The sequence below is a fragment of the Escherichia sp. KTE96 genome, assembly GCF_000408525.1.
Lineage (GTDB): Bacteria > Pseudomonadota > Gammaproteobacteria > Enterobacterales > Enterobacteriaceae > Escherichia > Escherichia marmotae.
In genome coordinates this window covers 1549820-1607490 of sequence record NZ_KE137149.1, presented here as the reverse complement: position 1 = coordinate 1607490, position 57671 = coordinate 1549820, and the positions used below count along the sequence as shown (strand labels likewise).

General features: G+C 51.4%; 53 protein-coding genes and 1 pseudogene (2 of these 54 running past the window's edge). 21 read left to right on the top strand and 33 right to left on the bottom strand.

Annotated elements, in window-relative coordinates; translation table 11 throughout:
- From A1WG_RS06915 to cof, 4 genes are all read right to left on the bottom strand, one after another.
- Window positions 1-154, bottom strand: partial view of a SmdB family multidrug efflux ABC transporter permease/ATP-binding protein gene (locus tag A1WG_RS06915; RefSeq protein WP_001256183.1) — the start only. 1628 nt of this gene lie to the left of the window's left edge; the window shows 154 of its 1782 coding nt (coding positions 1-154); it begins with the start codon at window positions 152-154; the stop codon falls past the left edge of the window.
- Window positions 147-1919 carry a SmdA family multidrug ABC transporter permease/ATP-binding protein gene (locus A1WG_RS06920; protein ID WP_001515893.1) on the bottom strand — a complete coding sequence of 591 codons (1773 nt, stop codon included), beginning with the start codon at window positions 1917-1919 and terminating at the stop codon, window positions 147-149. Before A1WG_RS06920 ends, A1WG_RS06915 begins: the two co-directional genes overlap by 8 nt.
- A gap of 29 nt (window positions 1920-1948) precedes the next feature.
- Window positions 1949-2407, bottom strand: coding sequence for a DNA-binding transcriptional regulator DecR (gene decR / locus A1WG_RS06925; protein ID WP_000884589.1), 459 nt, complete (start codon window positions 2405-2407; stop codon window positions 1949-1951).
- Window positions 2408-2559: 152 nt separating this feature from the next.
- On the bottom strand, window positions 2560-3378 hold the full coding sequence (gene cof / locus A1WG_RS06930; RefSeq protein WP_001515892.1) for an HMP-PP phosphatase: 819 nt from the start codon (window positions 3376-3378) through the stop codon (window positions 2560-2562).
- A gap of 99 nt (window positions 3379-3477) precedes the next feature.
- Between cof and A1WG_RS06935 the strand changes: the two genes are divergently transcribed.
- Both A1WG_RS06935 and queC read left to right on the top strand, forming a co-directional pair.
- Entirely contained in the window at window positions 3478-5178 is a 1701-nt protein-coding gene (locus A1WG_RS06935) for an SgrR family transcriptional regulator (protein ID WP_001238185.1), read from the top strand.
- 64 nt (window positions 5179-5242) lie between these two features.
- Window positions 5243-5938 (top strand): 7-cyano-7-deazaguanine synthase QueC, encoded by a 696-nt coding sequence (queC, locus tag A1WG_RS06940; RefSeq protein WP_001515891.1) that lies wholly within the window; start codon window positions 5243-5245, stop codon window positions 5936-5938.
- A gap of 94 nt (window positions 5939-6032) precedes the next feature.
- Here the strand turns inward: queC and fadM are convergent, their stop codons facing one another.
- The 9 genes from fadM to bolA form a co-directional block, all read right to left on the bottom strand.
- Window positions 6033-6431, bottom strand: coding sequence for a long-chain acyl-CoA thioesterase FadM (gene fadM / locus A1WG_RS06945; RefSeq protein WP_001194535.1), 399 nt, complete (start codon window positions 6429-6431; stop codon window positions 6033-6035).
- 105 nt (window positions 6432-6536) lie between these two features.
- Entirely contained in the window at window positions 6537-6908 is a 372-nt protein-coding gene (locus A1WG_RS06950; protein ID WP_000680305.1) for a helix-hairpin-helix domain-containing protein, read from the bottom strand.
- Window positions 6909-7058: 150 nt separating this feature from the next.
- Window positions 7059-8930: a peptidylprolyl isomerase gene (ppiD, locus tag A1WG_RS06955; protein WP_000969351.1), complete on the bottom strand. Its 1872-nt coding sequence runs from the start codon at window positions 8928-8930 to the stop codon at window positions 7059-7061.
- 191 nt (window positions 8931-9121) lie between these two features.
- Window positions 9122-9412: a nucleoid-associated protein HU-beta gene (hupB, locus tag A1WG_RS06960; RefSeq protein ID WP_254892905.1), complete on the bottom strand. Its 291-nt coding sequence runs from the start codon at window positions 9410-9412 to the stop codon at window positions 9122-9124.
- Window positions 9413-9602: 190 nt separating this feature from the next.
- Window positions 9603-11957, bottom strand: a complete 2355-nt coding sequence (lon, locus tag A1WG_RS06965; RefSeq protein WP_001295325.1) for an endopeptidase La — start codon at window positions 11955-11957, stop codon at window positions 9603-9605.
- Between the two features lie 187 nt (window positions 11958-12144).
- Window positions 12145-13419: an ATP-dependent protease ATP-binding subunit ClpX gene (gene clpX, locus A1WG_RS06970; RefSeq protein WP_000130317.1), complete on the bottom strand. Its 1275-nt coding sequence runs from the start codon at window positions 13417-13419 to the stop codon at window positions 12145-12147.
- 125 nt (window positions 13420-13544) lie between these two features.
- Entirely contained in the window at window positions 13545-14168 is a 624-nt protein-coding gene (clpP, locus tag A1WG_RS06975) for an ATP-dependent Clp endopeptidase proteolytic subunit ClpP (protein WP_000122253.1), read from the bottom strand.
- Window positions 14169-14413: 245 nt separating this feature from the next.
- Entirely contained in the window at window positions 14414-15712 is a 1299-nt protein-coding gene (gene tig, locus A1WG_RS06980; RefSeq protein WP_001198397.1) for a trigger factor, read from the bottom strand.
- Between the two features lie 343 nt (window positions 15713-16055).
- Window positions 16056-16373, bottom strand: coding sequence for a transcriptional regulator BolA (bolA, locus tag A1WG_RS06985; protein WP_000973458.1), 318 nt, complete (start codon window positions 16371-16373; stop codon window positions 16056-16058).
- A 304-nt stretch (window positions 16374-16677) separates the two neighbouring features.
- Here bolA and A1WG_RS06990 point away from each other — a divergent pair, with 304 nt between their 5' ends.
- The 8 genes from A1WG_RS06990 (at window position 16678) to A1WG_RS07025 (ending at window position 25543) form a co-directional block, all read left to right on the top strand.
- Complete coding sequence (locus A1WG_RS06990; protein WP_000473501.1) at window positions 16678-17256, top strand: lipoprotein; 579 nt, start codon at window positions 16678-16680, stop codon at window positions 17254-17256.
- A gap of 43 nt (window positions 17257-17299) precedes the next feature.
- Complete coding sequence (ampG, locus tag A1WG_RS06995) at window positions 17300-18775, top strand: muropeptide MFS transporter AmpG (protein ID WP_001515889.1); 1476 nt, start codon at window positions 17300-17302, stop codon at window positions 18773-18775.
- 458 nt (window positions 18776-19233) lie between these two features.
- Window positions 19234-20181, top strand: coding sequence for a cytochrome o ubiquinol oxidase subunit II (gene cyoA, locus A1WG_RS07000; protein WP_001515888.1), 948 nt, complete (start codon window positions 19234-19236; stop codon window positions 20179-20181).
- Window positions 20182-20202: 21 nt separating this feature from the next.
- A complete protein-coding gene (gene cyoB, locus A1WG_RS07005) occupies window positions 20203-22194 on the top strand; it encodes a cytochrome o ubiquinol oxidase subunit I (RefSeq protein ID WP_000467192.1) in 1992 nt (663 codons plus the stop codon).
- Window positions 22184-22798 (top strand): cytochrome o ubiquinol oxidase subunit III, encoded by a 615-nt coding sequence (locus tag A1WG_RS07010; protein ID WP_000179822.1) that lies wholly within the window; start codon window positions 22184-22186, stop codon window positions 22796-22798. The genes cyoB and A1WG_RS07010 overlap by 11 nt, the downstream gene beginning before the upstream one ends.
- Window positions 22798-23127 carry a cytochrome o ubiquinol oxidase subunit IV gene (locus tag A1WG_RS07015; RefSeq protein ID WP_000019804.1) on the top strand — a complete coding sequence of 110 codons (330 nt, stop codon included), beginning with the start codon at window positions 22798-22800 and terminating at the stop codon, window positions 23125-23127. Before A1WG_RS07010 ends, A1WG_RS07015 begins: the two co-directional genes overlap by 1 nt.
- A gap of 11 nt (window positions 23128-23138) precedes the next feature.
- A complete protein-coding gene (gene cyoE / locus A1WG_RS07020; protein ID WP_000971348.1) occupies window positions 23139-24029 on the top strand; it encodes a heme o synthase in 891 nt (296 codons plus the stop codon).
- A gap of 149 nt (window positions 24030-24178) precedes the next feature.
- Entirely contained in the window at window positions 24179-25543 is a 1365-nt protein-coding gene (locus A1WG_RS07025) for an MFS transporter (RefSeq protein WP_001000941.1), read from the top strand.
- Window positions 25544-25681: 138 nt separating this feature from the next.
- On the opposite strand, the gene yajQ is transcribed toward A1WG_RS07025, so the two are convergent.
- On the bottom strand, window positions 25682-26173 hold the full coding sequence (yajQ, locus tag A1WG_RS07030) for a nucleotide binding protein YajQ (RefSeq protein WP_001138904.1): 492 nt from the start codon (window positions 26171-26173) through the stop codon (window positions 25682-25684).
- A 167-nt stretch (window positions 26174-26340) separates the two neighbouring features.
- Between yajQ and panE the strand changes: the two genes are divergently transcribed.
- Together panE and yajL are read left to right on the top strand one after the other, a co-directional pair.
- Window positions 26341-27252 carry a 2-dehydropantoate 2-reductase gene (gene panE, locus A1WG_RS07035; RefSeq protein ID WP_000705856.1) on the top strand — a complete coding sequence of 304 codons (912 nt, stop codon included), beginning with the start codon at window positions 26341-26343 and terminating at the stop codon, window positions 27250-27252.
- Complete coding sequence (yajL, locus tag A1WG_RS07040; protein ID WP_001515887.1) at window positions 27215-27805, top strand: protein deglycase YajL; 591 nt, start codon at window positions 27215-27217, stop codon at window positions 27803-27805. The genes panE and yajL overlap by 38 nt, the downstream gene beginning before the upstream one ends.
- A gap of 52 nt (window positions 27806-27857) precedes the next feature.
- Here the strand turns inward: yajL and thiI are convergent, their stop codons facing one another.
- Window positions 27858-29306, bottom strand: a complete 1449-nt coding sequence (gene thiI, locus A1WG_RS07045) for a tRNA uracil 4-sulfurtransferase ThiI (RefSeq protein WP_000668664.1) — start codon at window positions 29304-29306, stop codon at window positions 27858-27860.
- 205 nt (window positions 29307-29511) lie between these two features.
- Between thiI and xseB the strand changes: the two genes are divergently transcribed.
- From xseB to yajO, 4 genes are all read left to right on the top strand, one after another.
- The gene (xseB, locus tag A1WG_RS07050) at window positions 29512-29754 is read left to right on the top strand and encodes an exodeoxyribonuclease VII small subunit (protein ID WP_001124936.1); all 243 of its coding nucleotides are present in this window, start codon (window positions 29512-29514) and stop codon (window positions 29752-29754) included.
- On the top strand, window positions 29754-30653 hold the full coding sequence (gene ispA, locus A1WG_RS07055) for a (2E,6E)-farnesyl diphosphate synthase (RefSeq protein WP_000347244.1): 900 nt from the start codon (window positions 29754-29756) through the stop codon (window positions 30651-30653). Before xseB ends, ispA begins: the two co-directional genes overlap by 1 nt.
- A 24-nt stretch (window positions 30654-30677) precedes the next feature.
- The gene (dxs, locus tag A1WG_RS07060; protein ID WP_000006775.1) at window positions 30678-32540 is read left to right on the top strand and encodes a 1-deoxy-D-xylulose-5-phosphate synthase; all 1863 of its coding nucleotides are present in this window, start codon (window positions 30678-30680) and stop codon (window positions 32538-32540) included.
- Window positions 32541-32796: 256 nt separating this feature from the next.
- A complete protein-coding gene (gene yajO, locus A1WG_RS07065) occupies window positions 32797-33771 on the top strand; it encodes a 1-deoxyxylulose-5-phosphate synthase YajO (RefSeq protein WP_001199769.1) in 975 nt (324 codons plus the stop codon).
- A gap of 87 nt (window positions 33772-33858) precedes the next feature.
- Here yajO and pgpA read toward each other — a convergent pair whose 3' ends face one another.
- The 6 genes from pgpA to nrdR all read right to left on the bottom strand — a co-directional run bounded on the left by pgpA (window position 33859) and on the right by nrdR (window position 37961).
- Window positions 33859-34374 carry a phosphatidylglycerophosphatase A gene (gene pgpA, locus A1WG_RS07070; RefSeq protein ID WP_001515886.1) on the bottom strand — a complete coding sequence of 172 codons (516 nt, stop codon included), beginning with the start codon at window positions 34372-34374 and terminating at the stop codon, window positions 33859-33861.
- Window positions 34352-35329 carry a thiamine-phosphate kinase gene (gene thiL / locus A1WG_RS07075; RefSeq protein ID WP_001515885.1) on the bottom strand — a complete coding sequence of 326 codons (978 nt, stop codon included), beginning with the start codon at window positions 35327-35329 and terminating at the stop codon, window positions 34352-34354. The genes pgpA and thiL overlap by 23 nt, the downstream gene beginning before the upstream one ends.
- A gap of 77 nt (window positions 35330-35406) precedes the next feature.
- Window positions 35407-35826 carry a transcription antitermination factor NusB gene (nusB, locus tag A1WG_RS07080; protein WP_000801121.1) on the bottom strand — a complete coding sequence of 140 codons (420 nt, stop codon included), beginning with the start codon at window positions 35824-35826 and terminating at the stop codon, window positions 35407-35409.
- Window positions 35827-35845: 19 nt separating this feature from the next.
- Entirely contained in the window at window positions 35846-36316 is a 471-nt protein-coding gene (gene ribE, locus A1WG_RS07085; RefSeq protein WP_001021161.1) for a 6,7-dimethyl-8-ribityllumazine synthase, read from the bottom strand.
- Between the two features lie 88 nt (window positions 36317-36404).
- Entirely contained in the window at window positions 36405-37508 is a 1104-nt protein-coding gene (ribD, locus tag A1WG_RS07090) for a bifunctional diaminohydroxyphosphoribosylaminopyrimidine deaminase/5-amino-6-(5-phosphoribosylamino)uracil reductase RibD (RefSeq protein ID WP_001150410.1), read from the bottom strand.
- 3 nt (window positions 37509-37511) lie between these two features.
- Complete coding sequence (gene nrdR, locus A1WG_RS07095; RefSeq protein ID WP_000543535.1) at window positions 37512-37961, bottom strand: transcriptional regulator NrdR; 450 nt, start codon at window positions 37959-37961, stop codon at window positions 37512-37514.
- Between the two features lie 149 nt (window positions 37962-38110).
- Here nrdR and A1WG_RS07100 point away from each other — a divergent pair, with 149 nt between their 5' ends.
- Both A1WG_RS07100 and tsx read left to right on the top strand, forming a co-directional pair.
- Window positions 38111-38650 (top strand): SadB/YajI family lipoprotein, encoded by a 540-nt coding sequence (locus A1WG_RS07100; protein ID WP_001515884.1) that lies wholly within the window; start codon window positions 38111-38113, stop codon window positions 38648-38650.
- A 297-nt stretch (window positions 38651-38947) separates the two neighbouring features.
- Complete coding sequence (gene tsx / locus A1WG_RS07105; RefSeq protein WP_001515883.1) at window positions 38948-39832, top strand: nucleoside-specific channel-forming protein Tsx; 885 nt, start codon at window positions 38948-38950, stop codon at window positions 39830-39832.
- Between the two features lie 38 nt (window positions 39833-39870).
- On the opposite strand, the gene yajD is transcribed toward tsx, so the two are convergent.
- From yajD to queA, 7 genes and pseudogenes are all read right to left on the bottom strand, one after another.
- A complete protein-coding gene (yajD, locus tag A1WG_RS07110) occupies window positions 39871-40218 on the bottom strand; it encodes an HNH nuclease YajD (RefSeq protein ID WP_001515882.1) in 348 nt (115 codons plus the stop codon).
- 87 nt (window positions 40219-40305) lie between these two features.
- A pseudogene (locus A1WG_RS0122130) lies at window positions 40306-40458 on the bottom strand (type II toxin-antitoxin system RelE/ParE family toxin); the annotation flags it as partial.
- 192 nt (window positions 40459-40650) lie between these two features.
- On the bottom strand, window positions 40651-41622 hold the full coding sequence (gene secF / locus A1WG_RS07115; RefSeq protein WP_000046634.1) for a protein translocase subunit SecF: 972 nt from the start codon (window positions 41620-41622) through the stop codon (window positions 40651-40653).
- A 10-nt stretch (window positions 41623-41632) separates the two neighbouring features.
- The gene (secD, locus tag A1WG_RS07120) at window positions 41633-43480 is read right to left on the bottom strand and encodes a protein translocase subunit SecD (protein WP_032141503.1); all 1848 of its coding nucleotides are present in this window, start codon (window positions 43478-43480) and stop codon (window positions 41633-41635) included.
- Window positions 43481-43507: 27 nt separating this feature from the next.
- Window positions 43508-43840, bottom strand: coding sequence for a preprotein translocase subunit YajC (gene yajC / locus A1WG_RS07125; protein ID WP_000007629.1), 333 nt, complete (start codon window positions 43838-43840; stop codon window positions 43508-43510).
- 22 nt (window positions 43841-43862) lie between these two features.
- Window positions 43863-44990: a tRNA guanosine(34) transglycosylase Tgt gene (gene tgt / locus A1WG_RS07130; RefSeq protein WP_000667317.1), complete on the bottom strand. Its 1128-nt coding sequence runs from the start codon at window positions 44988-44990 to the stop codon at window positions 43863-43865.
- A 54-nt stretch (window positions 44991-45044) separates the two neighbouring features.
- The gene (queA, locus tag A1WG_RS07135; protein ID WP_001266487.1) at window positions 45045-46115 is read right to left on the bottom strand and encodes a tRNA preQ1(34) S-adenosylmethionine ribosyltransferase-isomerase QueA; all 1071 of its coding nucleotides are present in this window, start codon (window positions 46113-46115) and stop codon (window positions 45045-45047) included.
- A 295-nt stretch (window positions 46116-46410) separates the two neighbouring features.
- On the opposite strand from queA, the gene acpH reads away from it, so the two are divergent.
- A complete protein-coding gene (acpH, locus tag A1WG_RS07140) occupies window positions 46411-46992 on the top strand; it encodes an ACP phosphodiesterase (RefSeq protein WP_001009874.1) in 582 nt (193 codons plus the stop codon).
- Between the two features lie 4 nt (window positions 46993-46996).
- Here acpH and malZ read toward each other — a convergent pair whose 3' ends face one another.
- From malZ to phoB, 5 genes are all read right to left on the bottom strand, one after another.
- Window positions 46997-48814: a maltodextrin glucosidase gene (gene malZ, locus A1WG_RS07145; RefSeq protein ID WP_001515879.1), complete on the bottom strand. Its 1818-nt coding sequence runs from the start codon at window positions 48812-48814 to the stop codon at window positions 46997-46999.
- Between the two features lie 154 nt (window positions 48815-48968).
- A complete protein-coding gene (gene proY / locus A1WG_RS07150; RefSeq protein WP_001515878.1) occupies window positions 48969-50342 on the bottom strand; it encodes a proline-specific permease ProY in 1374 nt (457 codons plus the stop codon).
- Between the two features lie 75 nt (window positions 50343-50417).
- Window positions 50418-51737: a branched-chain amino acid transporter carrier protein BrnQ gene (gene brnQ / locus A1WG_RS07155; protein ID WP_001515877.1), complete on the bottom strand. Its 1320-nt coding sequence runs from the start codon at window positions 51735-51737 to the stop codon at window positions 50418-50420.
- 406 nt (window positions 51738-52143) lie between these two features.
- The gene (phoR, locus tag A1WG_RS07160) at window positions 52144-53439 is read right to left on the bottom strand and encodes a phosphate regulon sensor histidine kinase PhoR (RefSeq protein WP_001515876.1); all 1296 of its coding nucleotides are present in this window, start codon (window positions 53437-53439) and stop codon (window positions 52144-52146) included.
- Window positions 53440-53496: 57 nt separating this feature from the next.
- The gene (phoB, locus tag A1WG_RS07165) at window positions 53497-54186 is read right to left on the bottom strand and encodes a phosphate response regulator transcription factor PhoB (protein ID WP_000113928.1); all 690 of its coding nucleotides are present in this window, start codon (window positions 54184-54186) and stop codon (window positions 53497-53499) included.
- Between the two features lie 189 nt (window positions 54187-54375).
- Here phoB and sbcD point away from each other — a divergent pair, with 189 nt between their 5' ends.
- Together sbcD and sbcC are read left to right on the top strand one after the other, a co-directional pair.
- Window positions 54376-55578, top strand: coding sequence for an exonuclease subunit SbcD (gene sbcD / locus A1WG_RS07170; RefSeq protein ID WP_001221330.1), 1203 nt, complete (start codon window positions 54376-54378; stop codon window positions 55576-55578).
- Window positions 55575-57671, top strand: partial view of an exonuclease subunit SbcC gene (gene sbcC, locus A1WG_RS07175; RefSeq protein WP_001515875.1) — the 5' portion only. The gene runs 1047 nt beyond the window's last position; the window shows 2097 of its 3144 coding nt (coding positions 1-2097); it begins with the start codon at window positions 55575-55577; its stop codon lies off the right edge, out of view. Before sbcD ends, sbcC begins: the two co-directional genes overlap by 4 nt.

The window sequence follows — 57671 nt, the reverse complement described above, 5'->3', positions numbered from 1 at the left end:
TGTCGATAAAATAGCTGATGAGCAGCGGCCCACTCACTTCTGCCGCTGCTGCAACCCACATCATCAGAACCGCAATACCCAGCGGCTTACGCCACGGCGAACCGTATGCTAACAGGCGCTTCAGAGTCGGCCACAGTTGGCTAAAACTACGCATCAACGGCCTCCTCGTGAATTTCAGGGGCATCGTCAAGCGCCGCCTCCAGTTGTTGATAGCGATACATATCGCGATACCAGCCGCTTTGTTGCGCCAGCACATCATGATCGCCGCGTTGAGCGATATGCCCGTGCTGCATCACAATTATTTCACTGGCTTCTGTCAGTGCAGAAAGACGATGGGCGCTGATGATGACCGTTCGCCCCTGTCCCCACTGGCGCAGGTTATGCAGGATCTGGTGCTCTGTGCGTCCGTCCACCGCAGAAAGCGCATCATCCAGAATGAGGATTTCCGCATTCACCAGTAACGCCCGGGCAATGGAGATACGCTGTTTTTGGCCACCGGAAAGCATCACGCCACGTTCGCCCACTTCTGTGTCGTAACCTTGCGGCAGACGAAGAATATCGTCATGCACACTGGCCAAACGCGCTACGTGCTCAATCTCTTGCTGGGTAGCATTCGGGCAACCCAGCGCAATGTTATTCGCCACGGTGTCGGAAAAAAGGAACGGCGTCTGACTGACGACTGCCAGGCGGCTACGCCAACTGTCGAGTTGTAGCTGCGTCAGAGGAATATCATGAAAGCGAATATCCCCCTCGCTGACGTCGAAATGACGCTGAATGAGTGACAGCACGGTACTTTTGCCGGAACCGGTCGGCCCGCAAATGCCCAGCATCTGACCGGGCTTCAATACGAAACTGACGTTTTCCAGCGCAGGATGGTGAGTTTGCGGATAGGTAAACTGGCGAATATTCACATCCAGTTTACCGCGTCCTTCCGGCACACTTTCGCTACCATCTTTGACGACCGGCGCTTCCGCCAGCATCGTTCGAATACGGCTGTACGCCGCGCTGCCGCGTTCCACAATGTTAAACATCCATGCCAGCGCCAGCATCGGCCAGATCATCAGGCCAAGATACATCATAAAACTGGTGAGCTGTCCCAGTGTTAAACTGCCCTGCACAACCATCCAGCTTCCCCCACCAATCGCCAGTAAATTCGCCATCCCAATAGCGATATAGATGGTCGGATCGAAACGGGCATCAATACGTGCCACACGCATGTTTTTCTTGCCAGTGTCCTCGGCATCTGCGGCAAATAGCGCCGACTGGCGATCTTCCAGACCAAAGGCTTTAATCATACGGATACTGGTGAGGCTCTCCTGGGTGCGGTCGTTGAGGCTGGAAAACGCCGCCTGCGCCAGCTTAAAACGCTCATGTAAAGCGTCGCCATTACGTTTGATCATGATCGCCATCACCGGCATCGGCAGCAGCGCTATTAAGGTCAACTGCCAGCTAATTTGCGTTGACATCATAATCAGCACCGCGCAGCCCATCACCAGCGAATCCACCAGCGTCAGCACCCCTTCCCCGGCGGCAAATACCACGCGATCAACGTCATTCGTCGCGCGGGCCATTAAGTCCCCCGTCCGGTGACGCAGGTAAAATTCTGGATGCTGGCGGCTTAACTGGCGGTAATAATCTTCACGCAGTTCAACAGCCAGTTGATAAGACGCACCGAACAACAGTACACGCCAGACATAACGCAGTAGATAAACCACGACTGCAATCAGCACCATAGTGGCGATCCACATCAGGATCTGTCCGGTCGTAAAGTGTTGTTCCGTCACGCCATCGACCACAATCCCGACTACTTTCGGCGGAACCAGTTGCAGCATCGCGATAATGACAAGCAAGGCCACAGCCCCGAGATAGCGACGCCATTCCCGACGGAAATACCAGCTTAGTTGAGCAAATAATCGCACGCGTTGTGTCCTGACCTGATTTTGGATATTTATTCGATGGGTAAAGAAGTGGTGTATTTAATCTGTTCCATCGCGAAACTGGAAGTAACGTCCGACAGCCCTGGCACGCTGTTTACCAGACGCTTATAAAACTCGTCGTAGCGTTTCATGTCGGCAACCTGGACACGCATCAGATAATCGTATTCACCGGCCATGCGCCAGAACCCCAGCACTTCTGGCATTTCCGTTACCACCGTGACAAAGCGGCAATACCATTCGCTGCTGTGATGTTGCGTTTTAATCAGTACAAAAGCGGTCAGCCCGAGGCCAATTTTTTCCGGGTCCAGTAAGGCAACTTTGCCGATAAGGATACCGTCATCCTCCAGCCGTTTCAGACGCTTCCAGCAAGGCGTGGTTGTCAGATTAACGGCTTCTGCCAGAGCCTGCAAAGAGAGGGTACAATCCTGCTGTAGTAAGGCCAGCAGCTTACGATCAATTTTATCTAACATAGCCCACCCACAGAGAATTATTTTCTCTTTTCATTCTATTTTAAAGGTCAAATACCGACAATTTATTCTGTGCGGTTTAAACGCCACTGCACAAAATGACAAATTCAAAGCAAAAAAAACCGGGCTATTGCCCGGTGCTGGAAGGGATCTCGTTATTCGGGGGAATAAGGTAGATGTGGATTGTCCAGCCAGTGCGTCAAATAGTGAGAGACAGCCTGATTTCGGCAGTGTCCAATCACCGGTAAATGAGGGAGTTCCGCGCGAAGTTGCGGCATCGCATTGCCCATAATAAAGCCGCTGCCGACGCTGCCTAACATTTCACGATCGTTCATCGCATCGCCAAAGGCCATGCAGTCGCGCAGCGAAAAACCTAAATATTGGGTCAGCACCACCAACGCTGCGCCTTTATTGCACCCCACCGGCAGTACTTCCAGGCAATTAATCGCGGAAAAACACAAATGTGCCCGCTCGCCTAATGCTTCCTGTAGTTGGATCTGCAAGCGCGTAAGATCGTCATGATCGCCACAGAAACAGACCTTGGTGACGCGGTCGAGAGGCATTTTTTTGACATTGATAATCTGATAACGAAACTTGCTATAGACAAATGCCTGCAACAACGCCGGAATTTCGCGTTCGGTAAACCAGCCATCATCATTGAAGATATGCATGCTGGCCTGGGTATCCCACTTCTGATAGAGCACCCGTTCCGCCACATCTGCAGGTAAATCATCACGATGTAACAATTCACCTTCCAGAGAATGCACGCGCGTACCGTTGCCGGTAATCAAATACGCATCCAGCGATAGCGCCCCGAGAATGTGCTGCATCTCCAACGCATGGCGACCCGTAGCAAAAGTAAGGGTGATATCGCGTTCACGCAGGCGCGCCAGAGTAGAGAGGGTTTTCTCACCTAAGTGGTGGTCAGGCATCAATAAAGTGCCGTCCATATCAAATGCTGCCAGACGAGCCATTTCTTTCTCCACTCTGTGACAGGGTTAATGGTGATTGAGTATCACCTGATATATACGGAAGTAATAGTGAATAGTTAAATAATATTGTTCCGGGTTTATATGCGACTGCTTAACCGTCTTAACCAGTATCAACGTCTGTGGCAACCTTCCGCGGGAGAGACGCAGTCCGTGACCGTCAGCGAACTGGCCGAACGCTGTTTTTGCAGCGAACGGCATGTGCGCACACTGTTACGTCAGGCACAGGAGGCTGGATGGTTGGAGTGGCAGGCGCAATCAGGACGCGGAAAGCGCGGGCAACTACGCTTTCTGGTGACGCCGCAATTCCTGCGCAATACGATGATGGAACAGGCGCTGGAAACCGGGAAACAGCAGGATGTGCTGGAGCTGGCGCAACTGGCTCCTGGCGAGCTGCGTACCCTGTTACAACCGTTTATGGGCGGGCAATGGCATAACGATACACCGACGTTGCGTATCCCCTATTATCGCCCACTCGAACCGCTACAACCGGGCTTTTTGCCCGGCCGTGCCGAGCAGCATCTCGCCGGGCAAGTTTTTTCCGGCCTGACCCGCTTCGACAATAATACGCAACGCCCAATTGGCGATTTAGCGCACCACTGGGAAACGTCTACTGACGGGCTACGCTGGGATTTTTATCTTCGTTCAACACTGCACTGGCATAACGGCGATGCTGTAAAAGCAACGCAACTGCATCAGCGGTTGTTGATGCTGCTCCAGCTACCTGCATTGGGTAAATTATTTATTAGCGTGAAGCGTATTGAAGTCCCCCATCCGCAGTGCCTGACCTTCTTTTTACATCGCCCCGATTACTGGCTTGCCCACCGGCTGGCAAGCTATTGCAGTCATCTCGCGCATCCACAATTCCCGCAGGTGGGAACCGGTCCTTTTCGCTTAACACAATTCACAGCGGAACTGGTGCGTCTGGAAAGTCACGATTATTACCATTTACGTCATCCACTGCTAAAAGCGGTTGAATACTGGATAACTCCACCGCTTTTTGAAAAAGATTTGGGAACCAGTTGTCAGCATCCAGTGCAAATCACTATCGGTAAACCCGAGGATCTGCCTCTGGTCAGCCAGGTCAGTAGCGGCATCAGTTTAGGTTTTTGCTATTTAACGTTGCGCAAAAGCTCCCGACTAACCCTCTGGCAGGCGCGAAAAGTGATCACCATTATTCATCAATCTGGTTTACTGCAAACGTTAGAAGTCGGAGAAAACCTGATCACCGCCAGTAATGCATTGCTGCCTGGCTGGACTATTCCGCAATGGGAAGTGCCAGATGAGGTCAAACTACCGGAAACATTGACGCTGGCTTATCACCTGCCAGTGGAACTTCATGCTATGGCAGAACAGCTACGGACGACGCTGGCAGCAGAAGGTTGCGAATTAAAGATTATTTTTCATCATGCGAAAAACTGGGATGACACAACCCCACTGGCTCAGGCAGATTTGATGATGGGCGATAGACTAATTGGCGAAGCACCGGAATATACCCTTGAGCAATGGCTGCGTTGCGATCCGCTCTGGCCACATGTTTTCACTGCCAGCACATATGCACATCTGCACTCAACACTGGATGCCGTGCAATTGATGCCTGATGAGGAAAACCGACATAATGCCCTGAAAGCGGTCTTCACACAATTAATGGATAACGCCACGCTGACACCACTGTTTAACTATCACTATCGCATTAGCGCGCCGCCCGGTGTTAACGGTGTCCGTCTGACGCCGCGCGGCTGGTTTGAATTTACCGAAGCCTGGCTTCCCGCACCGTCGCAATGAAGCACTGGTCGGGGTTAACCACAGGCGTTACCATAAGGTTTTTACCGATTTAGCAGGATGATTTATGAAACGTGCTGTCGTTGTGTTCAGTGGAGGCCAGGATTCCACCACCTGTCTGGTACAAGCATTGCAGCAATATGATGAAGTCCATTGCGTGACATTTGATTACGGCCAGCGCCATCGCGCAGAGATCGACGTGGCCCGCGAACTGGCGCTAAAACTAGGGGCACGCGCGCATAAGGTGCTGGATGTGACGCTGCTCAACGAGCTGGCGGTTAGCAGCCTGACGCGTGACAGCATTCCAGTGCCAGATTATGAACCTGAAGCCGATGGTATCCCGAATACGTTTGTCCCAGGGCGTAATATTTTGTTCCTGACGCTGGCGGCAATATATGCGTATCAGGTAAAAGCAGAAGCAGTAATTACCGGCGTCTGCGAAACGGATTTCTCCGGTTACCCGGATTGCCGCGATGAGTTTGTGAAAGCACTGAACCATGCCGTCAGTCTGGGCATGGCGAAAGATATTCGCTTTGAAACACCGTTGATGTGGATTGATAAAGCGGAAACCTGGGCGCTGGCGGATTATTACGGCAAGCTGGATTTAGTCCGTAACGAAACGTTGACCTGCTATAACGGCATTAAAGGCGACGGTTGCGGTCATTGTGCTGCGTGTAATCTGCGTGCCAACGGGTTGAATCATTATCTGGCCGATAAATCGGCGGTGATGACGGCGATGAAACAGAAGACCGGATTGAAGTAATTATTCGGGGTGTCGCCTGATCCGATCTACGATTGTATCACGCCTGGAGGCCGGATAAGACGCACCCCGCGTCGCATCCGGCACAACAAAACGTTTACTGAACCATCTGCTCCAGCTTTTCGCGCAGTTCCCCTTCCAGGGCTAATGCTTTCTGCGTTTTGAGATCAATACAAACAAAGGTGATGAGCGCATCCGCCACCACCTGTCCTTCCGGCTCAAGGGTGATTACTTGACTTAAAATGCCGCTTTTACCGTTTAATTGCTGCAACTGACTGGTAATGGTCAGCAGGTCGCTCAACACCGCCGGGCGGCGATAGTTAATATTGATATTGACTACCACAAAAGCGATGTTATGGGCGGTCATCCATTGAAAGCTGTCGCTATTTTCCAGCCCATCCCAGCGGGCTTCTTCGAGAAACTCAAGGTAGCGAGCGTTGTTAACGTGCTGGTAAACATCGAGATGGTATCCACGAACTTTGATTTGTGTTTGCATAGCGCAATAGCCTTACGTTGTTGTTATAAGAACAGTTATAAGCACAGAGGTCATAACTGGTATGACCTCTTCAGTCTGGCAAAAAATTGCCACTATGCAAATTAATTACAGACTTAATACCGCAAGGTTACGTTCCACCAGCGAATTGCCCATCCCCGGCACCTGTTTTAAATCTTCCACCGTTTTAAACGGACCGTACTCTTCCCGATAACTGACAATCGCCTGCGCTTTCTTCAGGCCAACACCATTCATAACGCGGGCTAACTCTTCCGCACTGGCATTGTTAATACTGACTCTGGTGCCTTCTTCGTCACTGGCTTTCGCCGGTATTGCCGCTTTGCTTTGTGCTGCGGGTGCCTCCGCTTTGGTTTCTACCGCTGCCGGTTTCGCCGTAGGGGCAGCCGCCAGCGCGCTATGAGACATTCCGGCACAAGCCAGAGACAGAGTAATGAGAAGTGCTTTGATTCCGTGTTTCATACTGTTTTCTCCTTGTTTGTTAACAGTGGAATCACCTTAACGGCAGTGAAAACAGTAAACAAATGGCAATATTCAGAAATGGAAAAGGCCGCGAAAGCGACCTTTTCTTGTTACAGCTACAAAGCATTTTTTTGCGAAGCGGCTTCAGGATTATTGCTGTTCCAGCGCGTCGCCAATTTTGATTTTCGCCTCTTTACGCAGGTTACTCATCAGCGCTTCAAAGACGATTTGTGCGTTGTTCTGGGTGATACCCTGCACCATCGCTTTTTTCTGATCTTCCGGCATTGAGCCTTGTTTCACTTCGTCCAGCGCCAGAAGAACCACATTACCTTGCATATCGGTCGCCATACCGTAGCTCGGTTTGTCTTTCGCTGGCAGAGGCAGTGCAAACGCGGCCTGGCTAATTGGGTCACGACCGGAACGACTTAAGGTTTTCGGCTCGCCAAATTTCAAACCGGCAGCTTGCATAGCTTCCGCACCCTTGCCCGCTTTCAGATCAACCAGCAGTTTTTCAGCATCGATTTTCGCCTGCTGTTCAGCTTTGTTGTGCTGAACCAGCGCTTTAACCTGTTCCTGAACATCTGCCAATGGTTTAACCGCTTCTGGTTTATGCTCGCTGATGCGCAGCACGAATGCGCGATCGCCGTCTACGGTGATGATGTCAGAGTTGATGCCCGGCGCACCGTTTTCACCAACCAGACCGCCGTTGAAGATAGCGTCCGCAACCGGCTTAAAGTTTAACTCTTCCGGCAGTTTATCTTTACTAAACCAGCCAGTCTGGGTGGCTTTAACACCCGCAGCCTGCTCTGCACCGGCCAGAGATTCGGTGTCGTTGCTTGCCGCATCGCTCACTTTCTGCTGCAGCGCGTAGTACGCATCCAGGGCTTTTTCGTGTTTCACTTTCGCCGTGATGTCGTCACGGACTTCGTCTAACGACTTCACTTTCGCAGGCTGAATATCGTCCAGACGCACGATCAAGAAACCCACCGAAGATTTGATGACGCCGGACAGTTGGCCTTTTTCTTTCAGACCAGCATTTTTCAGTTCATCCGGGATAGTGGCATCTTCTAACCAACCCATATCGCCGCCGTTACGGGCAGAGATAATATCGGCAGATTTTTCTTTTGCTAACGCAGCAAAATCACCACCTTTGTTCAGCTCATCAAGTACCGCTTTCGCTTCATCTTCAGTTTTGGTCTGGATGATGCTGTAACGGGTACGCTGCGGCTGGGTGAATTGATCCTGATGCTGATCGTAGTAACTCTGGATATCCGCATCACTAACCGGTTGCTGCATCGTTGCGGCATCCAGTTTGATGTAGCTCACGCGGAATTGTTCCGGAGTCATGAAGCTGTTTTTGTTTTGCTCGTAGTAGCTGGCGATTTCCTGTTCGGTCACTGCCTGCTTAGCCGCCAGAGCGTTAACGTCGATAGTCGCTTCACGCACTACACGTTGTTGAGCAACCAGCGCTGCCAGCTCGTCGGTTTCACCTTTTAGCATAAAGTCAGTGCCCGCAACGCCGTTAATCAGTTGTTGGGTCATAAGCTGGTTACGCAGCGCCTGTGCGTACTGATCGGCACTCATCCCCATCTGGTTGAGGATACCGTTATAGCGGCTGTTATCAAACTTGCCGTCAACCTGAAAGGCTGGGGTTGCGAAAATAGCCTGTTTAACCTGCTCATCGCTGACACCCAGTTTTAGTTCGCGGGCGTACTGATCCAGCAGCGCCTCGTCGATCAGACGATTCAGCACCTGTTGACGCAGGGTTTTCATGTAGCCTTCGTTCGCAGCCAGCTCAGAGTATTGATCGCCAAGCTGTTGCTGCATCCGATTACGCTCGCTGTTGAAAGCGTTCTCAAACTGCCCGCGGCTGATTTCCAGGTCATTCACTTTTGCGGCGTAGTTATTGCCTCCGCCAATCAGGTAACCACTCACGCCGGTCAATATGAACGACACGATAATGATACCGAAAATAATCTTGAGCACGAGACTGTTTGCAGCCGTGCGTAAGCTGTCCATCATGGTGTAACAACACTCCGCTGTAGGTGACTGTATACCTCACGCAACATATCGCTGCGTGCAAAGGCCTATTGTGACAAGAAACGGGGGCAATTGTCAGCCCACAACTTGCAGAAAGTCACGGAATACAAATAAAAAAGGCACATCAGTAGATGCGCCCTTGAACTTCGTCACATCCCCAATGGGGACAATACTTAGTTTACCGCGTCTTTCAGCGCTTTACCTGCACGGAAGCTCGGTACTTTAGCTGCAGCGATGGTGATCTCTTTACCGGTCTGCGGGTTGCGACCAGTACGGGCAGCACGCTCTTTAACGGCAAAAGTACCAAAACCAACCAGTGCTACATCATCCCCTTCTTTCAGGGATTCAGTTACGGAAGCAATAATAGCATCTAACGCACGGCCAGCCGCAGCTTTAGAGATATCAGCCCCTGCAGCAATCTTGTCAATCAATTGAGATTTATTCACTCTTCTCTTCCTCTTTATAATTTATCCCGCACTTGAATCCTTCAAGGTGCGAACGCGCAGCAGTTATATCAGGCCAGCCATCCCCTTACAACACCCCTTAATAAGGGCAAGCCTAATCCGCCCTCTAACTTAACGAGACAAAAAAAGGCTGGCAAGCCCGAATTGACCCACCAGCCCTTTTTTTATTAGTGCAATTTGCGCGAAGTCACTATTTTGCAGTTACAACCTGCATTCCAGACGGTTCATTTTGCAGCGCCAGAGTCAGAACTTCCTCAATGCGCTTCACAGGATGAATGTCCAGATCGGCAATCACGTTGTCCGGAATCTCTTCCAGATCGCGTTTGTTCTCAAACGGAATTAACACTGTTTTAATCCCGCCGCGGTGCGCTGCCAGCAGTTTTTCTTTCAAACCGCCGATTGGCAACACCTGACCACGCAGAGTAATCTCACCAGTCATCGCCACATCGGCGCGAACCGGGTTACCGGTCAGGCAAGAAACCAGTGCGGTGCACATGGCAATACCGGCGCTCGGACCATCTTTCGGCGTCGCACCTTCCGGTACGTGCACGTGGATGTCGCGTTTTTCGTAAAAATCTGGATTGATCCCCAGTTTTTCCGCACGCGCGCGAACCACAGTTAACGCCGCCTGAATGGACTCTTGCATCACTTCGCCCAGCGAACCGGTGTAAGTGAGTTTACCTTTGCCTGGAACACACGCTGTCTCGATGGTCAGCAAGTCGCCGCCGACTTCCGTCCACGCCAGACCAGTTACCTGACCAACGCGGTTTTCGTTATCCGCGCGACCATAGTCGAAACGCTGAACACCGAGGTAGTCATGCAGGTTATCGCCGTTAATTTCGATATGTTTTAATGACTTATCGAGCAACAACTGCTTAACCGCTTTACGGCATAGTTTGGAGATTTCACGCTCCAGACCACGCACGCCCGCCTCACGGGTGTAGTAACGAATAATGCCAATAATGGCGCTATCGTCGACGGTCAGCTCACCTTTTTTCAGTGCATTACGTTCAATCTGCTTCGGCAGCAGGTGACGTTTGGCGATGTTCAGTTTTTCATCTTCGGTATAACCAGAGAGACGAATAACTTCCATACGATCCAGCAGTGGCGCCGGAATATTCATGGAGTTCGACGTCGCAACAAACATCACGTCGCTAAGGTCGTAATCCACTTCCAGATAGTGGTCGCTGAACGCCACGTTCTGCTCTGGATCCAGCACTTCAAGCAGTGCGGAAGCTGGATCGCCACGCATGTCAGAAGACATTTTGTCGATCTCATCGAGCAGGAACAGCGGGTTTTTCACGCCCACTTTCGCCATTTTCTGGATCAATTTACCCGGCATAGAACCGATGTAAGTACGGCGGTGACCACGGATTTCCGCTTCGTCACGCACACCGCCCAGCGCCATACGGACATATTTACGTCCGGTAGCTTTAGCGATGGACTGCCCCAGAGAAGTTTTACCTACCCCCGGCGGTCCAACCAGGCAGAGGATCGGCCCCTTGATTTTATTTACGCGGCTTTGAACCGCGAGATACTCAAGGATGCGATCTTTCACACGTTCCAGACCATAATGGTCGGTATCGAGGATTTCTTGCGCCTGACGCAGGTCTTTTTTGACCTTGCTACGTGCATTCCACGGCACCTGCACCATCCAGTCGATATAACCTCGCACCACGGTCGCTTCTGCCGACATTGGAGACATCATTTTCAGCTTCTGCAATTCTGCTTCCGCTTTCTCTTTTGCCTCTTTTGGCATTTTCGCCGCGTCGATTTTGCGCTTCAACGCTTCATTTTCGTCTGGCGCGTCGTCCATTTCACCGAGTTCTTTCTGAATAGCTTTCATTTGCTCGTTCAGATAGTACTCACGCTGGGATTTCTCCATCTGCTTTTTGACGCGGTTGCGAATACGTTTCTCAACCTGCAGCAGATCGATTTCCGACTCCATCATAGCCATCAGATATTCCAGACGTTCGTTAACGTCGGACATCTCAAGAACGGACTGTTTGTCAGCCAGTTTTAGCGGCATATGTGCGGCAATGGTGTCCGCCAGACGCGCCGGATCGTCGATGCTGTTCAGCGACGTCAACACTTCTGGTGGGATTTTCTTATTCAGCTTGATGTAGCCTTCGAACTGGCTGATTGCGGTACGCACCAGCACTTCCTGTTCGCGCTCATCAATGGTCGGGGACTCCAGATACTCCGCCTTCGCAGAAAAGTGTTCGCCATTGTCAGAGAGCGCAGAAATACGCGCGCGCTGTAACCCCTCGACCAGCACTTTGACGGTGCCGTCAGGCAGTTTCAGCATCTGCAATATAGAGGCCACGGTCCCGACGGTGAAAAGATCGTTTACACCCGGCTCATCCGTTGAAGCTTCTTTCTGCGCGACCAGCATAATTTTTTTATCATGGTCCATCGCCGCTTCCAGACAACGGATAGATTTTTCCCGTCCGACAAATAAGGGGATGACCATGTGCGGATAAACCACCACATCGCGCAGCGGCAATACGGGGATTTCAATGCGTTCAGAACGCTCAGGATTCATAGAGCTCTCTCTTAGTTTAATGTCCGCCAGGTAATCAGATGACATGACTGTGCTTCACGCCATCTATTAACATGTACGTCAGTATATGGGGATGTTTCTCCCACATTCAACGTCGGGAATAGAGGAAAAATGAAAGGGGAGATAAAATCCCCCCTTTTTGGTTAACTAATTGTATGGGAATGGTTAATTATTCACCAGACGCCTGTTGCGCTTCCGGCTTGCCATAAATCAGCAGTGGCTTGCTTTGCCCTTCAATAACCGACTCGTCAATAACCACTTTTTCCACATCTTCCATAGAAGGCAGATCATACATGGTATCAAGCAGCGCAGCTTCTACGATGGAACGCAGACCACGGGCACCGGTTTTACGCGCCATCGCTTTCTTGGCGATAGCATCCAGCGCTTCGTCACGGAATTCCAGATCCACGCCCTCAAGGTTAAACAACGCCTGATACTGCTTGGTCAGGGCGTTTTTCGGCTCTTTGAGGATCTGAATCAAAGCTTCTTCGCTCAGTTCATTCAGCGTTGCCACAACTGGCAGACGACCGATGAACTCAGGGATCAGACCAAATTTGATCAAATCTTCCGGTTCAACCTGCGCCAGCAACTCACCTTCGCTTGCTTTGTCAGATTTCGCTTTTACCGTCGCACCAAAACCAATGCCGGAGCCAGTTTCGACACGATGGGAAATCACTTTATCCAGACCGGCAAATGCACCGCCACAGATAAACAGGATCTTGGAGGTATCAACCTGCAAGAATTCCTGCTGCGGATGCTTACGTCCGCCCTGCGGTGGAACGGCGGCAACCGTACCTTCGATCAGTTTCAACAGTGCCTGCTGTACGCCTTCACCGGAAACGTCACGGGTAATGGACGGGTTGTCAGACTTACGCGAAATCTTGTCGATTTCATCGATGTAGACAATCCCGCGCTGCGCTTTCTGTACGTCGTAGTCGCACTTCTGCAACAGCTTCTGAATGATGTTTTCAACATCTTCACCCACATAACCCGCTTCGGTCAGGGTGGTGGCATCAGCCATAGTGAACGGAACGTCCAGCAGACGCGCCAACGTTTCCGCCAACAACGTTTTACCAGAGCCAGTCGGACCAATCAGCAGAATGTTACTTTTGCCCAACTCGACGCCATTGCTGGTATCGCCGTTGCGCAGACGTTTGTAGTGGTTGTACACCGCGACCGCCAGCACTTTTTTCGCCTGTTCCTGACCGATGACGTAATCGTCCAGGTGGTTGCGAATTTCATGCGGCGTCGGTAGCGAACTGCGTTCACGATGCGGTGCTACTTCTTTAATCTCTTCGCGAATGATGTCGTTACATAAATCAACACATTCGTCGCAGATATACACGGATGGACCGGCAATCAGCTTACGCACTTCATGCTGGCTTTTGCCGCAAAAAGAGCAATACAGCAACTTGCCTGAGCCATCTTTGCGTTTATCTGTCATGGGTCAAAACCTCTTCTTTGTTCTTTGTGCCGCACACGACGACGCAAATGCCATTCTCAGGCGCAAGCCGCTTACAGCGTTGTGCCAACCTGAATAAGTATAGCGGCACAGTTGCGCCTCTGGCATCAATTACGATGGGTCAGAATCGAATCGACCAGACCGTATTCCACCGCTTCAGGCGCGGAAAGGAAGCGATCGCGCTCAGTGTCACGTTCAATCTGTTCTAATGATTGACCCGTATGAAGCGCCATAAGTTCATTCATCCGCCCTTTAACTTTCAGAATTTCACGGGCATGAATTTCGATATCAGTCGCCTGGCCCTGATAGCCGCCCAACGGCTGGTGAATCATCACGCGCGAATTCGGCAGGCAGAAACGTTTACCTTTTGCCCCTGCGGTCAGCAGGAATGCCCCCATTGAGGCCGCCTGGCCCATACAAATGGTGCTGACATCAGGCTTGATAAACTGCATGGTGTCATAGATAGACATCCCGGCAGTGATCACCCCACCTGGGGAGTTAATGTACAGATAGATATCTTTTTCCGGGTTTTCTGCTTCCAGGAACAGCATCTGCGCCACAATCAGGTTAGCCATATGGTCTTCAACCTGGCCAGTCAGAAAAATAACGCGTTCCTTAAGTAGACGAGAATAGATATCAAAAGAGCGCTCACCGCGTGAGGTCTGTTCAATGACCATCGGCACCAGCGCCATATGGGGTGCAAAGTTATCTCGTTCGCCGCTGTATGACATTTCCGTCTCCTGGATAAAATTGAAAAAACCTGCTGTACCGATTGTAACCTTATGGACGGATTATCAGCTAGTCCCTGTGTTATGGGTACGGCATCATCCTATTTCAAGCATAACAATCTTTTGTTGTTACGCTAACACCGAAAGAGGGTTTTCGCACGGTTCCATGCAAAATTCATGACAAAAAAAAGCCCACCACCTGGCGGTGACGGGCCTTTGTGCGAATTTAGCGCGTTAGGCTGCGCAAATTACGCCTGCTGGTTCATCAGCTCGTTGAAAGTGGTTTCTTTTTCAGTCACTTTCGCTTTCGCCAGAACGGCTTCAACAGCCTGTTCTTCCAGAGCCACGTTACGCATGTTGTCCATCAGCTCTTTGTTTTTGCTGTAGAACTCGATAACTTCTTTCGGATCTTCGTACGCAGAAGCCATCTCTTCGATCAGGCCTTTAACACGCTCTTCGTCAGCTTTCAGCTCGTTAGCGCGAATAACTTCGCCCAGCAGCAGGCCAACAACTACGCGGCGTTTAGCCTGTTCTTCGAACAGTTCACGCGGCAGTTCCAGAGCTTGTTTTTCGTTGCCACCGAAACGCTGTGCAGCCTGGCGACGCAGAACGTCGATTTCGCTGTCGATCAGCGCAGCCGGAACGTCGATGTCGTTAGCTTTTACCAGACCTTCGATCGCCTGAGACTTAACGCGGTTACGAATGGCGCTCTTCAGCTCGCGCTCCATGTTTTTACGCACTTCAGCGCGCAGACCTTCTACGGAACCATCTTCAACGCCGAAACGTTTGATGAATTCAGCAGTCAGTTCCGGCAGTTCACGCTCTTCAACTTTCTTCAGGTTGATAGCGAATTTCGCTGCTTTACCTTTCAGGTTTTCTGCGTGGTATTCTTCCGGGAAGGTCACGTCGATGGTGAACTCTTCGCCTGCTTTGTGGCCTTTGATACCGTCTTCAAAGCCCGGGATCATACGACCCTGGCCCATCGCCAGTACGAAATCAGACGCTTTTCCACCTTCGAACTCTTCGCCGTCTACAGAACCGGTGAAGTCGATGGTCACGCGGTCTTCAGCTTCAACAGCGCCGTCTTTTTCTTTCCAGGTCGCCTGCTGTTTACGCAGAGTATCCAGCATGCCGTCAACGTCAGCGTCGGTCACTTCCACGATCGGTTTTTCAACTTCGATCGCTTCCAGACCCTGCAGTTCAACTTCCGGATAAACTTCAAACTCTACAGAGTAGGTGAAGTCTTCACCCGGCTTGTATTCGCCCGGAACGTAGGTCGGTGCGCCAGCCGGATTGATTTTTTCTTTAATGATGGCGTCAATGAAGTTACGGCTCATCAGGTCACCCAGAACGTCCTGGCGTACAGACGCGCCATAACGCTGAGCAACGATATTCATTGGCACTTTGCCTTTGCGGAAGCCGTCAATACGTACTTTTTTCGCAACGTTGACCAGCTCGCTTTTAACAGCGGTCTCGATGCTGTCAGCAGCGATAGTAATCGTTACACGGCGGCCAAGGCCTTGAGTGGTTTCAACTGAAACTTGCATCTTGTTACCTCAAAAAATCACAGTGCTCGGTCAACTCTTACCCCGCAAGCACAGGTTGTTGGCTTCGCGGAACCGGGATGTTCTTATAATCAATCACATTCCCTGTTACCAGAATCATCCCGAAAGCATTCAAATAGGACGCGGCATTATAGCGGCATCACTTTTATGAGTCGAGAACGGTTATTGCGCGCTGCCGCGTATTTTTTCACAATTCCCGGGCAATTTTCGTCTGAATGCTGGGCAAAAAGCGCAAAATCCAGACAAAACAAAACGGCCCGCAGGCCGTTTTTCATAAAATCTTTAGCAACATACTGGAAAAACGCTAACTGTTGCAAATGCGTTTTTAGGCGATGCTTCCCGCTCCACGACAAGGAGGAGAAGCAAAGATGGTATCCTGCAATCCTTCCCACTCCTTAATGGTATAAGTATGCAGAGCCAGCGCATGAACGGTAGTAGAGAGTTCCTCCGCTAAAGTACTGTAAATCATTCGATGACGATTCAGAAAACGTTCACCCATAAAACGATCGCTGACCAGCACAACTTTAAAATGGCTTTCAGAGCCGGCTGGGACATTGTGACGATAGCTTTCATCCACAACTTCGAGGAATACGGGTTGGAACGCAGTCCTTAATTTTTCTTCTATCCGCTCACGTATCATCATGAAATATCTCCTCCGACAACGCTGAGATGTCACCCATCCCTTTAAATACTAGCCGCTTTAACCGTTTCCATTACAGCTTAACAACAAATAATTAGCTTTCATCCTGTTTTTTCTGTCAAGCGTATGAAGTTTACTGATTTAAAGATTGATTCACCGGCTTCACATCGGTGTTTCTTTTACCTAAGGCGATTATTTCGTCAACATAATGAATTTACATGTCTTACCCACTTCCCCTCGTCGTTGGCGATGTTATGATGGCGGGAATCTTTACCAAACACGCTTAAAAGTCTCTGAGAGCCAGAACATGTTCAAAAAAATCCTCTTCCCGTTAGTTGCTCTGTTTATGCTTGCAGGATGCGCGAAACCGCCAACAACCATTGAAGTTTCTCCGACGATGACACTGCCACAGCAAGATCCAAGTCTGATGGGCGTCACCGTTAGCATTAATGGTGCCGATCAGCGTACCGATCAGGCGTTAGCAAAAGTCACCCGTGACAACCAAATTGTTACCCTGACCGCGTCCCGCGATCTGCGTTTCCTGCTGCAAGAAGTGCTGGAAAAACAAATGACCGCTCGCGGTTATATGGTTGGCCCGAATGGCCCGGTTAATCTGCAAATCATCGTTAGCCAGTTGTATGCCGACGTGTCCCAGGGCAATGTGCGCTACAACATTGCTACCAAAGCGGATATCGCCATCATCGCCACCGCGCAGAATGGCAACAAAATGACCAAAAACTATCGTGCCAGCTACAACGTTGAGGGCGCTTTTCAGGCCTCTAACAAAAACATCGCTGACGCGGTTAACAGCGTGCTGACCGACACCATCGCTGACATGTCTCAGGACACCAGCATCCACGAATTCATTAAGCAGAACGCACGTTAATTTCTGCCCTCTGGCCCGGTGCAAGTCGGGCCTGTAGACGCCCATGTCCAGTCAATATTTACGTATTTTCCAACAGCCTCGTTCAGCTATTTTGTTGATTCTGGGTTTTGCTTCCGGGCTGCCGCTCGCCCTGACATCCGGCACGTTACAGGCGTGGATGACAGTCGAGAATATCGATCTTAAAACCATTGGTTTCTTCTCGTTGGTGGGTCAGGCTTACGTATTTAAATTTCTCTGGTCGCCGCTGATGGACCGCTATACTCCGCCGTTTCTCGGGCGACGGCGCGGCTGGCTGCTCGCCACACAAGCGTTATTGTTGCTGGCGATTGCGGCGATGGGTTTTCTCGAACCTGGTACGCAACTTCGCTGGATGGCGGCACTGGCAGTCGTTATCGCTTTTTGCTCGGCCTCCCAGGATATCGTCTTTGATGCGTGGAAAACGGATGTGCTTCCCACGGAAGAACGCGGCGCAGGTGCGGCAATCAGCGTGCTGGGTTACCGTTTAGGGATGCTGGTTTCCGGCGGTTTAGCCTTATGGCTGGCGGATAAATGGTTGGGCTGGCAAGGCATGTACTGGCTAATGGCAGCTCTGTTAATCCCGTGCATCATTGCGACTTTGCTTGCGCCAGAACCAACCGACACCATTCCTGTACCCAAAACGCTGGAGCAAGCTGTTGTTGCGCCACTACGTGATTTCTTTGGTCGCAATAACGCATGGTTAATTCTGCTTTTAATTGTGCTGTATAAGCTGGGCGATGCTTTCGCCATGAGCCTGACAACCACCTTTTTGATTCGCGGTGTCGGATTTGATGCCGGCGAAGTGGGCGTGGTTAACAAAACGCTCGGCTTGCTGGCGACCATCGTCGGCGCATTGTACGGCGGTATTTTGATGCAGCGTCTTTCACTGTTCCGTGCGCTGCTGATTTTCGGCCTTTTACAAGGTGCGTCCAACGCCGGTTACTGGCTGCTTTCTGTGACTGATAAGCATCTCTACAGCATGGGCGCGGCAGTCTTTTTCGAAAACCTGTGTGGCGGGATGGGCACATCGGCATTTGTGGCGCTGTTAATGACCCTGTGTAATAAGTCATTTTCCGCTACTCAGTTCGCCCTGCTCTCAGCGCTTTCTGCTGTAGGACGGGTTTATGTAGGCCCCGTAGCGGGCTGGTTTGTTGAAGCTCACGGCTGGTCGACATTCTATCTGTTCTCTGTTGCGGCCGCTGTACCTGGACTTATTTTGCTGCTGGTTTGCCGCCAAACGCTGGAGTACACGCGGGTCAACGACAACTTTATCCCACGTACCGAGTATCCATCTGGTTATACCTTTGCCATGTGGACACTGGCAGCAGGCGTCAGTCTGTTGGCCGTGTGGTTACTGCTGTTAACGATGGATGCGCTGGATTTGACTCACTTCTCTTTCCTGCCTGCACTGCTGGAAATCGGCGTTTTAGTCGCTCTGGGTGGTGTCATACTTGGTGGTTTATTGGACTATCTGGCACTACGAAAAACGCATTTGACGTAATCAGTGAATATTATTTAGCTGTAGTAATCACCCGGCGTAATTATTACGGCTAAATAAACATCAGCAGCGCTTAATAATATTTGTTCTTTTGTGCGGCTTAGCTTTCGGAAATTATTGACCCCATCTATATATTTTATTTTTTACACGATTCAGCTAATGACTCTTTATTTCCCCACGCCCGTTTTGTCACCTTAATGATAATTATTTGTTAAATAATTGTTTTATTTTGAGATTGGTTATACCAATTGCCATCCCCACCCCCTCCTTCAGTCCCCTTTCGTTATAACGCCCTTTTGCAACAGCTTCTTAAAATCAATCCGATATGTTTTGCAACATATGTGACCTGCAAGCCAAATTCAAGTAACAGTAATTTAATCATGTTTACAGTAATGTAACCTTCCCGTAAAATGCCCACACACTTTAAACGCCACCAGATCCCGTGGAATTGAGGTCGTTAAATGAGACTCAGGAAATACAATAAAAGTTTGGGATGGTTGTCATTATTTGCAGGCTCTGTATTGCTCAGTGGCTGTAATTCTGCGCTGTTAGATCCCAAAGGACAGATTGGTCTGGAGCAACGTTCGCTGATACTGACGGCATTTGGCCTGATGTTGATTGTCGTTATTCCCGCAATCTTGATGGCTGTCGGTTTCGCCTGGAAGTACCGTGCGAGCAATAAAGATGCTAAGTACAGCCCGAACTGGTCACACTCCAATAAAGTGGAAGCTGTGGTCTGGACGGTGCCAATCTTAATCATCATCTTCCTTGCGGTATTGACCTGGAAAACCACTCACGCTCTTGAGCCTAGCAAGCCGCTGGCACACGACGAGAAGCCCATTACCATCGAAGTGGTTTCCATGGACTGGAAATGGTTCTTCATCTACCCGGAACAGGGCATTGCTACCGTGAATGAAATCGCTTTCCCGGCGAACACTCCGGTGTACTTCAAAGTGACCTCCAACTCCGTGATGAACTCCTTCTTTATTCCGCGTCTGGGTAGCCAGATTTATGCCATGGCCGGTATGCAGACTCGCTTGCATCTGATCGCCAACGAACCCGGTACTTATGACGGTATTTCCGCCAGCTATAGCGGTCAGGGCTTCTCCGGCATGAAGTTCAACGCTATCGCCACACCGGATCGTGCCGCATTCGACCAATGGGTCGCAAAAGCAAAACAGTCGACGAAAACCATGTCTGACATGGCCACCTTCGAAAAACTGGCTGCGCCTAGCGAATACAACCAGGTGGAATATTTCTCCAACGTGAAACCCGACTTGTTTGCCGATGTGATTAACAAGTTTATGGCTCACGGTAAGAGCATGGACATGACTCAGCCCGAAGGTGAGCACAGCGCACACGAAGGTATGGAAGGCATGGACATGAGCCACGCGGAATCCGCCCATTAAAGGGGTTGAGGAAGAATAAAGATGTTCGGAAAATTAACACTTGATGCAGTCCCGTTCCATGAACCTATCATCATGGTTACGATCGCTGGCATTATTTTGGGAGGTCTGGCGCTCGTTGGCCTGATCACTTACTTCGGTAAGTGGACCTACCTGTGGAAAGAGTGGCTGACCTCTGTCGACCATAAACGCCTTGGTATCATGTATATCATCGTAGCGATTGTGATGCTGCTGCGTGGTTTTGCAGATGCCATTATGATGCGTAGTCAACAAGCACTGGCCTCGGCTGGCGAAGCAGGCTTCCTGCCGCCACACCACTATGATCAAGTTTTCACCGCTCACGGTGTGATTATGATCTTCTTCGTGGCGATGCCTTTCGTTATCGGTCTGATGAACCTGGTGGTTCCGCTGCAAATTGGCGCGCGTGACGTTGCGTTCCCGTTCCTCAACAACTTAAGCTTCTGGTTTACCGTTGTTGGTGTGATTCTGGTTAACGTTTCTCTCGGCGTGGGCGAATTCGCGCAGACTGGCTGGCTGGCCTATCCACCGCTATCGGGAATAGAGTACAGTCCAGGAGTCGGTGTCGATTACTGGATATGGAGTCTCCAGCTATCCGGTATAGGTACGACGCTAACCGGTATTAACTTCTTCGTTACCATTCTGAAGATGCGTGCACCGGGCATGACCATGTTCAAGATGCCGGTATTTACCTGGGCATCACTGTGCGCAAACATTCTGATTATCGCCTCCTTCCCAATTCTGACGGTTACCGTCGCGTTGCTAACCCTGGATCGCTATCTGGGCACCCATTTCTTTACCAACGATATGGGTGGCAACATGATGATGTACATCAACCTGATTTGGGCATGGGGACACCCGGAAGTTTACATCCTGATCCTGCCTGTTTTCGGTGTGTTCTCCGAAATTGCAGCGACCTTCTCGCGTAAACGTCTGTTTGGTTATACCTCGCTGGTATGGGCGACTGTCTGTATTACCGTGCTGTCGTTCATCGTCTGGCTGCACCACTTCTTTACGATGGGTGCGGGCGCGAACGTAAATGCCTTCTTCGGTATCACCACGATGATTATCGCCATTCCGACCGGGGTGAAGATCTTCAACTGGCTGTTCACCATGTATCAGGGTCGCATCGTGTTCCATTCTGCGATGCTGTGGACCATCGGTTTTATCGTCACCTTCTCAGTGGGCGGTATGACTGGCGTGCTGCTGGCAGTACCGGGCGCAGACTTCGTTCTGCATAACAGCCTGTTCCTGATTGCACACTTCCATAACGTTATCATCGGCGGCGTGGTCTTCGGCTGCTTCGCAGGGATGACCTACTGGTGGCCTAAAGCGTTCGGTTTCAAACTGAACGAGACCTGGGGTAAACGCGCGTTCTGGTTCTGGATTATCGGCTTCTTCGTTGCCTTTATGCCGCTGTACGCGCTGGGCTTCATGGGCATGACCCGCCGTTTGAGCCAGCAGATTGACCCGCAGTTCCACACGATGCTGATGATTGCAGCCAGCGGTGCGGTACTGATTGCGCTGGGTATTCTCTGCCTCGTGATTCAGATGTACGTCTCTATTCGCGACCGCGATCAGAACCGTGATCTGACTGGCGACCCGTGGGGTGGCCGCACGCTGGAGTGGGCAACCTCTTCCCCGCCTCCGTTCTATAACTTTGCCGTTGTGCCGCACGTTCACGAGCGTGATGCATTCTGGGAAATGAAAGAGAAAGGCGAAGCGTACAAAAAGCCTGACCACTATGAAGAAATTCATATGCCGAAAAACAGCGGCGCCGGTATCGTCATCGCTGCTTTCTCCACCATCTTCGGTTTCGCCATGATCTGGCATATCTGGTGGCTGGCGATTGTTGGCTTCGCAGGCATGATCATCACCTGGATCGTGAAAAGCTTCGACGAGGACGTGGATTACTACGTGCCGGTGGCAGAAATCGAAAAACTGGAAAATCAGCATTTCGATGAGATTACTAAGGCAGGGCTGAAAAATGGCAACTGATACTTTGACGCACGCGACTGCCCACGCGCACGAACACGGGCACCACGATGCAGGCGGAACCAAAATCTTCGGATTTTGGATCTACCTGATGAGCGACTGCATTCTGTTTTCTATCTTGTTTGCTACCTATGCCGTTCTGGTGAACGGCACCGCAGGCGGCCCGACAGGTAAGGACATTTTCGAACTGCCGTTCGTTCTGGTTGAAACTTTCTTGCTGTTGTTCAGCTCCATCACCTACGGCATGGCGGCTATCGCCATGTACAAAAACAACAAAAGCCAGGTTATCTCCTGGCTGGCGTTGACCTGGTTGTTTGGTGCTGGATTTATCGGGATGGAACTCTATGAATTCCATCACCTGATTGTTAACGACATGGGCCCGGATCGCAGCGGCTTCCTGTCAGCGTTCTTTGCGCTAGTGGGTACGCACGGTCTGCACGTCACTTCCGGTCTTATCTGGATGGCGGTGCTGATGGTGCAAATCGCGCGTCGCGGCCTGACCAGCACTAACCGTACCCGCATCATGTGTCTGAGTCTGTTCTGGCACTTCCTCGATGTGGTGTGGATCTGTGTGTTCACTGTTGTTTATCTGATGGGGGCGATGTAATGAGCCATTCTAACGTGAGCGGCGGCGCGTCCCATGGCAGCGTAAAAACCTACATGACAGGCTTTATCCTGTCGATAATCCTGACGGTGATCCCGTTCTGGATGGTAATGACAGGAACTGCCTCCCCGGCCGTAATTCTGGGAACGATCCTGGCAATGGCAGTGGTACAGGTTCTGGTGCATCTGGTGTGCTTCCTGCACATGAATACCAAATCAGATGAAGGCTGGAACATGACGGCGTTTGTCTTCACCGTGCTAATCATCGCTATTCTGGTTGTAGGCTCCATCTGGATTATGTGGAACCTCAACTACAACATGATGATGCACTAAGAGCGGCGGTTATGATGTTTAAGCAATACCTGCAAGTAACGAAACCAGGCATCATCTTTGGCAACCTGATCTCGGTGATTGGGGGATTCCTGCTGGCCTCAAAGGGCAGCATTGATTATCCCCTGTTTATCTACACGTTGGTTGGGGTGTCACTGGTTGTGGCGTCGGGTTGTGTGTTTAACAACTACATCGACAGGGATATCGACAGAAAGATGGAAAGGACGAAGAACCGGGTGCTGGTTAAAGGCCTGATCTCTCCTGCTGTCTCGCTGGTGTACGCCACCGTGCTGGGTATTGCTGGCTTTATGCTGCTGTGGTTTGGCGCGAATCCGCTGGCCTGCTGGCTGGGGGTAATGGGCTTTGTGGTTTATGTCGGCGTTTATAGCCTGTACATGAAACGCCACTCGGTCTACGGCACGTTGATTGGTTCTCTCTCCGGCGCTGCGCCGCCGGTGATTGGCTATTGTGCAGTGACCGGTGATTTCGATAGTGGCGCAGCGATTCTGCTGGCTATCTTCAGCCTGTGGCAAATGCCTCACTCTTATGCCATCGCCATTTTCCGCTTTAAAGATTATCAGGCGGCAAACATTCCGGTACTGCCGGTAGTGAAAGGCATTTCCGTGGCGAAGAATCACATCACGCTGTACATCATCGCCTTTGCCGTTGCCACACTGATGCTCTCTCTCGGCGGTTACGCAGGGTATAAATATCTGGTGGTCGCCGCGGCAGTTAGCGTCTGGTGGTTAGGTATGGCCCTGCGCGGTTATAAAGTCGCTGATGACAGAGTCTGGGCGCGTAAACTGTTCGGCTTCTCGATCATCGCCATCACTGCTCTCTCGGTAATGATGTCCATTGATTTTATGGTGCCGGACTCGCATACGCTGCTGGCTGCCGTCTGGTAACGCAACATCCCTGTTAAAAAAGGTGCTACGGCACCTTTTTTCTTAGCATTAGAAACATATCCCCCACGAAATATTTACTAAAAAATCCGCTTGTTTACCCCATTCGTTTACCGCTTTACACTAGTCGCGAATTTAAAATAGAGGTGGTAATGAACGATTATAAAATGACGCCAGGTGAGCGGCGCGCGACCTGGGGTTTAGGGATCGTATTTTCATTGCGCATGCTGGGCATGTTTATGGTTCTGCCGGTTCTGACCACGTATGGTATGGCTCTGCAAGGCGCCAGCGAAGCGTTGATCGGTATTGCGATTGGCATTTACGGTCTGACTCAGGCCGTTTTTCAGATTCCGTTTGGCCTGCTTTCTGACCGCATTGGTCGCAAGCCATTAATTGTCGGCGGGTTAGCCGTATTTGTCGCCGGTAGCGTTATCGCCGCGCTCTCTGACTCCATCTGGGGAATTATTCTGGGCCGGGCGTTACAAGGTTCCGGTGCAATTGCCGCTGCCGTTATGGCGTTGCTGTCTGATCTCACCCGCGAACAAAACCGTACCAAAGCGATGGCGTTTATCGGCGTTAGCTTTGGCATTACCTTCGCCATTGCGATGGTGCTTGGCCCAATTATCACTCACAAACTTGGGCTACATGCGCTGTTCTGGATGATCGCTATTCTGGCAACGACCGGCATTGCGTTGACCATTTGGGTTGTACCCAACAGCAGCACGCACGTACTTAATCGTGAGTCCGGGATGGTGAAAGGCAGTTTCAGCAAAGTGCTGGCAGAACCGCGACTACTGAAACTCAACTTTGGCATTATGTGTCTGCACATGCTACTGATGTCGACGTTTGTCGCTCTTCCTGGGCAACTTGCTGGCGCGGGTTTTCCGGCAGCGGAACATTGGAAAGTCTATCTGGCAACGATGTTAATCGCCTTTGGCTCTGTCGTGCCTTTCATTATCTACGCTGAAGTTAAGCGTAAGATGAAGCAAGTCTTTGTCTTCTGCGTCGGGCTGATCGTGGTTGCGGAAATCGTGCTGTGGAACGCGCAAACGCAGTTCTGGCAACTGGTGGTCGGCGTGCAGCTTTTCTTTGTGGCGTTTAACCTGATGGAAGCCCTCCTGCCCTCGCTTATCAGTAAAGAGTCGCCAGCAGGTTACAAAGGTACGGCGATGGGCGTTTACTCCACCAGCCAGTTTCTTGGCGTGGCGATTGGCGGTTCGCTCGGCGGCTGGATTGACGGCATGTTTGACGGCCAGGGCGTATTTCTCGCGGGCGCAATGCTGGCAGCAGTGTGGCTGGCAGTCGCCAGTACCATGAAAGAACCGCCGTATGTCAGCAGTTTGCGCATTGAAATCCCGGCGGATATTGCCGCAAACGAGGCGTTAAAAGTGCGTTTACAGGAAACTGCAGGCGTCAAAGAAGTGTTGATTGCAGAAGAAGAACATTCAGCTTACGTGAAAATCGACAGCAAAGTGACGAATCGCTTTGAGGTTGAACAGGCAATTCGTCAGGCATAAAAACGAGGCGAAATTGCCTGATGCGCTATGCTTATCTGGCCTACAAAGTTGCAGCAATCTTTTGAATTCACAAACTTTTGTAGGCCGAATAAGGCGTTCATGCCGCAGCCGGCATGAACAAAGCGTATGTTATCGCGATTAATCGCGGAAATTTTTGAACTGGAATGGCTGGCCGAGATCGCCACCACGCACCATCGCCATCACTGCCTGCAAATCGTCACGAGATTTGCCAGTAACACGGATCTCATCACCCTGAATTTGCGCCTGCACTTTCAGTTTGCTGTCTTTGATCATCTTGACGATTTTCTTCTGGGTCGCGCTCTCAATGCCCTGCTTCAGTTTCGCTTCCACAAACCAGGTTTTACCGCTATGAACGATATTTTCCGGTACATCCAGCGAGCTGCCTTCAATGCCGCGTTTCAGCAATTTGGCACGCAGAATGTCCAGCAACTGATTGACCTGGAAATCGGACTCGCTCAACACTTTAATGGTTTTGCTGGCGTCGTTCAGCTCAAACGACGCTTCAACGTTACGGAAGTCAAAACGAGACTCTACTTCGCGACTCGCGTTATCGACCGCGTTACGCGCTTCCTGAAGATCAACTTCAGAGACAATATCGAAAGATGGCATCTTTTTCTCTCCCTTCATTTTTGATGCGAAGCATAATACCTGCAAAGTTAAATAACAGACAGTCCTGCGCCAGGACGCATCCCTTAATTGTGCATGGTCACAACACCATGCACAATTAAGGGATAGCCTTATTGAACACCCGGTGTGGTTGCGGGTGAGGAGGAACAATGAAAATTACCGTATTGGGATGCGGTGCCTTAGGGCAATTATGGCTTACAGCACTTTGCAAACAGGGCCACGAAGTTCAGGGCTGGCTGCGGGTGCCACAACCGTACTGTAGCGTGAATCTGGTTGAAACAGACGGTTCGATATTTAACGAATCTCTGACCGCCAATGATCCAGATTTTCTGGCCACCAGCGATCTGTTACTGGTGACGTTGAAAGCCTGGCAGGTGTCTGATGCCGTCAAAAGTCTGGCATCAACACTACCTGTAACCACACCAATTTTGCTGATCCACAACGGCATGGGCACCATTGAAGAGTTACAGAACATTGAGCAACCTTTACTGATGGGCACGACCACCCATGCAGCGCGCCGCGACGGCAACGTCATCATTCACGTGGCAAGCGGTATTACTCATATAGGCCCGGCGCGTCAACAGGATGGTGATTACAGCTATCTGGCAGATATTTTGCAAACCGTTTTACCTGACGTCGCCTGGCATAACAATATTCGCGCCGAGCTGTGGCGAAAACTGGCGGTTAACTGTGTGATTAATCCGCTGACTGCCATCTGGAATTGCCCGAATGGCGAATTACGTCATCATCCGCAAGAAATTATGCAGATATGCGAAGAAGTTGCGGCGGTGATTGAACGCGAAGGGCATCATACTTCTGCGGAAGATCTGCGTGATTATGTGATGCAGGTGATTGATGCTACGGCAGAAAACATCTCGTCAATGCTGCAGGATATTCGCGCGTTGCGCCATACAGAAATCGACTATATCAACGGTTTTCTGCTACGTCGTGCCCGCGCGCATGGGATTGCTGTACCGGAAAACACCCGCCTGTTTGAAATGGTAAAAAGAAAGGAGAGTGAATATGAGCGCATCGGCACTGGTTTGCCTCGCCCCTGGTAGTGAAGAGACTGAAGCGGTCACCACTATCGACCTGTTGGTTCGCGGTGGCATTAATGTCACTACTGCCAGCGTCGCCAGCGATGGCAACCTGGCAATTACCTGCTCGCGCGGCGTGAAGCTGCTGGCGGATGCGCCGCTGGTCGAAGTGGCCGATAGCGAATATGACGTGATTGTACTGCCTGGTGGGATCAAAGGTGCAGAGTGTTTTCGTGACAGCACCCTACTGGTCGAAACGGTTAAACAGTTCCACCGTTCCGGGCGTATCGTTGCGGCGATTTGTGCTGTGCCAGCCACGGTGTTGGTGCCGCACGACATCTTCCCGATTGGCAATATGACCGGCTTCCCGACGCTGAAAGATAAAATTCCCGCAGAACAATGGCAAGACAAGCGCGTCGTCTGGGACGCACGCGTAAAATTGCTGACCAGCCAGGGGCCAGGCACGGCTATTGATTTTGGTCTGAAAATTATCGACCTGCTGATTGGGCGCGAGAAAGCCCATGAAGTCGCATCACAACTGGTGATGGCGGCAGGGATTTATAATTATTACGAGTAATGTCGATGCGGTAAGCGTCGCATCTGGCCAGATGCGACGTAAATACCCATAATTACGGGCGATACACTTTCACATTCTTAAAGCCCTGCTCGCGCAGATAGAGCGCCTGCAAGCGGCTCATCACCCCGCGCTCACACCACAACAGCCAGGTTTTGCTCTGGTCGAGATCGCCAAATTTAGTGCTCAATTTGTAGAACGGCAGGGAAACTACATCGATCCCTTCGACTTTCAGCGGTTTATCTTCCTGTTCATCGATAGAGCGAATATCGAGGATCACGTCATTCGGGCCGAAGCCATTGACGGTTTCCACTTCCACCACTTCCTGCTCGGTCTGCTGGGCGATTTCGCGAATATCAACGTTATTCGCTTCCTCAACCACTTTGTCGAGAATGCTGAAGTCGAACTTCTCTTCTTCCGCTTCAATCTTCGACTTAACCGCTTTCACCGTCGGGCTTTTGGAGATCACGCCGCAATATTCCGGCATCGTGCGGGCAAAGTCTTCAGTGCCAATCTGACGAGCAAGGTTAATGATGTGCTCTTTGTCGTAAGAGATCAGCGGACGCAGGATTAGCGTGTCAGAAACGTTATCAATCAGACGCAGGTTGGTCAGCGTCTGACTGGACACCTGGCCCAACGCCTCGCCAGTCACCAGCGCCTGTACGCCGTAACGCTCAGCCACTTTAGATGCGGCACGCACCATCATACGTTTGAGAATGACGCCCATCTGACCGTCGTCGATTTTCTCAAGAATTTCACCGACTACCGGTTCGAAGTTAATGGCGACAAAACGCACGCGGTGAGAGCTGCCAAAGCGATTCCACAGATAATGTGCCACCTGACGAACACCAATTTCGTGTGCCGCGCCGCCGAGGTTAAAGAAGCAGTAATGCACACGGCAACCGCGGCGCATCAGCATATAACTGGAAACGCCAGAGTCGAAACCACCAGAGATCAGCGACAGCACATCTTCCTGGGTGCCTATCGGGAAACCACCAATACCTTCGTAGCGGCCTTTGATCAGCAGCAGACGATCGTCTTCCACTTCCAGATGGACAGTCACATCCGGGTTAGTCAGCTTCACGCGAGCGGATTCAATATGTTGATTCAAGCCACCGCCGACGTAACGTTCCACATCAATCGAGCTAAAATCGTGCTTACCGCGACGCTTCACGCGTACACAGAAGGTCTTACCTTCCAGTTGGTCACGGTACTGAACCAACGCTTTCTCGAAAATATCGTGCATGTCGGTAAACGGCACGTCTTCGACTTCGAGAATATGGTGGATACCCGGAATGCGGGTCAAAGCGTCGCGAATTGCCAGACGCTGGTTTTCATCTTTCGCGCGAACTTCGATGTTATCCCAGTGACGGACAACTGCGAGCGTCTCATCATAGTGCTTTAAAACGTTACGAATATTCCCGGTAAGGATTTTTATAAAGCGCAAGCGCACAGATTGGCTCTTGATGGTGATTTCCGGGAACAATTTAATGATAAACTTCATGGCGGCAATGGTTCTTTGGCAAGTCTTAAGCGACTTGTTTGGGGAAAAATACAGCAGCCCACACCTGCGGCTGCATCCAGGCGCGGAAGTATACCACTAACATCGCTTTGCTGCGCATATCACCTTACCATTGCGCGTTATTTGCTATTTGCCCTGAGTCCGTTACCATGACGGGGCGTAAAATATTGAGAGTCAGACATTCATTATGCCGAAGAAAAATGAGGCGCCCGCCAGCTTTGAAAAGGCGCTAAGCGAGCTGGAACAGATTGTGACCCGTCTGGAAAGTGGCGACCTGCCGCTGGAAGAGGCACTGAATGAGTTCGAACGTGGCGTGCAGCTTGCACGTCAGGGGCAGGCCAAATTACAACAAGCCGAACAGCGCGTACAGATCCTGCTGTCTGACAACGAAGACGCCTCTCCAACACCTTTTACACCGGACAATGAGTAATGGACTTTCCGCAGCAACTCGAAGCCTGCGTTAAGCAGGCCAACCAGGCGCTGAGCCGTTTTATCGCCCCACTGCCCTTTCAGAACACTCCCGTGGTAGAAACCATGCAGTATGGCGCATTATTAGGTGGTAAGCGCCTGCGACCTTTCCTGGTTTATGCTACTGGTCAAATGCTCGGCGTAAGTCTGAATACTTTGGACGCACCAGCAGCAGCCGTAGAGTGTATCCACGCTTACTCATTAATTCATGATGATCTACCGGCAATGGATGATGACGATTTACGTCGTGGTTTACCCACCTGTCATGTGAAGTTTGGCGAAGCGAACGCCATCCTCGCCGGGGATGCTTTACAAACGTTAGCATTCTCGATTTTAAGCGATGCGGATATGCCAGAAGTTTCAGACCGTGACAGAATCGCGATGATTTCAGAACTGGCAAATGCCAGCGGTATTGCCGGAATGTGTGGCGGCCAGGCGTTAGATTTAGACGCGGAAGGCAAACACGTACCTCTGGACGCACTTGAACGTATTCATCGTCATAAAACAGGTGCGTTAATTCGTGCCGCCGTTCGTCTTGGTGCGTTAAGCGCCGGAGATAAAGGACGTCATGCCCTGCCAATACTCGACAAGTATGCAGAGAGCATCGGTCTTGCCTTCCAGGTTCAGGATGACATCCTGGATGTGGTGGGAGATACTGCAACGTTGGGTAAACGTCAGGGTGCCGACCAGCAGCTTGGCAAAAGTACTTACCCTGCACTTCTGGGACTTGAGCAAGCCCGGAAGAAAGCCAGAGATCTTATCGACGATGCTCGCCAGTCGCTGAAACAACTGGCTGAACAGTCGCTCGATACCTCGGCACTGGAAGCGCTAGCGGACTACATTATCCAGCGTAATAAATAAACAATAAGTATTAATAGGCCTCTGATGAGTTTTGATATTGCCAAATACCCGACCCTGGCACTGGTCGACTCCACCCAGGAGTTGCGACTGCTACCAAAAGAGAGTTTACCGAAACTCTGCGACGAACTGCGCCGTTATTTACTCGACAGCGTGAGCCGTTCCAGCGGACACTTCGCCTCTGGGCTGGGCACGGTCGAACTGACCGTGGCGCTGCACTATGTCTATAACACTCCATTTGACCAGTTAATCTGGGATGTGGGGCATCAGGCTTATCCGCATAAAATTTTAACCGGACGCCGCGACAAAATCGGTACTATCCGCCAGAAAGGCGGCCTACACCCGTTCCCGTGGCGCGGCGAAAGCGAATATGACGTGTTAAGCGTCGGGCATTCATCAACCTCCATCAGTGCCGGAATCGGTATTGCGGTGGCTGCCGAGAAAGAAGGTAAGGATCGCCGCACCGTCTGCGTAATTGGCGACGGCGCGATTACCGCAGGCATGGCATTTGAAGCGATGAACCATGCGGGCGATATTCGTCCTGATATGCTGGTGATCCTCAACGACAACGAAATGTCGATTTCCGAAAATGTCGGCGCGCTCAACAACCATCTGGCACAGCTACTTTCCGGTAAACTTTACTCATCACTGCGCGAAGGCGGTAAAAAAGTCTTCTCTGGCGTGCCACCAATTAAAGAACTGCTCAAACGCACTGAAGAACATATTAAAGGCATGGTAGTGCCTGGCACGCTGTTTGAAGAGCTGGGCTTTAACTACATCGGCCCGGTTGACGGTCACGACGTGCTGGGGCTTATCACCACGCTAAAAAATATGCGCGACCTGAAAGGCCCGCAGTTCCTGCATATCATGACCAAAAAAGGTCGTGGTTATGAACCAGCAGAAAAAGACCCAATCACTTTCCACGCCGTGCCTAAATTTGACCCGTCCAGCGGTTGCCTGCCCAAAAGCAGCGGCGGTCTGCCGAGCTATTCAAAAATCTTTGGCGACTGGTTGTGCGAAACGGCAGCGAAAGACAACAAGCTGATGGCGATTACGCCGGCGATGCGTGAAGGTTCCGGCATGGTCGAATTTTCACGGAAATTCCCGGATCGCTACTTTGACGTGGCAATCGCTGAGCAACACGCGGTGACTTTTGCCGCTGGTCTGGCGATTGGCGGGTACAAACCGATCGTGGCTATTTACTCCACCTTCCTGCAACGCGCCTACGATCAGGTGCTGCATGACGTCGCAATTCAAAAGCTACCGGTTCTGTTCGCCATCGACCGCGCGGGCATTGTTGGTGCTGATGGTCAAACCCACCAGGGGGCTTTTGATCTCTCCTTCCTGCGCTGCATCCCGGAAATGGTCATTATGACCCCAAGCGATGAAAACGAATGTCGCCAAATGCTTTACACCGGTTACCACTACAACGATGGCCCGTCAGCGGTGCGTTACCCGCGCGGCAATGCAGTTGGCGTGGAACTGACGCCGCTGGAAAAACTGCCGATTGGTAAAGGTATCGTGAAGCGTCGCGGTGAAAAACTGGCGATCCTCAACTTTGGTACTTTGATGCAGGAAGCGGTGAAAGTCGCTGAATCGCTAAATGCTACGCTGGTCGATATGCGTTTTGTGAAGCCGCTTGATGAAGCGTTAATTCTGGAAATGGCCGCCAGCCATGAGGCGCTGGTCACCGTTGAAGAGAACGCCATTATGGGCGGCGCAGGCAGCGGCGTGAACGAAGTATTGATGGCACATCGTAAACCGGTGCCAGTGCTGAATATTGGCCTACCGGACTTCTTTATTCCACAAGGAACGCAGGAAGAAATGCGCGCCGAACTCGGCCTCGATGCCGCCGGAATGGAAGCCAAAATCAAAGCCTGGCTGGCATAATCCCTACTCCACTCCTGCTATGCTTAAAAGATTGTTCATAGACTCTAAATAATTCGAGTTGCAGGAAGGCGGCAAACGAGTGAAGCCCCAGGAGCTTACATAAGTAAGTGACTGGGGTGAACGACAAATCCGCATGGAGCGGATTTGAACGCTGTTTGCAGCGGCCCTGTTAAGGGTGAGGCCATGGATGGGCCGAATAACTTGCAGCCGCAGCACATGCAACTTGAAGTATGACGAGTATAACGGGAGTGGCAGCATGCAATACAACCTCTTAGGGAAAACCGACCTTCGCGTTTCCCGACTTTGCCTTGGCTGTATGACCTTTGGCGAGCCAGATCGCGGTAATCACGCATGGACGCTGCCGGAAGAAAGCAGTCGCCCAATAATCAAACGCGCCCTTGAGGGCGGCATTAACTTTTTTGATACCGCGAATAGCTATTCCGATGGCAGCAGCGAAGAGATCGTCGGTCGCGCATTGCGGGATTTCGCCCGTCGCGATGACGTGGTCGTCGCGACAAAAGTTTTCCATCGTGTCGGTGACTTACCAGAAGGATTATCCCGCACGCAAATTTTGCGCTCTATTGACGACAGCCTGCGTCGTCTCGGCATGGATTATGTCGATATCCTGCAAATTCATCGCTGGGATTACAACACGCCGATTGAAGAGACGCTTGAAGCCCTGAACGACGTCGTAAAAGCCGGAAAAGCGCGTTATATCGGCGCGTCATCAATGTACGCCTCCCAGTTTGCTCAGGCGTTGGAACTGCAAAAACAGCACGGCTGGGCGCAGTTTGTCAGTATGCAGGATCACTATAATCTGATTTATCGTGAAGAAGAACGCGAGATGCTGCCGCTGTGTTATCAGGAAGGCGTGGCGGTTATTCCGTGGAGCCCGCTGGCACGGGGCCGTCTGACGCGTCCGTGGGGTGAAACCACTGCACGACTGGTTTCTGACGAAGTGGGAAAAAATCTCTATAAAGAAAGCGATGAGAATGACGCGCAAATAGCTGCCCGTTTAGCCGGTGTAAGTGAAGAACTGGGCGTTACGCGGGCACAAGTTGCACTGGCATGGCTATTGAGCAAACCCGGCATTGCCGCACCGATTATCGGAACTTCGCGGGAAGAACAGCTAGATGAGTTACTGAATGCGGTGGATATCACGTTGAAGCCGGAACAAATTGCCGAGCTGGAAACGCCATATAAACCGCATCCGATAGTGGGATTTAAATAGGTATGCAGGTCTGATAAGACGCGGCAAGCGTCATATCAGACATCGCGCACAACCGCCGGATACAGCGTGAACGCCTTACCCGGCCTGCTACAGAATACCCATCGGCCAGTGATGGCCGATAAAATAGAGTATTCCAGCGGAAATCACTCCGGCGACAATATCGTCGATCATGATCCCCATGCCACCATGCACATTGCGATCAAACCAGCGGATCGGCCACGGTTTCCACATATCCAGAATCCGGAAAATGACAAACCCGGCAGCGACCCACTGCCAGTCATTGGTCGGCAGCGCCATCAGGGTGATCCACATGCCGATAAACTCATCCCAGACGATACTGCCGTGATCGTGCACACCCATATCTTTCGCCGTCTGATGGCAAAGATAGACGCCGATGCAGATCCCCAGCATTACCACCAGTGAGTAGAGTTGCCAGGGCAAAAAAGTCATCAGATACCAGAAGGGGATCGCCGCCAGCGAGCCCATCGTACCTGGAACAATCGGGCTTAACCCACTCCCAAACCCCGTAGCCAACAAGTGCCACGGGTTACTCATCTTCAGGCGACTTTTCGCGACATCTTTATGGCGTGGCAAAATGGTCATATCCTTTCCAGTCAACCGTGACAGGTTCGCCGTCACGCACAAAACAAAGCCCTTCGATATCGGCGGTCATTTGCCCGATACAAGTAAACGGTACGCCCAGGTGCCCCAGAGCAACATCCAGCGCGCCACGGTTAAGCTCCGGCACAGTAAAGCACAACTCATAATCTTCGCCACCAGAGAGCGCCCAACGCAGCGCCTGTTCCGGTTCAACATGACGTGAAAGTGCGTCAGAGAATGGCAACAATGTCAGATCAATTCGTGCGCCGCAGTCGCTGGCTTTCACGATATGCCCGAGATCGGAGATCAGACCGTCAGAGAGATCGATGGCTGAACTCGCCAGATCGCGCAGTGCCTGCCCCTGTAAAATACGCGGCGATGGGCGGAGATGACGTTTTATTAAATACTCCGCATCTTTAGCATCTGCAACCTGCAAACGGTTTTGCAAAATCGCCAGCCCGGCGGCGCTATCGCCCGGCGTACCGGTCACATAGATCCAGTCACCCGGTTTCGCACCTGAGCGCGTTAAAGCTCGTCCCATCGGGACAAAGCCGTGGATACCCAACGTCATTGATAGCGGTCCACGCGTGGTATCGCCGCCAATGAGCTGCATATCGTAATAATTGAGGAGCTCGAAAAGACTGTCGCTGAAGGATTCAAGCCACGCTTCGTCCACGTTCGGTAAAGTCAATGCCAGCGTCAGCCAGGCTGGATCGGCCCCCATCGCCGCCAGATCGCTTAAGTTTACCGCCAGTGCTTTATACGCCAGATCAGCAGGATCGATGTCAGGGAGGAAATGGTTACCCGCCACCAGCGTATCAGTGCTGATTGCCAGGGTCTGTTTCTCGGGGATATTGAGAAGTGCACAATCGTCACCGATGCCAAGTTCGACATCAAGACGAGAGCTTCTTACTCGGTCAAAATAACGGGCAATCAGGGAGAACTCGCCACATGCCATACGTTACGCCTCAGCAGGTAAAAAAGAAAAGGCCGGCGAGTGCGGAACTGTTTTCCGTTACTCTACCGGCCTGGATATCACTTTTTGTTAGGGCGAATCACAGGTGCTGCTTTATCGAGTACACCGTTGACGAACTTATGGCTGTCTTCTGCGCCGAACGATTTCGCCAGCTCGATCGCTTCGTTAATAGCCACTTTGTACGGCACATCGCTACGTTTAGACAGCTCGTACAGCGCAATGCGCAGTACCGCTTTTTCTACCTGGCCCAGCTCTTCCAGCAGGCGAGACAGATATGGCTTCATCAGTCCGTCGAGGTATGCGGTGTTAGTCGCCACCCCGGCCAGCAGCTCACGGAAGTACAGGATGTCAACGTCTTTTACATCCTGTTCAGCCAGGAACTGGTATTCAACATCAGCGATGTCGTTCTGGGACAACTGCCAGGAGTAGAGCGCCTGGACGGCACACTCACGAGCGCGGCGACGAGCAGCAGGTTTCACGGATTTCCCCTTACTAATTTCAGGCCTTGATGGCTTTCAACACATTAATCATTTCAAGCGCGGTCAGTGCAGCTTCTGCACCTTTGTTACCAGCTTTGGTGCCAGCACGTTCGATCGCTTGTTCAATGCTTTCGGTGGTCAACACACCAAAAGCAACCGGAATTTCGCTGTCCTGGGCAACATGCGCCAGGCCGTTGCTTGCACCGCCAGCGACATATTCAAAGTGGGCAGTGCCACCACGAATAACGGTTCCCAACGCAATCACCGCGTCGTATTTACCGGTTTTTGCCAGTGCGCCTGCCGCCAGCGGCAGCTCATAGGCACCAGGCACCCAAACAACGGTAATGTTTTCATCTTTTACCTGACCGATACGTTTCAGTGCGTCAATCGCACCTTCCAGCAGGCTGTCATTGATAAAGTTGTTGAAACGCGCAATGGTGATGGCGACGCGAGCGTCCGGGGTAGCAACGTTAGCTTCAATAATGTTCATTTTTTTCCTTCGGGTTCGAGTATGGCCCCGCAGGGGGGCGGATTTTAGCATAATATTTCGTGCGCTGCTTCCCTTTCGAGCCGGGAGATCATGCGCCCACTAAATGCAGGCAAACATCCGGGCCTACATGACGTATCTCTTTGAATTTAAATTGGGGCGCGTCGGCTAATTTCTCAAGCCCCGGCAGCGTACATAATCCGCGGGCGTCGCTGCCTAATAGTTTAGGTGCGATATAGACAATCAGTTCATCGACTAAACCCGCCTGTAGCAGTGCTCCAGCGAGCGTTGGCCCCGCTTCCACCCAGATGCTGTTAATTTGCTGTTTACCCAGTTGCATCATCAGCACAACCAGATCCAGATGACCTTTATGTTCTGGAATCAGCAAGGTGCGCACCGTTTCCGGCCATTCACGAGAATCATCCTGAGTGCGCGCGAACCAGGTTTCACCCGGCTGCTGCACAATGCGATGTTCCGGCGTTACGCGATTTTGGCTATCAATCACAATGCGTACCGGCTGGCGTAGATTTTGTTGCGGATAAAGCGCCTGAGTTTGTTCATCCAGTTCAGACCAACGCACCGTTAAAGCCGGATCGTCCGCCAGCACCGTGGCGCTGCTGGTTAAAATAGCATGACTTTGCGCACGCAAACGCTGAACATCGCGACGCGCCTGGGGGGAAGTGATCCACTGGCTTTCGCCGTTGGCCATCGCCGTGCGGCCATCAAGCGACGCGCCAAGTTTCAGTTGGATATAAGGAAAGCCAGTGCGCATCCGCTTAAGAAAGCCTTTATTCAACGGCTCGGCTTCGCTCATCATCAGGCCGTGGCTGACGTCAATCCCTGCTTGTTGCAGACGATAAAGTCCACGCCCTGCGACCTGCGGGTTAGGATCCTGCATTGCGGCAACCACACGCGCCACGCCAGCAGCAATTAGCGCATCACAGCACGGTGGTGTACGACCATGATGGCTACAAGGTTCGAGTGTCACATACGCAGTTGCACCTTTGGCTTTTTCACCCGCCATGCGCAACGCGTGTACCTCGGCATGTGGTTCACCCGCACGGTGATGATAACCTTCACCGACAATTTCGCCATCTTTGACAATGACGCATCCGACATTCGGATTGGGATGCGTGGTGAAACGTCCTCGTTGCGCCAGCTTTAGCGCCCGCGCCATGTAATACTCATCCTGCACGGTTTAGTCCTCCAGGCGCGCGATCTCTTCGCCAAATTCTTTGATATCTTCGAAACTGCGATAGACAGAGGCAAAACGGATATAGGCGACTTTATCGAGTTTTTTCAATTGCTCCATCACCAGATTGCCAATCATCTTGCTCGGCACCTCGCGCTCACCGGTGGCGCGGAGCTGTGACTTTATATGGTTAATCGCCATTTCGACATCATCGGAACTTACCGGACGTTTTTCCAGCGCCCGCAGCATTCCGCTACGCAATTTTTCTTCATTAAACGGTTCGCGCACGTCGTTGCTTTTAACAACGCGTGGCATAACCAGTTCCGCCACTTCAAACGTGGTGAAACGTTCATTACACACCAGACACTGCCGACGGCGGCGTACGGATGAACCCTCGCCCACGAGACGAGAGTCAATAACCTTAGTGTCCACGGCGAAACAGAATGGGCAATGCATACGGCATCCTGACCAGGTGGTTAACAGAAATCTATTTTACCCTGAACTGACGATACAACAAAGGCGCAACGCTTTTGAGACAAAGGATCGATGTTTTCGCTGCTTTTTCCCTCTACCATTAGGCTAATTGCGACAAGAAAGGGACAAGCATGAACACTCACGTTTTTCGACTGCTCTTGCTGGGAAGCCTGTTCAGCTTAAGCGCCTGTGTACAGCAAAGCGAAGTACGACAGATGAAACAAAGCGTCAGCACGCTGAATCAAGAGATGACGCAACTCAATAAAGAGACCGTCAAAATCACTCAGCAAAACAGGCTGAATGCACAATCCAGCAGTGGGGTTTACCTTCTGCCGGGAGCAAAGACACCAGCGCGTCTGGAAAGCCAGATCGGCACCTTACATATGTCGCTGGTGAATATTACGCCAAATGCAGATGGCACTACGCTGACGCTGCGTATTCAGGGCGAATCCAATGATCCCTTACCCGCGTTCAGCGGAACCGTTGAATATGGGAAAATTCAGGGAACAATCGACAACTTTCAGGAGATCAATGTGCAGAATCAATTGATTAACGCCCCTGCCAGTGTCCTCGCGCCCAGTGATGTTGATATTCCGTTACAGTTAAATGGCATTTCAGTGGATCAGTTAGGCTTTATACGCATCCACGACATTCAACCTGTTATGCAGTAAACGTTTCGCGGGGCATTTTGTGTGTCCCGCAACATCTTTCCCCATCATTTTGTTATTCCGCTTACATCACCCGGATTGATAGTAAAAGTTTGCAACAAAGGTGAAAGTCAGTACAATCCCCGCCCGAATGTGTGTAAACGTGAACGCAATCGATTACGTAAATGATAGAACTGTGAAACGAAACATATTTTTGTGAGCAATGATTTTTATAATAGGCTCCTCTGTATACGAAATATTTAGAAACGCAATTTGCGCCTTTTTCACTCCCGTAAGGGATTTTCAAACAGTGGCATACATATGAAAAAAACATTACTGGCAGCCGGTGCGGTACTGGCGCTCTCTTCGTCTTTTACTGTCAACGCAGCTGAAAACGACAAACCGCAGTACCTTTCCGACTGGTGGCACCAGAGCGTTAACGTTGTCGGAAGCTATCACACCCGTTTCGGACCGCAGATCCGCAACGATACCTACCTGGAGTACGAAGCATTCGCTAAAAAAGACTGGTTCGACTTCTATGGTTACGCGGATGCGCCGGTATTCTTCGGCGGTAACTCCGATGCAAAAGGTATCTGGAACCACGGTTCTCCGCTGTTTATGGAAATCGAACCGCGTTTCTCCATCGACAAACTGACTAATACCGATCTCAGCTTCGGTCCGTTCAAAGAGTGGTACTTCGCGAACAACTACATCTACGACATGGGCCGTAACAAAGATGGTCGCCAGAGCACCTGGTATATGGGTCTGGGTACGGACATCGATACTGGCCTGCCGATGAGCCTGTCCCTGAACGTGTATGCGAAATACCAGTGGCAGAACTACGGCGCAGCGAACGAAAACGAGTGGGACGGCTACCGTTTTAAAGTGAAATACTTTGTACCGATTACCGATCTGTGGGGCGGCCAGTTGAGCTACATCGGTTTCACCAACTTCGACTGGGGTTCCGATCTGGGTGATGACAGCGGTAACGCAATCAACGGTATTAAAACGCGTAGCAATAACTCTATCGCTTCCAGCCATATTCTGGCGCTGAACTATGATCACTGGCACTACTCTGTCGTCGCGCGTTACTGGCATGACGGTGGTCAGTGGAACGACGATGCAGAACTGAACTTCGGTAACGGCAACTTCAACGTTCGCTCTACCGGTTGGGGTGGTTACCTGGTAGTAGGTTACAACTTCTGATTATGAAAATGCCGGATCTTGTATCCGGCATTTTTTTATCACTTCTTCTTGTTCATCATCGCTTTTAAATCAGCGAACGGATTGTATTTCGCTTCGCCAACATCTTTCTGCGCATCTTCCCCTGCGATAACGGTCGTACCATACTGATCTGCCTCGGTATATTTCGAATGTTCATGATCGTGGCAATAAAGACACAGTAATTCCCAGTTACTACCATCTTCCGGGTTGTTGGTATGGTCGTGATCAATATGGTGCACAGTTAGCTCACGCAGGTTGGAATAGACAAACTCGCGGGAACAACGTCCACACACCCACGGATAGAGTTTCAGCGCCTTTTCACGATAACCGCTTTCTAACCGCGCATAGTTTTTGGGGATGACAGCCATAATAAATTACCTGGAAGAAATGTAGGGTTACGCGCAGTTTCCCAAGATGTAGGGATTTTCGCAATCCTGAGTAAATAAATTCTCACATTACCAGTGACGGCGAGGTTCCATCTGCTGATGAAGAATACGCGCAATGAGAATGTCATCTACTCTTATAACGTAATAAACAGTATGAAACCTAAATGCGATATTCTTTACCTCTGGAACCGCATCATAGTCTTGCCCTATCCCGGGCATTTTCTAGTTATTCGCCAACGCTTACTAAGGTAATTTTGCGCATAAGCGATCCCCACGTATTAACTATTAATACAAAGTATATGTCAGAACTATCTCTACAACCAAAGCTGTATCCAGTTCAATATGCAATAACCAAAAAAAACCGCAGCGCAAAAACGCCACGGTTTTTTTTAACTGAACGGCTTTAAAACACCCTTACGGCAGAATTGACGGTTGATCCGCCCCTTCTTTTTCCACTTTCTGCTGCAGCATGTGCTCACGCTTCATGCCCAGTTTCAGAGCCAGTGCCGATGCTACGTAGATAGAAGATGCCGTACCGATGGAAACACCAATTAGCATGGTCAGCGAGAAGCCTTCCAGCACCGGGCCACCGAAGAGATACAGCATCAGGATAACCATCAAAGTAGTACCGGATGTGATCAAAGTACGGTGCAGCGTCTGGGTCAAGGACACGTTAAAGATTTCGTAAGGCGTACCGCGACGGATTTTGCGGAAGTTTTCACGAATACGGTCCGATACCACGATACTGTCGTTAAGTGAGTAACCGATGACCGACATCAACGATGCCACAATGGTCAGGTCAATCTCGATATGGAATAACGACAAAATACCCAGCGTAATGATAACGTCGTGTGCCAGCGCGATAACCACCCCTGCCGCCAGTCGCCACTCAAAGCGGAAACCCACGTAGACAAGGATAGACAGCAGCGCCGCCATCAACGCCATCGCACCGGTTTGCGCAAGGTCTGCCCCCACGCTCGGGCCGACGAACTCAATACGCTTCACCGCCGCGTTCTGGTTGGTAGATTCGTTAATAACTTTCAGAACCTGACTACCCAGCACCTGACCGCCTATTTCGCCTTCAGCAGGCGGCATACGGACCATGATGTCGTGGCTGCTACCGAAGTTTTGCAGCATCGGCTCTTCAAAGCCCGCTTTCTGCAATGCATCACGCATTACGTCAATTTCAGCCGGTTTTTCGAGCGTAATTTCGATAACCGTACCACCGGTAAAATCCAGCCCCCAGTTAAAGCCACGCACGCCCATAATGACGATAGCAGCAATTAACAGCAGACCAGAGATGCCGAAGGCCCAGTAGTCCCAGCGCATAAAGTCATAGACTTTACGACCGTGGTTTAGTTGTTCAACAGTATATTCCTGTGCCACATCGCACTCCTCAGATTGACAGCTTCTTGACGCGCTTGCCGCCATATAGCAGGTTTACGATGGCACGCGTACCGACAATCGCGGTAAACATCGACGTCGCCACACCGATACCGGTAGTAATCGCGAACCCTTTAATTGCCCCAGTACCAACCGCATACAGGATGATGACTTTAATCAGCGTGGTGATGTTCGCATCGAAGATAGAACTGAACGCGCCACGATAACCTTCGTCAATCGCCTGCTGAACGGTACGTCCGTTGCTCAACTCTTCTTTAATACGTTCGTTGATCAGTACGTTCGCATCGACCGCCACCGCAAGGGTTAAGACGATACCCGCAATACCCGGCATACTCAGCGTTGCACCTGGCAACAGCGACATAATGCCGACGATCAAGATCAGGTTGGCAATCAGTGCACTGGTCGCAATCAGACCAAACTTCTTATAGAAGAGGATCATGAACAGAATAGAAACCAGCAGACCGGCGAGACACGCTTCCAGCCCCTGCTCAATGTTCTGCATACCCAGAGTCGGGCCAATGGTACGTTCTTCAACAATCTGAATCGGCGCAATCAACGCACCGGCACGCAGCAGCAGCGACAACTGACGCGCTTCGTTCGGGTTGTTGATACCGGTGATACGGAAGCTGTTACCCAGACGAGACTGGATATTCGCGATGTTAATCACCTCTTCCTGTTTCACCAGAACCGCACGACCGTTAGCATCTTTCTTACCGCTGTCTTTGTACTCCACGAACAGGGTTGCCATCGGTTTACCGATGTTGTCCTTGGTGAAGTTAGACATGATGTTGCCACCAGCGCTGTCGAGCGAGATGTTAACCTGCGGCTGGTTGTATTCGTCCTGGCTGGAAGTGGAGTCGGTGATATGGTCACCGGTCAGGATCACGCGTTTGTACAGCACAACCGGCTGACCTTCGCGGGTCTGTTTCACTTCAGAGTCACCCGGTACGCGGCCAGATGCGGCAGCAGCCTGGTCAACGTTGGTGTTTACCAGACGGAATTCCAGCGTTGCAGTCGCCCCCAGAATCTCTTTCGCACGCGCAGTGTCCTGAATACCAGGCAATTCAACAACGATACGATCTGCACCCTGGCGTTGTACCACAGGCTCAGCGACACCAAGCTGGTTTACACGGTTACGCAGGATGTTGATATTCTGCTGCACCGCATATTCACGCGCTTCACTGAGACGCGCATCGCTCATCACCGCACGCAGTTGGTTGCTACCCTGGCTGCTAATGACCAGATCGGGATGGCGTTTGCTCAGATACGCAATGGCTTCATCACGCGCATTAGAGTCACGGAAGGTGATGCTCAGACCGTAATTATTTTCTTTACGAACAGTGGTATACGGGATGCCTTTTTCGCGCAAGTCGCTGCGCAGGCTGTCGATATTTTGTTCCTGGAGTTTGCCCAGCGCAGTGTCCATATCCACTTCCATCAGGAAGTGAACGCCACCACGCAGGTCAAGACCGAGCTTCATCGGCTCAGCGTGAATAGCTGCCAGCCAGCGCGGCGTTGCCGGGGCAAGGTTAAGCGCCACGACGTATTTGTCACCCATAACGCCCATTAATGCTTCACGAGCGCGCAGTTGGGTGTCAGTGGAGTCGAAGCGCGCAAGAATAGCGCCCTCTTCCAGTGCCACAGACTTAGCAGTTATTTTTTCTTCTTGTAACGTTTTCTGGACCTGGATCAGCGTTTGCTCACTGGCGGCGACTCCGCGCGCGCCAGTGATCTGAACAGCCGGATCCTCACCAAACAGGTTGGGAAGCGCGTAGAGCAGACCGATGACAATCACCACGATCAGCATGACGTACTTCCACAAAGGATAACGGTTTAACACGGCAATTCCCTTAGGGAAAAATTTTAATTACAGCGCCTTCATGGTGCCTTTCGGCAGAACGGCGGCTACGAAGTCACGTTTAATAACTACTTCAGTGGTGTCATTCAGTGCGATAGCAATGTAGCCGTTTTCCGCTACTTTGGTTACGCGACCTACCAGGCCACCGTTCGTCAGCACTTCATCACCTTTGGCGATGGAGTCCATCAGCTTTTTGTGTTCTTTGGTGCGCTTCTGCTGTGGGCGCAGGATCATGAAATAGAAAATCAGACCGAATACCACCAGCATCAAAATCAAAGACATCGGGCTACCTTGTGCCGGAGCACCCGTTGCCGCTACCGCATCAGAAATAAAAAAGCTCATTAAATTTCCCTCATTATTAATATTAATCAACGTTCAAAGGTGGTACTTCTCGCCCCTGACGCTGGTAAAAATCAGCTACGAAGCTCTCTAATTTACCCTCTTCAATAGCCTTGCGTAAACCCGCCATCAAACGCTGGTAGTAACGAAGGTTATGAATGGTGTTGAGTCGCGCGCCTAATATTTCGTTGCAACGGTCGAGATGATGCAAGTAGGCACGTGAATAATTGCGACAGGTGTAGCAATCACACTCAGGATCGAGCGGCCCGGTGTCGCTCTTATACTTCGCGTTGCGAATTTTCACCACGCCATCGGTCACGAACAGATGACCGTTACGCGCATTACGTGTTGGCATTACGCAGTCAAACATATCGATACCGCGGCGCACGCCTTCAACCAGGTCTTCCGGTTTACCAACGCCCATCAGGTAACGCGGTTTGTCTGCCGGAATTTGCGGGCACACATGCTCCAGAATACGGTGCATATCTGCTTTCGGCTCACCCACAGCCAGACCGCCGACAGCGTAGCCATCAAAACCGATATCTACCAGACCTTTAACAGAGATATCACGTAAATCTTCGTAAACGCTGCCCTGAATGATGCCAAACAGCGCATTTTTGTTTCCGAGACTGTCAAAACGCTCACGGCTACGCTTCGCCCAACGCAGAGACATCTCCATGGAACGTTTTGCGTAATCCCAGTCAGCGGGATACGGCGTACACTCGTCAAAAATCATGACAATATCTGAACCAAGATCGTACTGAATCTCCATCGATTTTTCAGGATCGAGGAAAATCGGGTCGCCGTTGATAGGGTTACGGAAGTGCACGCCCTGTTCGGTGATTTTACGGATATCGCCAAGGCTGAAGACCTGGAAACCACCGGAATCGGTGAGGATTGGGCCTTTCCACTGCATAAAATCGTGCAGATCGCCATGCAGTTTCATGATTTCCTGGCCCGGGCGCAGCCACAGGTGGAAAGTATTGCCGAGGATAATTTGTGCGCCAGTGGCTTCAACTTCTTCCGGCGTCATTCCTTTTACAGTGCCGTAAGTGCCCACGGGCATAAAACAAGGCGTTTCCACTACGCCGCGATCAAAGACCAGGCGGCCACGGCGTGCGCGACCGTCGGTGGTGTCCAGTTCAAATTTCATTTTTTCTCCACTACGTCAGAAAAACAGTCCAACGTTTAAACCAGCGCCGCGGAATTACTCCCCGACGCGCTCATTAATTGCCTGCGGATTGTACGTGATAAACATCGCATCACCGTAACTAAAAAAGCGATATTTCTCTTCAACCGCCGCTTTATAGGCGTTCATGGTGTGTTGATAACCGGCAAATGCCGAAACCAGCATAATCAGCGTCGACTCCGGCAAATGGAAGTTAGTCACCAGCGCATCGACCACTTTGTACTGAAAGCCCGGATAGATAAAGATTTGGGTATCGTCAAAGAACGGTTCGATGAGAGCGTTTTTCGCCGCCTGGGCCGCGCTTTCCAGCGAGCGCACAGAGGTGGTGCCAACCGCAATTACCCGATTTCCGCGCGCTTTCGCTGCCAGCACCGCGTCTACCACATCCTGCGGCACTTCGGCGTACTCCGAGTGCATGATGTGATCTTCAATCGTGTCGACGCGTACCGGCTGGAAGGTGCCCGCGCCAACGTGCAGAGTCACGAACGCCATCTCAACGCCTTTAGCGCGTAATTTTTCCAACAGCGGTTCGTCGAAATGCAGTCCGGCGGTCGGGGCCGCAACTGCGCCCGGTTTTTCGCTATATACCGTCTGATAAAGTTCACGGTCTGCATCTTCATCCGGACGGTCGATGTACGGCGGCAGCGGCATATGACCGATGCTGTTGAGAATATCCAGCACCGAACGTTGATCATTAAATTCGACTTCAAACAGCGCGCCGTGGCGGGCAGTCATCGTTGCTTTAATGCTTTCGTCATCACCCAGCAGCAGTTCAGCGCCCGGCTTTGGTGCTTTTGAGGCACGAATATGCGCGAGAATACGTTTGTCATCGAGCATCCGCTCAACCAGCACTTCAATCTTGCCGCCGCTGGCTTTACGACCAAACAGGCGCGCCGGGATCACCCGGGTATTATTAAAAACCAGAAGATCGCCAGGGTTGAGCTTATCGAGTAAATCGGTGAAAGTACCGTGCGTCAGCGCGCCCGTCGGCCCGTCCAGCGACAGTAAACGACAGCTACTGCGTTCAGGCATGGGATAGTGGGCAATCAGGGATTCGGGCAATTCAAAAGAGAAATCGGTAACGCGCATGACACTGACTCAGACTAAAATAAGAGGCGGGTAGTCTAGTGCCGGGGCGTCCTCCCTGCAACCTTTACCCTCCTTGATGGATGACATAATCTATACACAAAATCATTCAAGATGCATCGAGATGGCAACTGAATGAGTCCCCAGGAGCTTACATTAAGTAAGTGACTGGGGTGAGTGACAAATCTGTCCGTAACAGATTTGAACACCGTGTAACGGTGGCCCGTAAGGGCGAGGCTCATGGATGAGCCGAGTAACTAGCAGCCAACGAAGAGGCAGTTTGAAGGATGAAGTGTATATGAATTTTTTAGCTCACCTGCATTTAGCCCATCTCGCTGAAAGCTCGCTTTCTGGCAACTTACTGGCTGATTTTGTTCGTGGAAACCCTGAAGAAAGTTTTCCACCCGACGTCGTGGCTGGTATTCATATGCATCGGCGTATCGACGTTTTGACCGACAATCTGCCGGAAGTCCGCGAAGCACGTGAGTGGTTTCGTCGTGAAACCCGCCGGGTTGCGCCTATCACGCTGGATGTCATGTGGGATCACTTTCTTTCCCGCCACTGGTCGCAGCTATCGCCCGATTTTCCGTTAGAGGAATTTGTCTGTTATGCCCGCGAGCAAGTAATCACTATTCTGCCGGATTCACCACCACGCTTTATCAATTTGAACAATTACTTATGGTCAGAGCAGTGGCTGGTGCGTTATCGCGATATGGATTTCATCCAGAGTGTGTTAAACGGCATGGCAAGCCGTCGCCCACGCCTGGATGCCCTGCGTGACTCCTGGTACGATTTAGACACCCATTACGACGCGCTCGAAAGCCGCTTCTGGCAGTTTTATCCGCGGATGATGGCGCAGGCTTCACGCAAAGCGTTGTAAGGCGTTAATTCATCCACACTGTGGCCGATATCGCTGGCAATGTCAGAATCCCGTCCGCCAGTTGCCCGTGCCCTTCTTTGCGTTGCCACGCTGTAATATTGAGCAACGGTGACGCGGGCAGCACCACTTCACACGCTTCGCCACGGTTAATCGCCACCAGCACACGCTGCTGATTTAGCAAGCGCACAAACACCACCACATTCTCTTCCGCGTACAGCACCTGACAGCCACCGCGACGCAGTGCCAGGCTCTTCTTACGCAGCGCAATCATTCGCTGGTACAACGAGAATAGCTCCACATCTTGTTTTTCCACCTGCCACGGAAATGGCTTACGGCAAAACGGATCATTGTTACCATCCAACCCCACTTCATCACCGTAATAAATACAAGGCACGCCTGGCCAGGTAAACAACCAGACAACGGCCAACGGCAGACGCGCGACGTCTCGTCCGAGCAGCGTTTTAAATCGCGCAGTATCGTGGCTGTCGAGCTGATTAAACATACGCAATTGCTGTTGATGAGAAAGCCCGGCGCGATAATTATCCATCCAGGTCATACAGGTTTGGGCGTCAATCTGCTGGGGATCGTAAGAGATATCGGTGTTGGCCAGAAATCCCCACAACGGGAATGTAAAGCCACGGTAGTTCATGGCGGCATCTTCCACATCTGCCTGCAACCACTGCCGCGCATCACCAAAATATTCACCCACAATGTACGCTTCCGGCTGGGTTTCTTTCGCAGCCCTGGTGATCCCGGCGACATGCAGCAAATTATTGCGCGCACCACCCGCTTCTCCCAGCATATGCATCACATCCAACCGCCAGCCGTCCATATTCCACGGCGCTTTCAGCCAGTGACGGACAATGCTGTCTTCACCGCGATAAATTTCATTCACCAGACTTTCCGACTGATAGTCCAGTTTCGGCAAACTGGCATAGCCCAGCCAGTCGAGCGCCGTGCCATCATCACTAAATGAATACCAGTCACGCCAGGGCGATTCGGGGTTGTGACAAGCGCCGCCCGTTCCACGATTGTGCCGGTCAAACCAGGCATGAGAGTCACCACTGTGGTTAAACACACCGTCCAGTACCAGCCGCATTCCCTGTTGCTGCGTATTGTGCCTCAAACGCAGCAACGCCCCGTCGCCGCCAAACTGCGGATCGACGTGGCGATAATCTTCGGTATCGTACTTATGCACGCTGGGAGCTTTGAATACCGGATTGAGATACAGCGCTGTCACGCCGAGTTTTTTCAGGTACGGCAGTTTTTCGCTTATCCCGTCCAGATCACCGCCATAGAACGTTGATCCGCCCGCTTGTGCCGTGACGGGTTCGTCCCAGCCACGCAGTATGATCTCCCGTCCGGCTGCGTGATGATAATAGACATGATCCTGCGTTGCTTCACGTGACTGACTTCGGGCAAAACGATCCGGGAAGATCTGATAAAAGATTTGATCCGCTGCCCATTGTGGCCCGATATCCGGCACATCGACGGCAAACTGCTCCAACCGTGCTGGCGGTATTTGGCTAAAACCTTGCGGCGTAAACCATCGCTGGCGATCGTGCCACAGCAATTTGAAACTGTAGCGCCGCCGTGGCTGCCCGGTGGAGAGAGAGAGCGCAGCCCGCCATGCTGTTACGCCTGGATGCGGCTGACTGCGCTGTTTATGCATCGGCACTGATGTTTCTTCGTTATCGTTTTCCATGCGCAGCATAATGCGCTGTGGCGGCTCTTCGCCTGTCAACCACAGTGTAATAAGCAGTTGATCTTTGCTTTGCTTAACAAACGGGGACACCGGCAGGTGCCATGCATTCAACATCATAATTCCCCTGTGATTAAAATATGATCACCTTGCCACAGCCTGATTCAGGATCAATCATCATCTGAAGGATATTTGGGGGGAGGAGGACGGGGGCGGATAACTTTCGGAATAGCCGGATCAGGATGTGTCCTGATCCGGCTGACAAAAGCGGGAACTAGTGGTTTTCAGCCAACTGGCGGTCGTGGCGGCGTTTAAACATCCAGCCAATCAACAGCACAACAATCCACGCGAAACCAACGTACAGAGAGATGCGCGTTTCAGGGTGATAACCAATCAGTCCGATGATAAAGATCAGGAAAATCAGCCCCGCGATAGTCGTTGCCACCCCACCTGGGACTTTAAATTTCAGCGCCTTAACTTCTTCTGGCGGTAGACGGCGACGGAAGGCTATCTGCGACAGTAGGATCATAATCCACACCCACACAGTAGCGAAGGTCGCCAGCGAAGCGATCACCAGGAAGACGTTTTCCGGCATGATGTAGTTCAGATACACCGCAAACAGCAGCGCGGTGGTCATTACCAGCACTGTGACCCACGGAATACCACGACGCGACGTTTTGCTGAAGATTTTCGGCGCACTACCCTGCTCTGCCATGCCGTGCAGCATACGGCCTACGCCAAACACGTCGCTGTTAATTGCCGACAGCGAGGCAGTCAGCACAACGAAGTTAAGAATGCTGGCGGCAAAAGTAATGCCCATATGCTGGAACGTCAGCACAAACGGGCTACCGGCAGTGCCGACCTGATTCCACGGATAGATAGACATAATGACGAACAGCGTACCGACATAGAACACCAGAATACGCATCGGCACTGAGTTGATCGCACGCGGAATAGATTTCTCAGGATCTTTTGCTTCACCGGCGGTGATCCCGATAATTTCGATCCCACCGTAGGCAAACATCACCATTTGCAACGACATCACCATGCCTAGCCAGCCGTTACTGAAGAAGCCGCCGTTGCTCCACAGGTTATGGATACCTGTCGGTTGCCCACCGTTGCCAATCCCCCAGATGATGATGCCGAAACCAGCAACGATCATGATGATAATGGTGGCGACTTTAAAGAACGAGAACCAGAACTCCAGCTCGCCAAACACTTTCACGCTCATCAGGTTGATGGCGCAGATAATCAGCACTACGCTCAGCACCCAAATCCAGTGCGGCACCGTCGGAAACCAGACGCCCATATAGATACCGAAAGCGGTCACATCAGCGATGGCGACAATAAGGATTTCAAAGCAGTAGGTCCAGCCGGTAATGTAACCTGCCAGTGGGCCAAGGTTTTCCTGCGCATAACGCGAGAAAGAGCTGGCAGCAGGGTTATGTACCGACATTTCCCCCAGCGCACGCATAATGATATACGCCGCGGCACCACCGATAATATAGGCCAACAACACGCTCGGACCGGCCATTTTGATGGCGTCTGCCGAACCGTAAAACAACCCGGTGCCAATTGCTGAACCCAGTGCCATAAAGCGTATGTGTCGGGTACTTAGCCCACGCTTTAGCTTGTTCTTACTTTCCATCAATTCCTAACCCATCAACACAATAAAAAACCACGGGGCATCGCAGCCCCGTGGTTAAAACAAATTTTCAGTGATTTAGTGAGCGCTGGAGGCCACCTGACGACCTGCCGCGCGATCCCAGATAATGGCCAGAACCACCATCACCACTGTTGGCATTAACCACGCCAGACCTTGTTCGGCCAGCGGTAAACGCTGCGCCCAGGACGGTAAGATATCGCTGAATGCAGATGCTTTGATCCCGTCGAGAATACCAAAAAGCAGACTGATAAACATCGGCGGAGCAATCACACGGGACGAATTATGCCACCATGAGCGTGTAAAACTTAATACAACCAGTGCGATACATGGCGGATAAATGGCAGTCAGCACCGGCACAGAGATCTGAATCAACTGGCTCAAACCGAGGTTAGACACCACCATCGAGAAGCCGCCGAGGATAAATACCAGGGTACGATAAGAGAGCGGTACATACTGGGCGAAGAACTCCGCACAGGCACAGGTCAGGCCAACCGCCGTGACCAGGCAGGCGATGAAGATTAACGCTGCCAGCAGGAAGCTCCCGCCGCCGCCAAAGGTGTGCTGAACGTAAGCATGCAGAATAGCCGCACCGTTTGCGGATTGGTCAACCAACGACGCGCTGTCTGAACCCAGACGGAACAACGCCAGATAAAGCAGAGTTAAACCAACGCCCGCCATCAGGCCAGCCCAGACGGTGTAACGGGTTAGCAGACGCGCTTCAGTAACGCCGCGAGAACGCGCCGCGTTAACAATAACGATACCAAACACCATCGCACCCAGCGTATCCATCGTCAGATAGCCATTAACAAAGCCGTTAGAAAACGCAGCGTTTTGATAAGCCTCAGTCGCGGTGCTAATAGAACCCGCAGGCCAGACAATTGCAGCAACAGACAGAATGACCAGCGCAATAATTTTCAGCGGCGCAAGGAAGTTACCGACGGTATCCAGCAGTTTGCCCGGATAGAGCGAAACCAGAATGACGATAGCGAAATAGACCAGGCTGTAGATAAACAGCGGCAGTGCAGAATCACCCGTCAGCGGCGCAATACCGACTTCAAAGGAGACGGTTGCCGTACGTGGCGTAGCGAACAGCGGCCCCACCGCCAGATAGCAGACGGTTGCCAGTAACACGCCAGCAACTTTACCGATGGGGGTGCTCAGGCTATCAACGCCGCCGCCAACTTTCGCCAGCGCCACTACCGTTAATACCGGCAGACCAACGGCGGTAATGAGAAAGCCAAACGCAGCAGTCCAGACGTGTTCGCCCGCCTGTAAGCCGACCATAGGAGGGAAAATAATGTTACCTGCGCCGACGAACAACGCAAATGTCATAAAGCCCAGAGCGATAATATCGCGCGATCTTAATTGATGGGTCATAAATCATACTGCCTGTGGATGTGGTGTTGTAACGTTAAATTTTTGTGCCAATCCCTGGGGATGATACAGCGGTATTTTTAAACAATTTCAGCGGGAAATACTCCCAACCTGACGCGGCGAAGAATAGTTTTTCGATTTACCGCTTGAATGCAGTCAGTATGACAGCACCTGAAGCGCAATTTAAACGCTTATAACGTTTTAAAGCAAGATGGGATCTAAAAACCAGAGGGATATAACGATAAGAAATCACTAACCAGTATAAAACGCTATTTCAGCGAAAAAGTCATGGCTAATCATGCGAACAAAAAATCACCAACCCTTGTAAGGTTTAGCGCTTATTTTTTGGCTGCAAAGAAAAAAAGCCAGCGTCGGCTGGCTTATGGCAACAAAAAATGACAAAGGCAGATTAATCGTTGTTTTTGGCAATTAAACGTTCCGGCAGAACAAAACTGAAACGCGTACCTTTGCCCACCGTACTGTCAATATTCAGGCGGCTTTCGTGGTGATTCACCGCATGTTTAACAATTGCTAACCCCAGTCCACTACCACCGGTTTGTCGGGAACGCGCTTTATCAACACGATAAAAACGCTCGGTCAGCCGTGGAATATGCTCCGGTGCGATACCCGGCCCATTATCTTCAACACTAAACTCGGCACCGTGCGGCACTCGCTGCCAGCGCACCGTGATATGTGTACCTTCTGGCGTATGATTCACCGCGTTATAGACCAGATTCGAAATCGCACTGCGTAGCTGATCTTCATTGCCAGACACTTTTAGGTCATTATCTATTTCAAAGGTAAATGTCTGTTTGTGCTGACTCAGAGTCTGGGCTTCACGCCCAACGACACGCAGCATCATAGGTACATCAACCTTTTCATTGAGTAACTGTGTTGGCGCAGCTTCAATTTTCGACAGCGTCAGCAACTGCCTCACCAGTCCTTCCATTCTCTGGGTTTGCTCGCGCATTGTGTGCAACGCTTTTTCACGTACCGCACCTTCCAGCGGCTGCTCATGCATCATTTCCAGGTAACCCTGCAACACAGTCAATGGCGTGCGTAACTCATGGCTCACGTTGGCAAAAAAGTTGCGCCGAGCCCCTTCCAGTTGATGCATTTGCGTGACATCACGCGCCACCATTAACAGTTGTTTATGCGTATAAGGCATGACGCGAATTTCCAGATGCCGCCCGGTGTTGAGCACCAGATTGAGCGGGCGAGAAAAATCACGCGTTTTCAGATATTGCGTAAATTCCGGATAACGCAGCAGGTTAAGGATGTTCTGCCCGTTATCTTCCGGCCAGCGCAGGCCAAGAGTTTGTTGCGCCAGCCCGTTACACCAGAAGATCCCGCCCTCTTCCGTGGTCAGCACCACCGCATCGGGCAGCGACTCCGCGCCGCTACGAAAGCGTTTGATGAGATTGCCCAGTTCGCGGCGGCGTTTTTTATTACGCAACTGCATCTGGTGTAAGCCATACAGCAGCGGTTCCCAGCTTCCACGCCCGGGTGGCGGCGTCATACTGCGATCCACCCACAGCCACCATGAGAGGCGTAATAAATTCCAGAAATGCCAGATAAGCAGTCCCGTTACCGATGCCAATAAAAACCAGGGCAGATAACCCAAAAAAGCACCCAGGATGAAGGCCGGGAGGCAGCAAAGTAGCAGCTCCAGCACCAGCCTTTTCCACGACAGCCGTTCCAGCACGTAAGATACTCCAGTTATGAACAAACAAGCCTTGCTCTGCGTCCGACGAGCAAGGCGTTAAAAGCGGGTTGAAAAACGATATCCTGTACCGCGCACGGTCTGTACCATGCGGTCATGCCCGCCAGGTTCCAGTGCTTTACGCAGGCGACGAATGTGGACATCAACCGTACGGTCTTCTACATAAACATTGGTTCCCCAGACGTGGTTTAATAGCTGTTCGCGACTGTACACACGCTCGGGGTGAGTCATAAAAAAGTGCAGCAGCTTAAATTCAGTCGGTCCCATCTCCAGCGGTTCTTCGCCCGCCATCACCCGATGAGACGTCGGGTCCAGACTTAGCCCCAGCATCTCGATCACCTCTTCCACCGCCATCGGTGAAATACGGCGCATCACCGCTTTAATACGTGCCACCAGTTCCTTCGGTGAAAACGGCTTGGTGATATAATCATCCGCGCCGGTTTCAAGACCGCGCACACGATCTTCTTCCTCCCCTCTGGCGGTCAACATCACCACCGGTATATCCCGGGTCATCGACTCACGCTTCAGATGTTTGATGAACTGGATACCGGAGCCGCCGGGTAACATCCAGTCGAGGAGAATTAAATCCGGCCAGGGTTCATTCAGTTGGTTCACAGCACTGTCATAATCTTCCGCTTCGACCGGCTGAAAGCCATTTTGCTCGAGCACGAAGCAGACCATTTCGCGAATTGGAGCTTCATCCTCTACGACCAGAATACGTCTCGCCATGATTTGCCCTGTTGTAATAAATAGATTGCGATCATCAATGCGACGTCATTATGCGTCAGATTTATGACAGATTTATGAAAAGAACGTCGCACTCCCCTTCAGGTTATTGATTTCCGTGGCGCAGAAAAAAGCAAATAAGACACCTGATTGGGTATAATCGCGCCTATGCTTTTTCGCCAGGGAATTGTTATGCGCATCCTTCACACCTCAGACTGGCATCTCGGCCAGAACTTCTACAGTAAAAGCCGCGAAGCTGAACACCAGGCCTTTCTTGACTGGCTGCTGGAGACAGCGCAAACCCATCAGGTGGATGCAATTATTGTTGCCGGTGATGTTTTCGATACCGGCTCACCGCCCAGCTACGCCCGCACGTTATATAACCGTTTTGTTGTCAATTTACAGCAAACAGGCTGTCATCTGGTGGTACTGGCAGGAAACCATGACTCAGTAGCCACGCTGAATGAATCGCGCGATATCATGGCGTTTCTCAATACCACCGTGGTCGCCAGCGCCGGACATGCGCCGCAAATATTGCCTCGTCGCGACGGAACGCCTGGCGCGGTACTGTGCCCCATCCCTTTTTTACGCCCGCGTGACATTATTACCAGCCAGGCGGGACTTAACGGTATTGAAAAACAGCAGCATTTACTGGCAGCAATCACCGATTATTACCAACAACATTATGCAGATGCCTGCAAACTGCGCGGCGATCAACCTCTGCCCATCATCGCAACGGGGCATTTAACGACCGTTGGCGCGAGTAAAAGTGACGCCGTGCGTGACATTTATATTGGCACGCTGGACGCGTTTCCGGCACAAAACTTTCCGCCGGCCGACTACATCGCGCTCGGGCATATTCACCGCGCGCAGATCATTGGCGGCATGGAACATGTCCGCTATTGCGGCTCTCCCATCCCACTGAGTTTTGATGAATGCGGCAAGAGTAAATATGTCCATCTGGTGACATTTTCAAATGGCAAATTAGAGAGCGTGGAAAACCTGAGCGTACCGGTAACGCAACCGATGGCAGTGCTGAAAGGCGATTTGGCATCGATTACCGCGCAACTTGAACAATGGCGTAATGTGCCACAGGAGCCGCCTGTCTGGCTGGATATTGAAATCACTACCGATGAGTATCTGCATGATATTCAGCGCAAAATCCAGGCATTAACCGAATCACTGCCTGTCGAAGTATTACTGGTGCGTCGCAGTCGGGAGCAGCGCGAGCGTGTGTTAGCCAGCCAACAGCGTGAAACACTCAGCGAACTTAGCGTCGAAGACGTTTTTAATCGTCGTCTGGCACTGGAAGAACTGGATGAATCGCAGCATCAACGCCTGCAACATCTTTTCGCCACGACGTTGCAGACCCTCGCCGGAGAACACGAAGCATGAAAATTCTCAGCCTGCGCCTGAAAAACCTGAACTCATTAAAAGGCGAATGGAAGATTGATTTCACCCGCGAACCGTTCGCCAGCAACGGTCTGTTTGCCATTACCGGCCCAACCGGCGCGGGTAAAACCACGCTGCTCGATGCCATTTGTCTGGCGCTGTATCACGAAACGCCGCGCCTCTCCAACGTTTCGCAATCGCAAAATGACCTGATGACCCGCGATACTGCCGAATGTCTGGCGGAAGTGGAGTTTGAAGTGAAAGGCGAGGCCTACCGCGCATTCTGGAGCCAGAACCGGGCGCGTAACCAGCCGGACGGTAATTTGCAGGTGCCACGCGTAGAGCTGGCGCGCTGCACAGACGGTAAAATCCTCGCTGATAAAGTGAAAGATAAGCTGGAAATGACGGCGACGTTAACCGGGCTGGATTACGGACGTTTCACCCGTTCGATGCTGCTTTCGCAGGGGCAATTTGCTGCCTTCCTCAATGCTAAACCGAAAGAACGCGCAGAATTGCTGGAGGAGTTAACCGGCACCGAAATTTACGGGCAAATCTCCGCGATGGTCTTTGAACAGCACAAATCGGCCCGCACTGAGCTGGAGAAACTGCAAGCGCAGGCCAGCGGCGTCGCGTTATTAGCGCCTGAACAGGTGCAATCATTAACAGAAAGTTTGCAGGTACTCACTGACGAAGAAAAGCTGTTACTCGCCGCACAGCAGCAAGAGCAACAATCGCTTAACTGGTTAACACGTCTGGATGAATTACAGCAGGAGGCCAGCCGTCGTCAGCAGGCTCTGCAACTGGCGTTGACCGAAGAAGAAAAAGCGCAACCTCAACTGGCGGCGCTTAGTCTGGCACAACCCGCACGAAATCTCCGTCCGCACTGGGAACGTATTGCAGAACACTCTACGGCGCTGGCGCATACTCGCCAACAGATTGAAGAAGTAAATACTCGCTTACAGAGCACAATGGTGTTTCGCGCGAGCATTCGTCACCAGGCGGCGAAGCTGTCGGCTGAATTACAGCACCATCAACAAACCCTGAATGCGTGGTTACAGGAACACGACCGCTTCCGTCTGTGGAACAACGAGCTGGCGGGTTGGCGTGCGCAGTTCTCCCAACAGGCCAGTGAACGCGGGCATCTGCGACAGTGGCAACAGCAATTAACCCATGCCCGGCAAAAACTTAATGCCCTTCCGGCTATCTCTTTAGCTTTAACCGGCGATGAAGTTGCTGTCGCACAAGCGCAACATGCTGAACAACGCCCGCTACGTCAGCGCCTGATTGCACTGCATGGGCAAATTGCTCCCCAGCAAAAACGGCTGGCGCAGTTACAAGCCACTATCCAGAGCGTCACGCAGGAACAGACGCAACGTAACGCCGCACTGACCGAAATGCGCCAGCGTTATAAGGAAAAAACGCAACAGCTTGCCGACGTCAAAACCATTTGCGAGCAGGAAGAGCGCATCAAAACGCTGGAAGCACAGCGCGCACAGTTACAAGCAGGTCAACCTTGTCCACTTTGCGGTTCCACCAGCCACCCGGCGGTAGAGGCGTATCAGGCACTGGAACCTGGCGTTAATCAGGCCCGATTACTGACGCTGGAAAACGAAGTGAAAAAGCTCGGTGAAGAAGGCGCGGCATTACGTGGACAACTGGACGCATTAACCAGGCAGCTTCAGCGGGATGAAAACGAAGCACAAAGCCTCCGGCAAGATGAGCAAGCACTTACTCAGGAATGGCAGACACTCACTGCCAGCCTCAGTATCACCTTGCAGCCGCAGGACGATATTCAACCGTGGCTTACCGCCCAGGAAGAGCATGAAAAGCAACTGCAATTACTCAATCAGCGTCAAGAATTGCAGGCGCAAATTGCCGCGCATAATCAGCAAATTATCCAGTATCAACAGCAAATTGAACAACGCCATCAGCAACTCTCTACGGCATTAGCGGATTACGCGCTGGCATTGCCGAAGGAAGATGAAGAAGAGAGCTGGTTATTGGCACGTCAGCAAGAAGCGCAGATCTGGCAACAGCGCCAGAACGAATTAAGCGGGCTGCAAAACCGCATCCAGCAACTGACGCCGATTCTGGAA

Coding starts and splice junctions, on each gene's coding strand:
- decR (WP_000884589.1), bottom strand. CDS start 2,407: ATGTTAGATAAAATTGATCGTAAGCTGCTGGCCTTACTACAGCAGGAT.
- cof (WP_001515892.1), bottom strand. CDS start 3,378: ATGGCTCGTCTGGCAGCATTTGATATGGACGGCACTTTATTGATGCCT.
- A1WG_RS06935 (WP_001238185.1), top strand. CDS start 3,478: ATGCGACTGCTTAACCGTCTTAACCAGTATCAACGTCTGTGGCAACCT.
- queC (WP_001515891.1), top strand. CDS start 5,243: ATGAAACGTGCTGTCGTTGTGTTCAGTGGAGGCCAGGATTCCACCACC.
- fadM (WP_001194535.1), bottom strand. CDS start 6,431: ATGCAAACACAAATCAAAGTTCGTGGATACCATCTCGATGTTTACCAG.
- A1WG_RS06950 (WP_000680305.1), bottom strand. CDS start 6,908: ATGAAACACGGAATCAAAGCACTTCTCATTACTCTGTCTCTGGCTTGT.
- ppiD (WP_000969351.1), bottom strand. CDS start 8,930: ATGATGGACAGCTTACGCACGGCTGCAAACAGTCTCGTGCTCAAGATT.
- lon (WP_001295325.1), bottom strand. CDS start 11,957: ATGAATCCTGAGCGTTCTGAACGCATTGAAATCCCCGTATTGCCGCTG.
- clpX (WP_000130317.1), bottom strand. CDS start 13,419: ATGACAGATAAACGCAAAGATGGCTCAGGCAAGTTGCTGTATTGCTCT.
- clpP (WP_000122253.1), bottom strand. CDS start 14,168: ATGTCATACAGCGGCGAACGAGATAACTTTGCACCCCATATGGCGCTG.
- tig (WP_001198397.1), bottom strand. CDS start 15,712: ATGCAAGTTTCAGTTGAAACCACTCAAGGCCTTGGCCGCCGTGTAACG.
- bolA (WP_000973458.1), bottom strand. CDS start 16,373: ATGATGATACGTGAGCGGATAGAAGAAAAATTAAGGACTGCGTTCCAA.
- A1WG_RS06990 (WP_000473501.1), top strand. CDS start 16,678: ATGTTCAAAAAAATCCTCTTCCCGTTAGTTGCTCTGTTTATGCTTGCA.
- ampG (WP_001515889.1), top strand. CDS start 17,300: ATGTCCAGTCAATATTTACGTATTTTCCAACAGCCTCGTTCAGCTATT.
- cyoA (WP_001515888.1), top strand. CDS start 19,234: ATGAGACTCAGGAAATACAATAAAAGTTTGGGATGGTTGTCATTATTT.
- cyoB (WP_000467192.1), top strand. CDS start 20,203: ATGTTCGGAAAATTAACACTTGATGCAGTCCCGTTCCATGAACCTATC.
- A1WG_RS07010 (WP_000179822.1), top strand. CDS start 22,184: ATGGCAACTGATACTTTGACGCACGCGACTGCCCACGCGCACGAACAC.
- A1WG_RS07015 (WP_000019804.1), top strand. CDS start 22,798: ATGAGCCATTCTAACGTGAGCGGCGGCGCGTCCCATGGCAGCGTAAAA.
- cyoE (WP_000971348.1), top strand. CDS start 23,139: ATGATGTTTAAGCAATACCTGCAAGTAACGAAACCAGGCATCATCTTT.
- A1WG_RS07025 (WP_001000941.1), top strand. CDS start 24,179: ATGAACGATTATAAAATGACGCCAGGTGAGCGGCGCGCGACCTGGGGT.
- yajQ (WP_001138904.1), bottom strand. CDS start 26,173: ATGCCATCTTTCGATATTGTCTCTGAAGTTGATCTTCAGGAAGCGCGT.
- panE (WP_000705856.1), top strand. CDS start 26,341: ATGAAAATTACCGTATTGGGATGCGGTGCCTTAGGGCAATTATGGCTT.
- yajL (WP_001515887.1), top strand. CDS start 27,215: ATGAGCGCATCGGCACTGGTTTGCCTCGCCCCTGGTAGTGAAGAGACT.
- thiI (WP_000668664.1), bottom strand. CDS start 29,306: ATGAAGTTTATCATTAAATTGTTCCCGGAAATCACCATCAAGAGCCAA.
- xseB (WP_001124936.1), top strand. CDS start 29,512: ATGCCGAAGAAAAATGAGGCGCCCGCCAGCTTTGAAAAGGCGCTAAGC.
- ispA (WP_000347244.1), top strand. CDS start 29,754: ATGGACTTTCCGCAGCAACTCGAAGCCTGCGTTAAGCAGGCCAACCAG.
- dxs (WP_000006775.1), top strand. CDS start 30,678: ATGAGTTTTGATATTGCCAAATACCCGACCCTGGCACTGGTCGACTCC.
- yajO (WP_001199769.1), top strand. CDS start 32,797: ATGCAATACAACCTCTTAGGGAAAACCGACCTTCGCGTTTCCCGACTT.
- pgpA (WP_001515886.1), bottom strand. CDS start 34,374: ATGACCATTTTGCCACGCCATAAAGATGTCGCGAAAAGTCGCCTGAAG.
- thiL (WP_001515885.1), bottom strand. CDS start 35,329: ATGGCATGTGGCGAGTTCTCCCTGATTGCCCGTTATTTTGACCGAGTA.
- ribE (WP_001021161.1), bottom strand. CDS start 36,316: ATGAACATTATTGAAGCTAACGTTGCTACCCCGGACGCTCGCGTCGCC.
- nrdR (WP_000543535.1), bottom strand. CDS start 37,961: ATGCATTGCCCATTCTGTTTCGCCGTGGACACTAAGGTTATTGACTCT.
- A1WG_RS07100 (WP_001515884.1), top strand. CDS start 38,111: ATGAACACTCACGTTTTTCGACTGCTCTTGCTGGGAAGCCTGTTCAGC.
- tsx (WP_001515883.1), top strand. CDS start 38,948: ATGAAAAAAACATTACTGGCAGCCGGTGCGGTACTGGCGCTCTCTTCG.
- yajD (WP_001515882.1), bottom strand. CDS start 40,218: ATGGCTGTCATCCCCAAAAACTATGCGCGGTTAGAAAGCGGTTATCGT.
- yajC (WP_000007629.1), bottom strand. CDS start 43,840: ATGAGCTTTTTTATTTCTGATGCGGTAGCGGCAACGGGTGCTCCGGCA.
- tgt (WP_000667317.1), bottom strand. CDS start 44,990: ATGAAATTTGAACTGGACACCACCGACGGTCGCGCACGCCGTGGCCGC.
- queA (WP_001266487.1), bottom strand. CDS start 46,115: ATGCGCGTTACCGATTTCTCTTTTGAATTGCCCGAATCCCTGATTGCC.
- acpH (WP_001009874.1), top strand. CDS start 46,411: ATGAATTTTTTAGCTCACCTGCATTTAGCCCATCTCGCTGAAAGCTCG.
- malZ (WP_001515879.1), bottom strand. CDS start 48,814: ATGATGTTGAATGCATGGCACCTGCCGGTGTCCCCGTTTGTTAAGCAA.
- proY (WP_001515878.1), bottom strand. CDS start 50,342: ATGGAAAGTAAGAACAAGCTAAAGCGTGGGCTAAGTACCCGACACATA.
- brnQ (WP_001515877.1), bottom strand. CDS start 51,737: ATGACCCATCAATTAAGATCGCGCGATATTATCGCTCTGGGCTTTATG.
- phoB (WP_000113928.1), bottom strand. CDS start 54,186: ATGGCGAGACGTATTCTGGTCGTAGAGGATGAAGCTCCAATTCGCGAA.
- sbcD (WP_001221330.1), top strand. CDS start 54,376: ATGCGCATCCTTCACACCTCAGACTGGCATCTCGGCCAGAACTTCTAC.